Source organism: Microcoleus sp. B7-D4 (genome assembly GCF_036705125.1).
In the GTDB taxonomy this organism is placed as follows: Bacteria; Cyanobacteriota; Cyanobacteriia; order Cyanobacteriales; family Microcoleaceae; genus Microcoleus.
In genome coordinates, this window is record NZ_JAUBTT010000050.1 from 1 (window position 1) to 56,103 (window position 56,103).

The following is a 56,103-nucleotide window of genomic DNA, read 5'->3' on the forward strand; positions in this document are numbered from 1 at the left end:
GAGGCTCTTTCTGCCCATTCTTGTGACTACTTTCCTATGCCTGACCTCATTCCCGAATTTCAGACCTGAATCCTTACGATTCAATAACACCCTGATGGCAGGGATATCTCGTTATTGTAATAAAAACTCGGTCATTTTATAAAAAGCTTTCCAATCATGTGAGAGCTATCTGGTATTTTATCCATCATTACAATGTTTCTTTACGCCTAAAACTGTTTAGGGTTTTTCCTGGATCAGTAAAATAATCTTAAAATTTAAGCTTTGTAACGGAACTTTCCTGGGCATCTTCAGCTAATTCACTCCGAACAAATGTCGAGTTTAGCACAGTTAGTCGCTGGAGTCGCTCACGAAATCAACAACCCTGTCAGTTTAATTTATGGTAAAATAGTTCAGGTTAATTAATATGTCTGAGAGTTATTCAACCTGAGTGAAATTTACCAAAAATACTGTCGGGCATTCCCATCATAAATCACCTAAGATGTAAAATATATTGCTCTGCATCATATCAAAAAAGCATAAAAAACGTAAATATTGTTGAGCAGATTGCAGATATACAAGCGTTTATCTAGTTTCAATAAATTATATTATTTATGTAGGGGCTAATTTCAGACAGCCCCTACATCATTTTTGGTTCGGCTAGCTTATTTTTGCAGCGGATTGAGTTTCGTAACGGAACTTTCCTTGGCATCTTCAGCGCTATCTTTGAGGAAACCAGAAGCATCCTTAAATGCGGCGCCTACTCTCTCTAAAATATTGGCATCGGGATCGCTGCGATCGAATACGGGTTGAGCCTTAGCCGGCTGTCCGTCTGGCGTATCTAACAGAGTTTTATCTCCGCCGAGTTCGAGGTCAAACTTGTCAGTTTCCATCGGTGCAGAACCCGGATAAAGCAGCTTTGAGGAATTAGATTCAGCGGTAGTCGAGGCCAGGAGACGATCGCCTAAGATCGACAAATCAGCCCGATTCTTTTCTGCTTTAGCAGGCGATTGATTGACTTTAGGGTCAGTAGACATTTGATAATTCGTATATCCATCACCACCGGCCTTGTGAGGGTTATTCATTCCTCCCATTTGGACGGGAGGATTCTCAGGCCGAGCACCTCGAGTATCGCCGGCATTGCAAGCGGTGCTGGTAAACAGCAGCACACCTGCCATAAATACAGTCAAAATTTGACCGATACGCAGTCTTTTAAAAAAAGCAGTTACAGTGTTCACAAAAATTTTCCATTTTTTTACTACTACTTATCAAGAGTAAAAATAAACTCCCCACACCTGCCTCTAACGGCGGTGATATTTTGCCACTAATTGCTATCTATTTTTTTCTAACTTTAGAGGGATTTAAAAATGGCGATCGCCTTCGAGAGATTATTTTTGGTAGGACTTACGCGCAGGTATCTAGAAACCCAGCTTTTTTACCGGGTTTCTAGAGTAAGTTTGGTTGAGACACTCGTACCCGACCGACAAGAAAAGGGCCCAGGTAGTTTCAAAGCGTAGTCTTCGGGTGCGTGCGTTCCAAGAATTGCTTGATGACAAAAGCTTTTCTGTTTTTGACCACGCCCAAAAACGGATACTTGCGAACGAATGCTGTCGTGGAGTTAGAAAAATTTTAGACTCTTGTTCAACATCCCAGATTCATCTGTGGAGTAAACATAACATCTAAAATCTCCAATCCACTGACGCACCCTACCAGCTACTAACCTCAGAACCCTACTGCTACTCTGGGAATTTTTCGACTTTCGCTTCAGCTTGCAAAGTCAGCACACCAGCTTCCACATTTAGCTGCTGAATTCGCAGGGACATTCCCTCAATTTCAAAATTTCGCAAGTTTAAAACCTCACCAGCTTTGTCCGCCAAAGCTGCTGTTAACTCCGGCGAAAATTCCTTGTTTTCGGGATACTCGACATCCTGAAGAGAAATTGCCCAACCGCCCGCTGCGATCTGAGGTTTTGATGTAAAATAAATTTTTTCAGTAGAGGCAGTTTCCTGCACCAATACCTCAGCATTTAAAGCGATTTTTCCAGCTAGCAATTGGCACTCAATAGTTTTAACGTCTATTGTCTGCTGTTGTCCCTCAACAGTAACTTTTAAGTTTTTCAGTTTCCTGCTGATGTATTCGGAATTAAAAGCGCGGTTGATATCGCTTTCTGTTAAAACTGCGCGCGCCGCACCGAAGGCAGGCCCGTTCAGTTCAATTTTGCCAAACATAGCGGTCAGGGGATTGACAGCAATATCCTTTATGTGAATTTGCAAATCTTCCACGCGCAAATCTTGTTGCATTACCAACCCTGTGCCCTCAACCGCAACGGCCTCTACTGAACCCTGGGCTAGCTGGATCGGATCGGTGTTAACTGTGACAGACAAAGTTTCGGATTCGTCTAATTTGCTCGCAATAGCAATCTCGGCCACTTTGTCGATCGCCTGTTCCCCTAAACTTCTATTTTGTTGAAGCACGCTCAGAATTCCTAATATTGTTTTCAAAATAGTAGTTAATACCTAAGTCATTTACCGTCTTCCTCTCGGCTGGTTTCTCGTCTGAAAAAAACTCAGCCAAAGACAGAGGGTTTCCAGAAAATTGCTAAAATTAATCAGGTACTCTTCGGCGCACTCTACATTGACCGAAAGCATCCAGCATACAAGCCCCCGGATTCATCTGTCCCGAAATAAAAAAACTGTATCCGATGAAACTTGCCCCCCGAATTTATCCGTGGGGTCAATGCTTCAATGCTTCAATGCTAAAATCTAAAATCTAAAATCTAAAATCGATTGACTCGGTTGCGAAGCGGGGAAAAATCAAAAACTCGGATTTTTGCCAAAAGTCTTTTCGAGAAGTTCGATCGCCCGCTACAATAAGTAAGAGCAGGCACCGCTTTTTGCAGTCAGGAACCTCAGCTATCAGGCATGAGGCTTGTAAGAGATTCTTGCGAGCCGTCCTGACGGGCCGTATACTTTCGAGGTCTACGTTTTTTGAGTCACGACACCCGCTTGATGCGAAGCTAGTCCCCTGCTCTGTCATTTGCAGTTAAACAGTTTTAAGGTCACGCTTTACAGTGCTGCAAGTTTAACAAGCTCTCAAAACAAAGGCGCGTGCTAACTTTACCCGTAAGGGAGTTTTGGAGAAGACCACATCTCCACGGAGGGGCAACCATACCCCTCCACCCCAATCCAATGTAAAGCCGTCCTAGAAGGACGGGGTTTCAGGCTCATTTTTCTGATGAATTCAGAATCAACTCTCGCTAGACTACAAGCTACACTTCCCGGCGGAAAACTGCCTTCTAGCTACGGGGTATACTTCAAAAACACCCTCGTAGCCCTGTGTCACGCCCTAGAAGACCACATTTTGCAAACCAGTGGCGGGGACAAGAGCGAACTCCAACCCCTAGTTTTGGTGATGTTTCAGCAGGGAAAATGGTATTTACAGGAAGCCGATCGCTACCTAGATATTGCTAATGCCTCTCGGCGCGTTGTCATAGGTGCAGTAGCCGACAGCGGTTTCGCTACCCACAAAACCGCTCAATTAGAAAATGTATCTTTAATAAATCTCGATGAGAGCGACCCCATAATCCAAGAATGGAATTTAATCATCCTCGCCCCGACATACAAAGCAATGGTGCTTTGTCGCGAACTTTCAGACCAGGAATACTTGCCCGATGGCAAGCCGGAAGTAGATATAGAACGAAAGTTCTACGGTTTGTGGTCGTTTGACCAGTCTTTGGTGTCGGCTGCTGCAGAAATTTTTATAGAACAGACGCGACATTACAACGCCCCCCTAGCCGAAAGTTTGCTGGAAATGCACCACGAAATCCTGGCAACTAAAGGCCCGCCCTTGGCCGACATTAGTGGGGTGGTATCGCGGATCGTCACTTACCTGCAAAGTTCTCAGCAGCAAATGGTGGCAATTAACCGCCAAACCCGCGAGTTGTGGGAATTGGAAGGTCAAGCTTTGCGCGTCAGCCGCAATTTGAACGCTAACAAACTTCAAGCTTTTCTGCGGATCGCCCAGCGCGTAGACGAACGCGATACCTCCAATCCTACAGCGTCTTTGCAGGTGGCGGCTTTGTCGGAAACTTTGGGTCAAATCCTCGATTTGCCGGCTTTGCAGTTGCGGAGGCTGCGGCTGGCTGGATTGCTATTTCGAGTCGGCTTAGTTTCGGCCCCGAATGAGGTGTTCGATCGCACTCCCGATGCTTTTGACGAAGCAACTTTCTCGTTTTGGCGCGATCGCAGTTTCATCGGTTCCCAACTGCTGCAAGCAATGCCGGAACTAGCACCTGTAGCGGAAATTGTCAAGCATAAACTCGAATATTGGGACGGCAGCGGCAGGCCAGAGGGTTTGCGAGCCGAAGCGATACCGATGACTTCGCGGATTTTGGGGTTGGTCGCTTATTTTCAAGAACTGACTCAACCACGTGGCGATCGTCCGGCTTTGAGTTTGAGCGAAGCTTTGGAACAGTGCCGCGAACTGTCGGGCACTCGCTTCGATCCGGCTTTGCTGGAAACTCTCAGCAGCGTCGTCAGAATGACAGAAATTGGTTTGATGGAGTTACCAACTCGTCCGAGCCAACTGCCTAACGTGTGGTTGGAGGAGGGCGATCGAACGACCTCGGCCGCTCCGGCATTATAAAATAACTCGACTGTTGACTGTTGACTGTTGACTGTTGACTGTTGACTGTTGACTGTTGACTGTTAACCAACAACTGACAACCAACAACTGACAACTGACTAATGACTAATGACCTCGAAGCCATACGCAAAGGCAAAATTTTGATGTTGGTCGGCACTGATTTAGCCGGCAAAGACTTAGCCGGAGCCGATCTCGCCGGTGCTAACTTGTCTCAAGCCAACTTGAGTGGAGCTAATCTCGCCGGCGCTAACTTGCAGCGGGCAGTATTGCGAGCCAACCTCCGCGGCGCTGACTTGAGCGGCGCTGACTTGCGAGGCGCAGATTTTCGCAATGCCGATTTGCGGGGCGCTTCCTTCGCTAACGCTTTAGTCCGCGACGCAAGTTTTGGGGGTGCTTTTTTGACGGCGGCATCCATCGGCAATTTGGATTTGAGCGGTGTCGATTTGCGCGGTGCCGATTTGCGGGGCGCTGCTTTGGCTAGGGCAATTTTGCTTGGTGCCGATTTGAGCCATGCCAATTTGTCCGGCGCTGATTTGTCAGGAGCTGACTTGGAAGAAGCGATCCTGAATGGAGCCGTACTGCGGGGCGCTAACCTGACGGGGGCTAATTTGCTTTGCGCCATGATGGAAAAAACCCTTTGGGATGGAGCTTTGCTCGATCGCGCTTGTCTCCAGGGCACCCCCCTGAGCCTTTAAATTTCAAGAATGTTGTTTAGAAGACAGACAAAAAACAAGATCTGCTTATGAGGTGAATAAGCACAAGCGATTTTTACATTTCTTAATATAGGGTTATAATGGCGACTGTAGATGAGCAAACGAATAAATGGTAGCAGCTTTGTTTAGCGGTACATCCTTTCAAGGTCAAAGTGGCGATCGCCTTGTTAGTAAAGTAGCAGGAGCTGCGATCGCAGCCTTATTCAAGCGTTCTGAAAAGGCCGAGGCCAACATCCGAGTCGAACCAGTAGCCAAACTCTTGCAGGGAAGCATCGACGGTTTCGACTTCGTTGGCAAAGGTATGTTGATGTACAACGGCCTTCGCATAGAAGTGATGGAACTCTACCTGCAAGCACTCTCCATTGATTTTGGAGCGATTTTTGCAGGTCAAGTGAAATTACGGCAGCCTACCCAGGCAAATATGCGAGTAGTCTTAAGTCGATCGGATTTAACCACCTCATTCAATACACCTTTTGTAGTTGAAAAACTCCAGAAGCTGAAGTACCAAGAGCAATCTCTGCACTTTCAAAACACTGAAGTCAGCTTCGGAACCGACAAATCAATTCGGCTTCAGTCCGAAATTACCGTAGGCGATGCCAGCGAACCGGTCAAAATAGATATTACTGCTCAATTGCAAGTAGAAGACAGACGCAAAATCCAATTTGTCAGCGTTACTTACGGCGGTGACGAGCAAGCAGTAGACTTGGGTCAAGCTATAATTGCCCACGTAAATAACTTGCTAGACTTAGACAAATTTGCCTTAGAAGGCACTCAACTGCGAGTAGACCGCTGCCGAGTTCAGAACGACGAGCTGGTTTTCTACGGTTGGGCTGGTATCGAGCAATTCCCCAAAGGTAAGCGCTAAGCCTCAGCCTGCTGAGCTGGCCAAATCCGATTTGTTTGAGGAATTTTATCAGAAGATTGGGTTTAAAACCCCGTCCTTTTAGGACGGCTTTTTCCATTTTCAAGTAAAATAACACATCCATCTCAACAAATGAATATGGTACAGTAAGCAGATCAGACAAGATTTAAAAACCTACCCCCGGACTGGGGGAAAGTCTACGCCCAAAACATTCACAGAGGAGATATGACTACACACCTATGTGCTTTTCGTGGTCAGCCTGGGAACCCTATTACTAGGGATATTAAGATCGAAATGTCTTAAGAATCCTCGTGCCTTCAGGGCCAGGAGTGTCAAAGCTTAACAGCACAACCCGCGTAGGCGGGTTTTGCTATTTTAGCGACAGTTTTTAAGCTGTGGCCCTGCTAGCGTAAGGTCGCGCTATAGTCTCGATCGCAAAAATTGGGTACACCTCACATCTTGCACCATTCTCAATTACTTGTTTAGGAACAGGCTTTTCGGCCTGTTCCACAAGAAGACTCATTCTTTGTGGAACGGGCCGGAGAGCCCGTTCTTGACAATGGTGCAAGATATCAGGTACACCCAAACCTGTGTGGCCAAGCTATATGTCACTGTCAGCTATACGCGAAGCAATCGCCTAGACTATATAGCCTTTCTCACAAAAATTGGATACACCGAAACCTGTGTTGCCAAGGTTATTAAGTTTGATTTCATACCTCATCTGCCCAAGAAATTCTATATATTCCGGCGTATTTCGCGAAGTAAGCTGTCGCGCATTTAATCGATCGACTACTGCGTACTTAAACTCTTGTGGGGTCGCCACTCCTAGCCCACCATCAAGCTTAAATTTAAATGCAAAATAGTTGATTCACTGGGATTCTATTCTCGCCTCAAAATCAGCACTCAGGTTGATGCGATCGCACAAATTACTTTGATAAAGTTAGACAATTCTAAACGCAGAAACCGGGTTTGAAGGACTAAATTCTCTGGTAAAGGGCGATCGCCAGGAGTTGAACAACCCGGTTGATGAGAGTCGCGAGGGCGTAAGTCCTGTGAGAAAATAAATAACCCCAAAAGAGGAAAAATGCTCGGAATTTATTTATTTTGTATCTACGTCGCAGTATTGTCCGTGTTTGCTGGCTCCAGCCCCCGCAGCCCTGAGAAATGGTGGGTAGAAATCGTCACAGATTTGCCCCGCTGTACCTACTATTTTGGCCCCTTCGACACCGACAAAGAAGCCTCCAGCAATATTCCGGGCTACATCGAAGACCTGGAAAGCGAGAAAGCCAAAAGAGTTAGCATCCGCATCAAACGGTGTCAGCCTTCGGAACTCACGATTTGCGACAGTGAATTCTCAGAGAGTATCGCGGCTTAAGAATTTTGATAGTCCAGACTCCAGAAACCGGGTTTTTTGACGAAAATACTCCATCTATCGCGAGGGGTATCGGTTAAATAACCCGGTTTCTGAGCGTCAAGAGTGCCTAAGTTTGGTTTGAGTTTTCAATTACCTCAAGCCTCAACAATAATATTAAGCCTCATCTTGTCCTAGTCCTTACCTTGCGGACTTGGTATTTGTAGTGGTGGCTGAAAAGTCGGAATCATCTCCATCAAAGTGCAGATTTTATCCACCATTAACTGCCCAAATTTATCGGGATCAAATCAGCACTGAGGATGAGCCGATCGCTCTCGTTGCGTTGATAAATTGAGAACAGTAAAAACTACTTAAGTCTTCTCAGAGGTAAATATGTTTGAAATCTCTATGTTGGGTATGTTTTTCACGGCTTTTTGGGTGCTAGCTCAACCTGCTAGCAGCACTCGACGCGACGAATGGTGGGTAGAAGTGGATACAGATTCGCCAAAGAGTACCTATTACTTTGGGCCCTATGACAGCAGACAGGAAGCTTCCGACAACTCGAACTACTACATCCGAGACTTGGAGAACAAAGGATCTAAAAAAATTAGCATCAACATCAAACAAGGTAGTCAACCTACTCAGCTAAGAGCTAGTGAAGAGTCTTGAGAAAGTGGGAAAGTGCAAATTACGGGCGAATAAAATTTGAGTTGTTAACAGGGTTTTTTTAAAATGAGATCGCGCTTGCATACTGTAGGGACACAACAATGCTGTGTCCCTGGCGAATCTTGAAGAAATGGTATTATTTGCGTCCGAGAAATGCAGGTTTTTTCAAATCACCATCTGATTGAGATTACTGCGAGGATTAAAAGTACGATTGGCTTGAATTTTCTCGTAGGCCTCGCGTTCGAGAGTGGTGAGTTCTTTCGGCGGCACGATCGCAATTTTTACTAACAAATCAGTCCGCTCGTCTTTCTTGGGTTTCGGCCATCCTTTGCCCCGCAACCGCAAAGACTGACCCGAACGAATCCCGGCTGGAAATTTCACAGTGATCATACCTTCAGGCGCCGGCACTTCAATTGAAGATCCCAACACCGCTTCGTCGGGAGTTATCGGGACTTCGCAGACCAAATTTTCTCCCTCAAACTGGAAGAAAGCGTGAGGCAAAACTTCTAATTTTAGGTACAAATCTCCCTGCTGCTTCGTGTACGGGTCAACTTGACCTTTGCCTTTTATCCGAATTTTACTGCCAGTTTTCACTCCTGCTGGAATCGAAACTTCGCCCGTGGCGACTCGCTTGGAAGTTCCCCGAAATGCTTCCCCCAGAGTCAGGGAAATGGCGACCTCGGTGTCGAGAGAGCTTCCTGCGGTGCGGTTTTCGTACCCCGCGAAATCTTCAAATCCGCCAAACCCGGTGGGCCCGCCGCTGGTGTTGCGGTAGTTGCTGTAATTCCACTTGGGGTTGCGGGCACTACCCGGACTACTACCTGCGCGACCTAACAAGGCATTGATAAATTCGTCAAAACTGCCGTACTCGCTGAAGTCAACCCCGCCAAAGTCTACATTCGTACTGCCCCCGCCCGGCCATCCACCTGGAGTTGTGGCAGCTTGCTTCCAGTATTGACCGTATTGGTCGTATTTTTTGCGTTTTTCAGGGTCTGAGAGCACTTCGTAAGCTTCGTTTACTTCTTTAAAACGAGCTTCGGCTTCTTTGTTGCCGGGGTTCATGTCCGGGTGATATTTGCGGGCTAGTTTGCGGAAAGTTTTTTTTAATTCGTCAGAAGTGGCAGTTTTGTTGAGTCCCAAAATAGCGTAATAGTCTTTAAAATCTGTTGCAGCCATTAAGCAATCCCCTCTTTATTAGTTGTTATTTGTTAGTTGTTAGTTGTTAGAAAGAATAAATCCCAAATTAGCCGCAGGATGGCGCATTAGTATAATGCCAGGAGCCGAAGTGCCTGCGACATCTCATTCAAATTATAGGTTATCAAAGGTTTGGACTCGATCGAGTTCGGTTGTTGCTGGGCGTTCGATCGCAATTTCCGCACTCCGCTGCTGTTTAAGATTTTATAGCATTCGGCTCTCTCGTGCACAAGGCAGCCGGAGCAGTGGGCTCTAGAAATGATTTTGGCATTCGACAGCAAAAACAATGCTTTCCTCAATTAAGGAACGTCCTTACCCTATAGGCCGTTGCTATAGCTGTGAGCTTTGAGACGGTGAAACTCCTGCGACGAAAACTTTTGGGGAGTTTATGAGGCTGAGGGCTTTCGGGAGGCGGCAGCCCGATTGAGGTGAGGGGGGGAAAGCTGCTGCTGTTGCGGGCGCGAGCCCAGGAGGGTTGACTTGCGCGGACGATCGATCTTTTTTGGTCTTTTTTTCCGGGGCGCGGTGCGATGGCTACGCCCGGCTTACGCCTACGAACTTCTCGATCTGAGCTTGATCACCCAATCCAAATCTTAGCAGGTTTTCATCAGCAAGTTCTGTCAAATCCGGTGTCTGAATTGTGACTATATAATACCCTAAATTGCGCCGTTTTTACACAAAATTTATAGATATTTTTTATTCACCCCAGACCCGTGCTAGACAATTTTATTTTTACAACCTCTGAATAGATTTTAATCCAACTAATATAACATAATTTCTCCCCTGTCTGTTAGCTACATCACACACTTTTATAAAACATTAAGATAGGATAGTAGAGCGATAAGCTTTTAACTGTACCAGGGTCCTAACATTATGAATTATTTGCTAAGTTGGCCTTGTGGCTGCTGCGACGATTGGAAAGATAGTTCCGAGAGTGCTGTGGTACTCAGAAACGGGCAGCGTATTTGTCAGTCGTGCTACCAGCGCAAATACAAAAATCAGAAGCTATTCGCCAGACGCAGGCGAGCGGACATATCTGTATCACGGCAGACAGTAACAGAGACTGTCGCTTATTAATAATGCGCGAGCCTTGGAAGAAAGCCAAGTATTTCGACAACCTCGCATCAGCGGTGGGAATTAATAATCAACAAAAAAAAGAATGAATTTCGTCATCAGTCATCAGTCATCGGTCATTGGTGATCTGTCACTAATTTCATTATTTATCATCAGTCACTTGAAAAGCAGGTAACAGATTTTAACTTAAAAAACTAATGACTGACGACTAATGACTAATGACTAATAACTAAATGATAGTTCCATCAGGAATCGTGGCATTTTTCAGAACTACGATAATGCCGCTGCGGATGTAAAAACCTTGGTTTTCGCGGTTGGCTTCTTCCACTCGGTCTTTATTAATTATTTGAACATTGCGGCCGATGCGGGCATTTTTATCCACAATCGCGCGGCGAATTGTAGTATCTGCACCGATACCGAGGGCGACGCCGCCGCTGTCCAAACTCGAATGCCGTTCGGCGTCGGGTTCGTAGAAGTCAGCACCCATCACCAGGGTGTCTTGAATCGTACATCCAGCTTCAATGCGCGATCGAACTCCCAACACAGAATGGTCGATCCGGCACTGTTTGAGAATGCAGCCTTCAGCAATAATCGATTCAGTCACGTGAGTATCTAAAAGCTTAGTCGGCGGCAAGAAACGCGGGCGAGTGTAAATCGGCGCATTTTCATCGTAGAAACTGAAAGGCGGCTGAGGCTGTTTTGTCAGAGCCAAGTTAGCCTCGTAAAAAGCCTCAATGGTTCCGATATCTTCCCAGTAATCGTCAAACAAATAAGCTTGAACGTTGTGGTCTTTTGCATTATTCGGAATAATCTCTTTACCAAAATCAGTTTGGTTGGGAGATTCTTTCAGAAGTTTAATCAGAACTTCTTTTTTGAAGACGTAAATCCCCATCGAAGCAATGTAAGGACTTTCCTGAGCCTGCTGCGCTGTCAGTCCCAGTTTAGTAGTATCCACCTGCATTTGTTTGAGCGCATCGCCTTTTGGCTTTTCGCTGAAAGAAACAATGCGGCCGTTGTCGTCTATTTTCATCAAACCAAAATCCGAGGCCCGCTTCTCGTCCATAGGCAACACCGAGAGGGTGATATCGGCGTTGGTTTCGCGGTGTCTCTGCACAAACTTCTGGTAGTCCATGCGATAGAGGTGATCGCCCGAAAGAATTAAGTATTCGTCAACGTCCCACTCTTCTAGCAGCCAGAGATATTGGCGAACTGCGTCGGCTGTCCCTTGAAACCAGTTGGGGTTTTCCTGAGTTTGCTGGGCGGCGAGCACCTCGGCAAATCCCTCGGTGAAGCCGGAAAACTGGTAGGTGCGAGCGATGTGACGGTTCAGGGAGGCCGAGTTGAATTGGGTGAGGACGTAGATTTTGACTATTTCCGAGTTGATGCAGTTGCTGAGAGGAATATCGATGAGGCGATATTTGCCTGCGAGGGGAACTGCGGGTTTGGCTCGCAATTTGGTTAGGGGGTAAAGGCGGGTGCCTACACCGCCACCGAGGATGATGGCTAAAACTTTTTTCAAGGAACTTTCTCCCTAGGGTCGATTAACTCTCCAAGTACAGTGTCGGATGGTGAGGGCTTCTTGACAAGGGGGGGGAGCAAGGAAGTTTTGAGTTTTGAGTTAGGAGTTGAGTCGCTTACACAGAAACCGGGTTGTTTAATCCAAATACTTCTTCAAACCCTCAATAAGAGTTATAAAACCCGGTTTATGAGAGTTGGAGTGCGTCCGGGACAGGAGTTAGGAGTTTTGAGTTGTGAGTTAAAATACCCATCAATCCATAATCGATATTTAAAAAAGTTTTGAGTTGTGAGTTAAAATACCCTTCCATAAATAAAGGCAGTTTAAGGAAAGAATAAGGTTCGGGGTTTTGGCTGTTAATAACAAGTTTTTTGGGTAAATTCCCCGTTTTCACAATTTCTCGATCGAGGCTCATGGCGCTATTGTTCTTTTTCAAGGCAGGTCGATACTCGCACCGCCACGCCCACTGACCGAAAGCATGCAGGATACAAGCCCCCGGATTCATCCGTCCAGAAATAAAAAACCTGTATCCGAGAAACTTGCCCCCCGAATTTATCCGTGGGGTCAATGCTTCCATTCTTTAATCTAAAATCTAAAATCTAAAATCTAAAATCGATTGACGCTCTGTATGGGCCCAAAGTGCGCTCTGGTTCTGCTTGAATTTGATCCGGTTCTTTTTGCTGGCGTTCCTGTTATCTGAGTTTGTCCGACTCCACACCAGTCAGAAAGCGCCGCCCGTCGGGACGATAAATTTCTAGGTAGAGTCACTTTTCAGTCTTAGATTGACTGCAAATTTGTGTAATATTTTACAATTTGTCGATCGAGAAAATTGCAGAAAATGTCTATTCTCTACCAAAAGCTAGATCCGCAACAAACATCTGCTACTGTAGCCTAACCCCTAAAAGCTAGAAAAAGTGTATGCAAATTCAAACGCCGGACTGGGTTAAAAACGCCGTATTCTACCAAATATTCCCCGATCGCTTCGCCAAAAGCAAACAGCCTCGCAAACGCCTGCTGCAAAACTTCATGTGGGAAGAATGGCAGGCAATGCCCACCCTGCAAGGCTACAAAGGTGGCGACTTGTGGGGCGTGATGGAACAGCTAGACTACTTGCAAGACTTAGGCATTAACGCAATTTACTTCACCCCCATATTTCAGTCGGCCAGCAATCACCGCTACCACACCCACGACTACTATCAAGTCGATCCGATGTTGGGTGGCAATCCAGCTTTTAAAGAGCTTCTAGACGCCGCCCACGATCGCAATATCAAAGTTGTCCTCGACGGCGTATTCAACCACGCCAGCCGCGGCTTTTTCTTCTTCCACGACATCCTCGAAAACGGCCCCGGTTCTCCTTGGCTCGATTGGTTTAAAATTGAAGGCTGGCCGTTATCTGCCTACGACGGCAATTTTCCTGCTAATTATGCCGGTTGGGATGGGAATCGAGCCCTTCCTGTATTCAATCACGACAATCCCGAAGTGCGAGAATACATCATGGAAATCGCCGAATATTGGATTGAATTCGGCGTCGATGGCTGGCGGCTGGACGTTCCTTTTGAAATTAAAACTCCGGGATTTTGGCAGGAATTTCGAGACCGAGTTAAAGCAGTTAATCCCGAAGCTTACATTGTCGGCGAAGTCTGGGAGGATGCGAGAGAATGGCTCGACGGCACTCAATTTGACGGGGTAATGAATTATCTTTTTGCTGCACCGACTATTGCTTTTGCAGCGGGGGACAGGGTAGATTTAACTCAAATTGAAGGCCGTGCTTACCATCCCTACCCACCGCTTTTTGCTAAAGAGTACGGCGACAAAATTCAGCAGGTTTTGGAACTGTACCCGTGGCCAATACAGCTAACTCAACTTAATTTGTTAGCCAGTCACGATACTGCGAGGTTGTTAACAATTGCAGGAGGCGATAAAGCTAGTGTTGAACTTGCAACTTTGCTGCTGTTAACTTTTCCCGGAGCTCCTAGCATTTACTACGGCGATGAAGTTGGTTTGCCCGGTGCTCTCGATCCCGATTCTCGCCGCAGTTTTCCCTTACAAGCTCGCTGGGAACTTGATGTTTTAGATTATCACAAGCAGTTGATAGGTTTGCGGCACAAATACGCTGCCCTCCGCACTGGTTCGTACCAAGTTCTGTTTGCTGAGGGAACGGTTTACGTTTTTGCCCGAATTTTGGGGGATGAGGAAATAGTTGTTGCTGTCAATGTCGCGACCGAAGAAGCTAATATTAGCTTTGAGCCAGCTAATCTGAAATCTGCTCACGATAAATTGCTGTTCGGTAAAGGCGAGTTTGTTTGGAAAGGTGACGGGGAAACTCGGCATTTAGAATTGATGCTGCCGGCGCGATCGGGATTGATTTTAGGTTCGGATAATTAGTTCAGCAATTACGCAAGTGTCACGATCCAATTGACTTGTAGGGTGCGTCAGACCGATTGATGGACGGATGATCCAGGGTTTTGGCTCTGACGCACCTTACTAATTGTGACACTTGCGTAAGTTCTCTAGTTTAAAATGTAAGGTGCGCCCATAAGCACCCAGGGCTGTTTCATTCTCAGAAAAACCAGGGTTTTGTAGGGGCGGTGCCCCCGTGCCCGCCCAGCCGATAGACGAGCGGGTAGGGGTTTCAGATATCGGGGCAACCACGGGGGGATTGCCCCTACAAGAGAATGAAACAGCCCTGCATAAGCACCCTACTAAATTTAGAGATGCCGCAAGTTTTATTCTGCTGAAACTAATGCGGGTATTAGCACCGCATCAATAATATGGATGACGCCATTGTCAGCAAGAATATTGGAAGTGAGAACTTTAGCATCATTCACTTTAATGCCGTCAGAAGTATCAATTCCCACCACAGAACCTTCAACTGTTTCAGCAGAACTTAACTCAAGCAAATTCTCAGTTAGTACCTCGCCAAACAGAATGTGATAGGTCAGAATTTTCTTGAGCTTGGGTATGTCTTCCAGCCAAGACGTAATAGTATTCGTAGGAATTTTGGCAAATGCCTCATCAGTGGGTGCTAAGACGGTGTAGGGGCCCGGACTTTGCAATAAATCTAACAAACCAGCCGCTTCAATAACAGTCACGAGGGTTTTGAAAGAGCCGGCATTGGTGGCAGTCTCGACAATATCAGCCATGATGTTTTTCAGGAGTGCAAATAGCAGAAAATGAATCAGAGGCGACAATCATTTTAGCAATTTACAAATAGCAGAAAATGAATCGGAGGGATGATGATTATTTTAGTCATAAAAAACACTCGGCAAGTGGGAAACTCAGTGACTTCAGTCCTGAGAGGAAAACGACCCGGCGATTTCAAGCGCCGTGAATCTTCAAGTTCAAAATGAGTAATTGTAGCCATCTTTGTGATGAACAATTTTGCAGTATTTATGGCTAATCCCTTGCATCAATTCTGATGCCGAGATATTAAACGAACCCGTCGTTCTAACCGCAACTCGACCAACATATTCACCAATTTTCTTGCCACTGGTAACGACTGCTTTTACAATGTCGCCCGTTTGAAAACCTTTGACAAACTTGTTTCTCGGAACGTACCGAGATGGAAAGCCAAATTTGTCTGTGCGGCACATTTGACGAGTTCCGTGTCCAGTCGCCTTGATTAGCAATGGTTTACTCGTTACTACAGACAATGATTCAAGTTGACCGACACAAGCAGCATCAAGCCAATGAGTTTTAGGTAGTTGCAGTCGAGTACGATTAAACTTGGTCAGTCCACCTGAACCAGTTAAGACGGGCAACCCCGTTTCTTTCAGTCGAGAGAACAGCGCCCATCGAGTCGAATTCACGGCAGCAGCATCCTTGAGCGGACGTTTTGCTTGTGCAAGAATGTGCTTCAAAATGTCAGGTTTTTTGGCTAAGAATTGCTGAACATCTTGAGTACCTTTCTTCTGGTTGCACTTCTCGCAAGCAAGGCAGAGATTAGAAATTCGATTGCTTCCACCCTTGGCTTTTGGATGAACGTGTTCAACTTGCAAAGGTACGTTTTCAAGGTTGCAATAAGCACATTTCCTGTTCCATTTATTCAATAAATACTCGCGGATTTCGTACCCACATAAAATGCCTTGCTGGTACTCCAGTTCACTAATTTCTGGGTTTTCTAGTTGTTGTAGATCGAATCTGACAAGCTCTTGAACGATTAGACTGATTGGTGCAAGTCTGCGTAATTTGTTGACCCAAGTTAGGGTGGTTTCTACCCGGTGCTGCAAAGATGGTGCTAACCAACCTTTTTGGCGGGTACGGTTTAAAAACCTTGCTTGGCGGTAGCGAGTATGACGGTTTCGTCTTCCTCGACGCAGTGCGCGACGGGAATCAAGACTTGCTTTGATGGCTTGACCTCGATGAGTTAGTTCAGCGCCAAAAATTACTTTCTCACCTTCTAGTAAAGCGATGCCAGTAGTTTTAGAACCTGGATCTAACTTGAGACTAATTGATTCAATAGTTGCTGTTATCACCTTTTTGAGAATAATTGTGAATGGGAACCGTCTAAAAACAGCCGCTTTGCCGGCAGTTAACAACTTATGAGCCATTGAAGGCTTGCAAGGTGTTAGCGGTCTTTTGTTTGTATCAAGTACGAAAATAAAATTGGACATTGTTGCGTCCCTCCACTTGCGTGTAATGTTAGCTTCGCCAAGGTTATAAGAGCTTTTTAAACCTGCAACACTGCCGAGCGTGACTTTAAGACTGTTTAGTTGCAGATGACAGAGCAGGGAACTAGCTTCGCATTCGCCTGGTGTCGTGACTAAAATAACGTAGATTTCAAGAATCTTAGGCTGGTCAGCATAGCTTGCAATTTCTTACAAGCTCAGTCTCTTTAGAGCTGAGTTACTGACTATAAGTTAATTCGGTTGCCGACCCTGATGGCTCGGCCCGATCGACCTTTTTGGCTTATACTTGGCTCGCCTCCTCCCCCTTGCGGAAAAACTGCTTTAAAATCTCTCCGGGTTCTCTGTCCCAGGTGTCGATATGTTCGTAAATTAAGCCGTCTTTATCCAGTTTATAAGTAGAGTAGCCGTTAAAAAAAATCCGAGCTTTCCAGGGAACCCGCAGTGTCCCCCGAACAGTCCAATTTGCCACAATAGTATCAGGGGCTGTCTGACCTACGTCGTGGAGGTCGAAGTAAATCTCGTTAAAGAATAGCTGCCCGTGAAATCGCAGAGTCCAAAAGATAATGCGATAGTTGATTTTTCCTTTAAATTTGTTAACAGGGTCTTGAAAATAAACATCTTTTGTGTAGATGTCGTAGGAGATGTCTTTTTCAAAAAGCGTCGGGAGATCCGCTTTCAGGGTGTCTACTGCTTGTTCTACCTGCATTTGATATTCGATCGCGCTCAAACTACCACCTTGTGACAGTATTAATTTATGACTTTAAATGAATAATCTCGATCGGCAGCGGGAGGAGAAAAAAATTGATACTTCAACCAGCTCTAATCTTACCTCTAATTATATTGTCCCCCTCGGCCTTTCTGCTGACCCGGACTTGCGAACTCGAAACCTTGGCACAGATTTGACAGAACACCCCCACTCCTCTGACATTCTCGCAGAAATCAACAGCGGCAAGCTGTTGATGGTAGATAGCCGTCGCCGGAACGGCCTAATTTTGATTAAACGTTTCCACGCGGAGTTTGCCGGGCCTGGGGCTGCCGTTGGGGGCGCTTTTGATGTTGACTCTCAGCAGGCGATTCCCGTGGGCGATTTTTGTTTGGTTTGCCCTCAATCTCCCGAAGAAATACAGAAAGCTTTTGGAATTCGGCGGCAGTGGGTGCGGTTAATGGAACAGTTAACGGCAAAGCCTACAGCTTTGGAACGCGCACAAATGGTTTTAACTCAGTTTGAACAATATTTGGATTCGGAAACGGTGGCACAAATTCCCGATGAAGCTTTGGCACTTTTAGTAGGCGTATTTCCTCAAACCATTCGGGCGGCACGGCAGATTGATAATTAAAAATGTTATTGCATCATTTTAGCCGTAGGTTGGGTTGAGGAACGAAACCCAACGCAACCGATGTTGATGTTGGGTTTCCACTATCGTTCCAACCCAACCTACGCAAGATTTGTTGCAAAATTAATATTCATCATTCCTGACCAACTTCATTGTCCCATTCAATCAGAACATTCGCGCCCCAATCCCTTGAATAAGAACCATCCTGCACATAGCGATGAAAACTGGAATATTCCCAATCCCGTGGTGCGGCAACTAATCCATGCTTGACCGGATTATAAGGAATGTAATCCACATGATTTGCAAAATCCACTTCATCTCTAATTTGATGCTCCCAAAACCGCCTCTGCCAGATAGCTTGCTCACCTTTTTTCAAACGAGATACTGAACGAGTTTGTTTATATTGCTCAGGACAATTACGACTGAAATAATTCTTGATCAATCGCCAGCGAGTTGAAAAATTAGCATCTTGATCTGGCAGCGTCCAAATACAATGGAGATGATCGGGTAAAACAACAATAGCATCAATTGTAAAGGGAAATCCACCTATAACATTGCGGAATGCAGCGCGAAGCAGCTCTACCATTTCGGGGTCAGAAAATAAGCGTTGGCGCTGATACGTAACAATAGTAAAAAAATAGGTAGCTCCGGGAGTTTTTAGACGACGATACTGCATGTGCTAAGCACTGATTTTTATAGTGTAGGTTGGGTTGAGGCACGAAACCCAACATTCTGTATAAGCCGTGGAGTTGAGAAACGAAACCCAACATTATTAATCAATTGGGTGTTTGGCAGAGCGAAGCGTAGGGTTCGCTATCGCTTAACCCAACCTACAGAATACCAGCTACAAGATCCACTCGGCATTCTGCAAAACGACTCGATAGCCATCTGGGTCTTCAAAGGTCACTCCATCTTTGTCCCAGTAGGGATTGTAGGAGTTTACAGGCTCAAATCCCATTGCTTTCATTCGCTCAACAGCCTGCTGCCATTCTTGTTGGTTAGGAAGGTAAAAGACGATAAGATTGTCTTGAGTTGGAGCGCCACCTACAATATGTCCCCGTTGATGGATGAATTCAAAGTGGTGGCTTTCTCCTGGCATCCCAACCATTACTCCGTCAAAACCTTCATGGTTTTCAAAACGATCGAGGATTTGCAGCCCTAAACCCTCTGTGTAGAAATGAACAACTCGATCGAGGCAATCCGTTGGACGAGCAACCCGTAAAACCTTTCCTTGAAGCATATATATCTTCTCCAAAGTTATTTTTGTGTTAAGCAGAAACTGGATACCGAATATTATGAGTTGTCAAAAAGTTCTCCTATGCGATCGACTGTATGCTGATTTTCCTCTGGGCTACCCACCGTAATTCGCAAACCTCCTCCAGTATGCCTAATTAAAGTACCTCGCTCTTTTAGCTGCTGCATGATTTGTTTGTGTTCCTGTTCGGCAGATTCGCCCTCACCGGCTTTCACGCGCAGGTAAACGAAGTTAGCCGCACTCGGCCAAACTTGTAATTTTTGATGCTGAGTTAGCGCTGCAATTAATTTGGCTCTTTCTGATAGAGTTTCGGGAATGGTTGCTAGCAATAACTGCCGCTGCGCTAGGGCTAACTCGGCTGCAGTTTGCGAGAAACTGGGAAGGTTGTAGGGGAGACGGATTTTTTCTAAGGCGGCTGTGAGTTCGGGATGGGCGATCGCATATCCGACTCTCATTGATGCTAGCCGAAATGCTTTGGAAAATGTACGTAAAATTATCCAATTCGGGTGATGGTGCAATTGGTCTGCTAACGTATTTTGGCTGAATTCAAAATAGGCTTCGTCAATTACTACTAATATCTCTTCGGGTAAAGTTGACAACCATTCTATTTCATCTGGTGTCAAAGCATTGGCTGTGGGCGAATTGGGGTGAACGACAAAGACGGCGCGCACGGGGGGATTTTGATTTTGGGCGATCGCCCTTTTAGCAGCCTCGATATCGATTTCAAAATTCTCCTCTTTCCGCGGAGCACTCACAACGGGAATTCCGAGGGTTTGGGCGATTATTCCATACATCGAAAAGGTGGGATTCGCAACGAAAATAGAGCCTTGGCCGCCCAAGCAAGTAGCTATTAAGAGCGATCGAATTAGTTCGTCGGAACCGTTGCCCACAGAAATATTGTCGGCTGTAATGGCGGTTTTGGGCAGTGTAACGCCACCTAGCGGGGGGATTGTGATTGATTCATTGACGTATTGGGCGATCGCCTCTTTGAGCGCTGCGTGGCCTCCGTCGGGATAGCGATTTGTCTCAATTAACTGCTGGTAAGTCCAAGCTAGCTTTTTTTTTAATTCTTCTGGCAAGTCGTAGGGGCATTCATTGGTATCGAGGCGATCGATCGCACTTTCCGAGTGCGCTGATTCTCCTGATGTGCCGCCCGGATGGGGAGTGTATGCGGTAAGTTCGGCTAAATCTTTTCGGATAAAGGGAAGCATGGTATAATTTACGACTTTTTATTTTAGATTATCTGCTTAGAAGCATCTGAACTTAGCATAGAGCTTGTTCTATCTCGAAAGCAAGAGGAGAGGGGGATTTAGTTTCTGTCGATCGATTGATGCGTCGGCTGTAACAAATTGATTATTTTGATAAAGTAACTGCTGATATTTGGAGACCGAGTATGAAAGTTAAGCCTTCCGATTTATCTAAAAATGCCGCCGCTACCCTCATAGCTTTGAGTTTGGCTGTTCTCCCTTCAGCTATGCCTGCCTCAGCTCAAACCGAGTCAGCTCCGGCACAGAACAATACTGAGTCTAATGGAGTTGTTCTAGACACCACTCCCCTTCAAGAAAGCAAGGAAGACAACAATCATTGGGGTGCTTTGGGTTTGTTGGGCATCCTCGGTTTGGCGAATCTCTTTCGCAAGGATGAACCCAAACGCTACCGCGATCCGATGGGCGAATAATTTTTTAAACTGCCATCGCACCAGCCAAAAACCCAATCAACCGTCGTGGATTCAGAAACCGGGTTTTTTACCTAAAGACTGGATTATTGCCTTTAATCCAACCAAAAAATCCGGTTTCTTTGATATTATTGATGGCTATTTTAGCCACAAAGTTTATTCAATCGCGCCACAAAGCAATCCCGCCCAATAAACCGCTCACATTGGGTACTATTTTAACCTGTGGCGGTAACTCAACAGCAATCTTTTTAGTATTGCCGCCGCCGATGTAAATACGCTCGCAATTAAAGAGATTTTGCAGATAGGTGAGCGCTTTTTCCAGACGGCGATTCCATCTTTTGGAGCCCACTGTATCTAATGCCGATCGCCCTAATTGCTGTTCGTAAGTTTCCCCTTTGCGAAACGGGTGATGTCCTAATTCTAGATTTGGCACCAAGATACCATCGACAAATAAGGCAGAACCGAAACCGGTGCCAAGGGTAATTACTAATTCTACCCCCGTCCCAGCAATTGCTCCCAATCCTTGAATATCGGCATCGTTAGCCACTCGCACAGGTTTTCCCAAGCGATCTTTGAGGGTAGTTTCTAGGTCAAAATCTATCCAAGACGGATCTAAATTCACTGCGGTTTTGATGACGCCTAGACGCACGACACCGGGAAAACCGACGGATACTCGGTCAAATTCCCCTTGTCCGCTTGCTAAAGAGGCGATCGCCTCTAGTACGGGTTCCGGTTTCGGTGGTTGAGGCGTTTCTAAACGGCTGCGTTCCGTTTGGGGCTCGCCTTCATTGTCCAAAACCATAACTTTGATGCCACTTCCGCCAATGTCAACGGCTAGGGTGCGAGTCGATCGATCTTGTTCAGTCATTTGAGTGTTAAGACTTGCAAGTTGGTCAAATTTTAATTTTTGAATTGGCAAAACTTTTGATCGCTTCCCACATTTCCGCTAGGACATTTCCCAAAGAATGATCGTCTTCTAATTCAATTAATTGCACCCAGGGACGGTTAGCGGCAAAATCTCTGCTAGCGTGAACCGGTATTATTGTATCATGCTTCCCGTGGAGAATTAACGTAGGCACGGATCGCATTAATTTTTCTTCAGGGTATTGAGCCATATCTGCCACAAACTGATAATTCAGCGGCAGATAACCTTGTTCGCCGTAGTGGTAAACGGGCAAATATTTCTCAGACTGCCATTTTTCTAACTGTTGCTGTCCCAACAGCGGCAGCCAGTGGGAGATAAAGTCAAAAGCCGGTGCTAACAAAACTATTTGTTTTACGGACAATTGTCGATCGGCCAACCAAGCCGCTGTCAGCCCCCCAAAACTAGACCCTATTATTGTAACTCCGCCTAATTCTTTTACCTTTTCTGCCGATTGCGAGGATTGGGTTTGCAGAAAGTCTGTTTCTATTTGCTGCAACTGACGGGTGAGGGTGAGGCCGGAAAAATCGTTTTGATTGAGATCTGGAGTTTTTAGGTCAATTCCTACGGAAGAAAAGCGCTCTCGGAAATATTTTGCCTTAAGGGAATCGGGACTTGAAGCAAATCCGTGTAAATAAATGTAACTCGAATCGTTCTGTAGATTCATCCAGAAATTTTTATGAGACTTCTTAACTAATTATTTTAACTTAAAATGAGTTATTAAATAAAAAAATAAGACCCTAAGTAGATGAACATATTTACTGATTATCCCAAGAGAGAAATCCATCGCATAGACTTGAAATCGCTTACTTTTTAGACAAATTATCCGAAGAGAGAAAGCCATCGCGTAGATTACAGAAAACCAGCGTTTATCGATGCCTGTATTTATTGATTTATACCTGCTTACAATGAATCGCAGAGTGCGAATTACGCACCCTGCAATTCACTCTAAACTACTCGTCAATTACTGCGGTTTTTGACCGTTTTGCATCCGGTTTTTAGCATTTTGTCGGCGCTGCTGCATCAGTTGAGCTAATTGGCTACGTTGTTCGGCAGTGAGCACTTCTCGCATTGCGAGTGTAATTTCAAATTGCACCTCTTCCAACTGCTGCCTCAATCCCATTATTTGACGGTGTTTGTCGCGTATTTGGCTGGCATTTTCCTTGCCGGACATCATCGTTTCCAATTCTTGTCTGGCTTGGCGGACTGCTTGCATTCGCTGGGAAACTTGGTCTTTGTAGCGATCGCGCACTGCCTGCATTTGCTGCTTTTGGTCTGCGCTTAAATTAAGTTTCTCGAACATCCCACCTTCCCTGCCAGCGGGTCGATTGGGACGCTGGTTTTGTGCAATTGTTTCTGGTTCTAGGGGATTGGGAACTGCTATTGCTGCGGCTGTGCTGCCGAGAGTCAGCATTAAAACGGCTAGGGCAGAAATACGACGAATTGACATGAAAATTACCTCTTTGAGATTAGTTATTTGTTGGCGGTTCGCTATCCGAGGAAACTGGGAAATTCAACCAGTCTGTTTGCGGGCGATCGGTCATATTTTCTTGGGGAGAATCATGGAGGACACCCTCCCAGTTAGTGACTAAAAATGCTTCTAACTTAGCTGTTTCCTCATCTGGCAATTGTGCAGTCTCAAACGGACGGTAGCCAGACCAAAGAACTAGCAAACCAGCAGCAATCGCAGACGACACAGCCCACTTAGAAACAGATGATACTTTTAACCTGTCATTAGACTTAGGTGACGTAGTTACTGGCGTTTTTTCCCGGTGGGTTTCATTAACAACGCTCGCCTGATTACTTTCTATTGCTGCTAGAATTTTTTGCTCTAAATCTGGTGCAGCTTCAGGAATCTTTGGGCGATGTTGCTTCAAAAAATTAACTAACTCTTGGTCGCTGCTTGGGTTATTCATAGCTCGCTGACACCTTCTTTTTGCAAAAATTGCCGCAGAGAATTTCGGGCATAAAACACGCGAGATTTGACGGTTCCCGCAGGCAGTCCCAAAATTTGGGCTACTTCTTTTTGCGGGATGTCTTCTAAGTCGTGCAGCACCAAAACGCTGCGGTGTTCAAAGCTCAATTGCTCCAGTCCCCGTTGCACTAAATCTTGATAGTGCAACTGCATCAAGTCCGATGTGTTATCTTTGAAAATAACCCGATCCATTGTTTCTTGATTTTTGAGTTGGGAGTCAAAAGAATGCTGTTTAGCAAATGCTTGTCTTTGGTCGGAAGCCACATTCCACGTGATTCGATAAAGCCAAGTAGAAAAGTTTTCCTGGTGCTTGAGTTTGGGCAATCCTTTCCAGACTCGCAGGAATACTTCTTGTGCTAAATCGTCAAGAAGTGAGGGGCCGCAGAGTTGGTAAAGGGTTGACCTGACTTTGTGTTGGTACCGTTGGTAAAGGTAGCGAAAGCAAGTGCGATCGCCCTTTAAACATTGAGCAACTAAGTCCGAGTCGGAACAGTCATCGGTTAAAACATTGGCTGACACAGCTAACACCTGTGAAGTCTCCCCCACCAGTTCGTTATCTGAAGTGTTTAGACAGGGCGATCGCAAAAAAGGTTCAAAGGATTTAAAATTTTTTTTCGACGAGGCGGCAGGTAGGGAAACGGCACTGCCGTGTCCTGATTTTTCCTGTAATTAACGGGTTCCGAGGTGTAAACCTGGGAACCCAGATCCAGAGTCCCAGCCTTGGTTGAGAAAATGGACGCTCTGACTCGCCCCAGAAGCGTTACTTTTACAAGTGATTTAGAAAAGCTATGTATAGCGGTTATCAATTAAGGGAGGTACAAGTTTAGATTGAATAACTGAATAGTTGGGGAATTTACGAATCAATTAAAAAGTCCTCAATACCCCAATTTAAAATCTAAATCTGTACATTATCTACCTGAGAAAAGCTATAGTAGGCTTAGCGCTTTTATTGACCTGAGAGTTTGAGGCGATCGCCTGCCGGTGATATTGCTCTATCCAGGATTGAATTGCCAATTTAAATTCAGCTTTTTGTGCGTCTTGAATTCCTTTTGGATCGAAGCGATCGCAATAATGAATCTCAATCAACAATGCTAACTCTTCGAGACAATATAACTCCGGTTTTTCTTTTTTTAACCTCTCGATCCAATTTTTAAAAGACTCGGAAGGATGGCGAATCAATCCAGACTCATTTAAAGCCTGTTCGATTAAATAAAATTCCGATTTCGGACTCAACGAATCTTTGTTATAAATAGCTTTTAGCCAGCTTTGTTTCTTAGATAAAAGGCGTACATTTTTCTTAAAATTAGGATTACACCTCCAGAAAAATATTAAGATCAGCAGGATGACTCCCCCATACTTCAATCCATTGCTACCTGATAAATATCGCAACCCCAGCAAAATTTCGTAACTCAATAGCGACCATAAATCAGAGATAAATGCCCCTGGGGGAGCAGCAGCATCCTCCATGCTTTGCCAATCAGAAGGCGTAGCATCAAAAGCTTGCCATTTTCCCGCGATATAAGCCAAAGTCCAAGCATGAGCATGGCGACTTCTTACAATATACTGGTTCTCCAAAGAACTAAATTCGTGAACAGAATATCCAACAGCATAACGGGCTGGAATACCGAGTTTTCTCAGGAGAAGTGTCGCAGCAGTAGCAAAATATTCACAATGTCCAGAGCGAGTGTTCAGTAAAAATGTTGATAGAGGCGTAGCATCATTATCTTGGCCCCTAAGCTTCAGTGAATAAACGAAATTTTTTAGGAAAAACCACTCTATTTTATCTAAAATTTGTGGTGGAGACTGGCCTTGAATATCCATTTGGCTGAGGACTTTATTCAGTGCAGCCATTTCTGATTTTGGTATTTGCAGGTCGTCTGCTGTAGGCGGGCTATCTACAGAAAAATTATTATTAAAGTAGCTTCGATAAGCCAGCCTATCAACTTTTCCTACCACTTTAATTGTGCCATATTTATTCTTTTCCATCTGACTGACAGGCAAGGCGTCAATTTTAAAAGTTCCATCTGGCAGCTTTAATAAACCTTGGTTGCCTTGGAGTGTAGCCGAAATAGTAATCGTTGATGGATTCGGTAGTTGGTCGCCTAAATCCCAAGTTGTGCCATTAGTCTTTGGTTGTACGGGAACAAAGTTAGGATTTAAGGCGAGCCACAGTGAAGAGTTGTAGCGATTATAAGTGGCTTCTCTTAGCAGTCGGGGAGGAGTCTGTTTAGCTTCAGGAGCAACTCTAAAAATAATTTCATTTGACTGTTTTAATAATCCCACTGATCCGATGTTCGTTTGTTTTTTCAAAAAATCTGTTTCTTGAGAATTCCCATTACTAAGCCATGAGATTGCTTGCTGTTCTACTGCTAGGTGAAGTTGGTGCAGACCCATCTGTCCTATAAATCCTATACTGCCAGCAATTAACATCAGACCAAGCCAGAGAATAGATGAAAATCTTTTCGTTCTCACCGACCACAAAGCAATAGCTGTTAATGCAAATATCCCAGCATAAAAAGATATCTCTCTACTATTCGTCGCACTAGCGGATAGCAGACAACAGATAAAATATGGATAATTTAGATTCACCATCAAGGGGTTAAGTGGTGCTTTTTTTGTGGCTTTGTTTAGCCACAAAAACATTAGGCGTATATCCAGACTTTCCTTGAGAGAATATACCTGAGCAGCTACCAGTGGAAAGAATACACCAGGAAGCCACTGCAACAAATTATATATCAAGTAAATAGAGCGGTTGGCGACCAGGAGATAAACCAGCAAACAGCACAAAAAAATCAGACATAAATTAGCAATGCGCCTAAAATCACTAGCTGAAAAATCCCACCGATAAGGCCACCAGTTAGCTGCCTCTAAAATCAGAGCAATTGGCAACGCAAAAAACCATAGTCCCGTCTGCCAGCCCCAAAAAATTACACTAACACCCAAAAGAAACACTGGCATTTTCATAATTTCATTAACTCCTCTTGTATTTGACCTAGCTTTAAAATATGGCAGCTTGTTAAGTCATCTTTAATGAGTTCTAAATTTAAGCTATCTAATTGAGCTTCTCGCTCTGTTAAAATTAAAACTAAGGTATGGATACCGCGACTTCTCAGATAATTTACTAATCTTTTTCTAGGTTCGTCCCAGCACAAAAATATACAAATACAACCGCTTAGCAGAGAGATTTTCTCCATCAAAACTGAGGTGAGCGAGTCAAAAACTTTATCCTGACAGGCACCGACGGAGGCGAGAATTTCTAGCATTTTATCAGTAGAGTTCAGCCCTCTGCCAAAGGTAAAACAATAAGCTTCTTGAACGACGAACATCAAATCCAATAATGATTCTTGAGTCTGAACTTCATAGGATAATGAAGCCGCAATTGAAATTGCCTCTTCTAAAATTTCACTATATTTTACATTTTGAAATGTATCCAAAATTAGGGCGTGCCTCACAAAAAATTCATCCTGTTCTTCTTTGACCATTGGCTTACCTGCTTTTGCCCAACTTTTCCAGTGAATTTTTCGTAGCGGATCTCCCGGTCGATAATCCCGCAGAGACCTAAATTCCTCGGAATCTCCTACGGATGAAGCTAATGTTACGCCACCTGATTGATATCTTCTTGAGCCAGGAAGCTGAATTGGTGGTAAATGATATAGTTTGGGTAAAATTAACATAGATTGGGGCAAGGAATTTGTTTTACAAGCATTCCAAATCCCAAAAGGATCTGACCTAGTAACTGTTAGACCACTGAGGCGGATAACACCTCTGCAGGACGGCGTGATTTCACCTACCACTTCTGTTTTGCTATTGGGTGGAAGAGGAGGCAATTCTATGACTTTAGCTGTGGCGCATTGTTTTCTATAAATCAGCCACAGCCAACGATAATAGCCGAAGTATTTATCCAATGAAGTGCGCTGTTCTTCACCCGGTTCAGGTGTTTCTATAAATTCTTGAAAACTTGGGAAGGTGTCGGCAAAATTTTCCCACAATTTCAGGTTATTTTGACTGTGGCTAGTTTTGTTATGAATGAGTATACGGTATTTTAAAGTGACTCCAACAGTTGCCAACTTTGGCAAAAACCGTACTGCATTGAAGCGGAAGCGAAAAAATTTACTAAAAATTATGGCTATTCCTATAATTGACAACAGGAAAGTAAAGATTTGATAAGTCACAGTCTGATTAGTATCTAATCCTAAAATTCCCGCTAAAAGCGTGCAGCTAAGCACTGCTAACCCATTGTTGGTCAATCGCTTCTTTCGCGAGCGATTTACACGCGCACAGAAGCGAAAAATAGCGTAGAAAAAACGTTTCATTTTTTAGGCGGGTACAGGAATAGATTTGATAATTTCTTCAACTACACCTGGGGCCATTCTACCCGAAAAACGCGCTTGAGGTTCCATTACTAGGCGATGAGCGATGACTGATACCGCCTGTTCTTGAATATGTTCAGGCGTAACAAACTCATAGCCATCGAACAAAGCTAATGCTTGAGCAACTTTCATTAAAGCTATGGAAGCTCTGGGACTCGCTCCTAGTTGTACGCCTTCGGCTGAGCGAGTTGCATTCACGATATCTACGAGGTAACGTTTCAATTCTTCACTAATTCTAACTTGCTTTACCTGCTGTTTTAAGCTAATTATATCCTCTAAGTTAACGCAGGTTTGAAGTGTATCAATAGGATGTTGATGGATTTGGTCTCCGAGCAGGTTAACTTCGTCTTCGGGCGAGATGTATCCTAGACTAAATTGAACTGCAAAGCGATCCATTTGGGCTTCAGGAAGTGGATAAGTGCCACGAGATTCTACTGGATTTTGAGTAGCAATAACAAAAAATGGGTCTTTAAGTTTGTGCAAATTTCCGTCAATGCTGACTTGAAATTCTGCCATTGCTTCTAGGAGGGCGGATTGGGTTCGCGGTGATGAGCGATTGATTTCGTCAGCCAAGACAATATTAGCAAAAATAGGCCCTTCGTGGAAATGGAACGTGCGTTGATTGGGGTCGAGCATGGATATGCCCAAGATATCGGATGGCAAAAGGTCAGGTGTAAATTGAATGCGTTTAAAGCTGACATCTACAGATAAGGCTAGGGCTTTAGCTAGGGTAGTTTTACCTGTACCGGGATAATCTTCTAGGAGGACGTGCCCGCCACTGACAAAGGCTGACAGCAATTTCCTGATTGCTGCTGATTGCCCTTTCACGACTTTTTGAATGTTGTTGGAAATCCTTTGATAAATTTCTCTGCCCGACTGAGCGTGATTTTCTGTAATTGCTTTATCCATTATTTATTGTGTTCGTAGCGTCCGGTTACTGTCCCGCTGATTGGCTTCGCTAGATTTAACTATTTACAGCATTTTTCCAATATGTATAAGTTTTTAAACCAATACTTTTTTGATTTTCATTATATATCTCATCCAAACACCTGAAAAGAGCTAAAGCGTAATTTTTCAATCCCAACTCTGTCAAACTTGTGAGAATCCTAGTCAGCCGCAGGTAGTTGTGATTAAATTGTTCAATCCACTCTCTTTTCCTTGACAAATATTCTGGGGACTTGGCAATTACAATTTCTGCGTTTTCCCCTTCGCGGCATTCCAACCCGTAAAACCCCAGCATGACTTTTAGAGATTTGACTAAGCGACTTCTTAACTCTTCACTTGTTCTAAAAGCTTGAATAACCTCATCATTTAAAGTAGGAGCACTGGAATTAAAGCGGCTCTTTTCTCTCAGCGGAAACAGCCATTGAATGTAATTGTGCACGGATTCCAGCTTCTGGTAATCCCACGACCAAATATCCTCGATCGCCCGACCTTGTGAATCAGGCTGCTGGCCGAGATAGAATGCTAAAATTTTGTTTTGTTTGGTTGAATTACTCATTAATCCCTTTACGGGCGGGCAGGATGCCCACCCCACAATAAAATTTAATTTTTCTGTGGAACAGGCATCCTGCCTGTTCTGGAAAATGGTGCAATATCTGAATTTTAACTGACTTTAGGCTGTTAGGCAGGGGTTTAAACCCCTGGCTGCTTCGCCCGCTTTACCGCAGAGTCACAAACTCTTCACCAGTCGATGGGTGAATGCCAATAGTCGCGTCGAAGTCTTTCTTCGTAGCTCCCATATTAACAGCGATCGCCATTCCTTGAATAATCTCCCCCGCGTCTTTCCCAACCATGTGCACGCCCAAAACTCTGTCCGTATTAGTCTCAACAACTAACTTGACAAAAGTCTTCTCATCTGCACCTGTCAAAGAATGAAACATCGGTCTAAACTTGGCTGTATAGCACTTAATTGATTCGGGAAACTTGGCTTTAGCCTCCTCTTCTGTTAAGCCAACTGTAGCTGCTTCCGGCTGGGAAAATACCGCTGACGGGACATTTTCGTGAGTGATTGCTCTCGGATTGTTGCCAAATTCAGTATCTGCAAAAGCGCGTCCTTCGGCGATCGCAATTGGCGTTAAATTGATGCGGTTGGTGCAATCTCCGACTGCAAAAATGTGCTGCTGACTGGTGCGGCTGTCTTTGGTAACGGCGATCGCACCTTTATCGGTTTCTACCCCCGCATTTTCTAAACCCAATTTTTCTAAATTTGGTAAGCGCCCGGTAGCGGACAAAAGCGCGTCTACTATTAGCGTTCCTTCGGATTTTCCCGACAGAGTTAATTTTAAACCTTCTGGGGTTTTCTCAATGTGGTTGATCGAGCTTTCTGTCAAAATGTTTATTCCGTGCTTACTCATTCCTTCTTGCACGTTAGCGCGAATTTCTTCGTCGAAGTAGTGCAGTATTTGATCGCGCCGGATGATTTGAGTTACTTGGCTTCCCAACCCGTTCATAATGCAAGCAAATTCGACACCGATGTAGCCGCCACCCCAAATTGCCAACCGTTTTGGCTGCTCTTTTAGTAGGAAGATTTCGCGAGACGTAATCGCGTGTTCGATGCCGACAATTGGGACTCTTTGCGCTTCTCCGCCCACTGCAATTAAGATTTTAGCTGCGGTAAATTTTTTGTCACCAACTTCGACGGTATGGGGGTCAATAAATTTGGCGTATCCTGAGATTAATTCGACTCCGGCTTTTTCAAGAAAGCTGATGTGCAGTTTGCTCAGCCGCCGCACTTCTGTGTCTACCGTGGTGACGAGTTTTTCCCAATCAAAGCTGCTTTCAACTGGACTCCAACCGTAGCCCACCGCATCTTCGTAAAGGTGCGAAAATGTTGAGGCGTACACCATGAGTTTTTTGGGGACACAGCCGCGAATTACGCAGGTTCCGCCTACTAAGTCATTTTCGGCGATCGCCACTTTTGCGCCGTAGGATGCTGCTCGCTTGGAACTCGCCAATCCGCCGGAACCCGCACCTATCACAAACAAATCGTAATCGTATGTCATAATTGTATTTACCTAAAATCTCCAACTTACCAAGTTTACGCTTAACTTTTATTAATGATAGCTCAAAAATTTTGCCTTTTAGAACTTCTGATCGCTACATACATAGCTAATTGAGGGGTAAAAAAACGGGGGACTAGCCGATATTTGGTTATAGGATAGCCCCAAAATGCCATCTGTGATGAAAAGTTTAGCCGTCTAATAGCAGGTAGCCTCACTCAACCCTACCTGCTTACTGGTATTGTCAGATTCGTTAACTCTGCCCCTACTTTGACTCGGTAGATTGAGCTGGCTCTGTATTCTGATCCTTTGACGCTGTATCATCTGGTTTTTGGATTTGCTTGAGATGAATCTCATTCACCTGATTGATAAAGTTTTCTATTGCCATTTTTGTCATTTGTTGATGTTGGGCTGCGTCGGCTACATCATAGCAACGATAAGCTGGAGTCACTCCTAATACAAATTTCTCCTGTTCCGCTTCTAACAATTCCACAGCCGTGTTAGCAGAAATCCAATTCTCCTGAAAAGGAAAGGAGGTAACTATACTGGCGACTATCGAGGCGACAGCGGGACAAATTACGGGCAGCCACTTGAGCAAAGATTGACCTGGTTCCAATTTGTCTACCAATACTAAAATTGGTGTGACTCCCGAGAAAATCACGGTTGCCAACTGGAAAGTATAGTAAATATTTCTCGAAGTCTCTCTGGTGTTTTTATAGTCGTCAATCAACTCCTGGCAATATCGTAAAGCCTTTTCTCTCACCGGGGTAATCGAATTGTTATCCGAAACATTATTCGGGTTCAAGAGGTAATTATATAGTTCCGCTTTTCTTCGGATTTCTAACTGATTAGCATTATTCCTAGAGTTTTGAGCCAATTGCCTATTGGCCAGGAAGAGAAAAATAAAACTAGAGAGAAAAACAGATCCCAAAATAACGATAAGTTGATTGTCTGGAAAAACTCTGGTAAGGAGGCACGCACCCACAAAAGCGGCTATGGATAAATACTCAACAATTTTCAGGAAAGATAACATTTGTGGACTCGATGAGACTGTATTGGAAATCTCGGTCTGGTTTGTATCCGCAGAAGTAGTCATTGGTTTGTAGTCTGTTTGGTGATCGGACACAAGTTTAGCCTATTTGGGTGTCTATTTCACCCAAGCCCTGTCAACTTGGTGAAGAAGGCCCTGAAACCCTTGAAAATTTGTTGATGGCGATCGTTAAATATTCCTTGTATAACAGTAGATGACCAATAAACTGGGTTTAGTGGTCATCGCCAACGGGTAGGATGAGGTAAAGCAGGGCGATCGTATTTTGACAGTAGTTGCCATAAGCACCCTACAGAGAGAGTCAATCGATTTTCGATTTTCGATTTTCGATTTTCGATTTTAGCATTGACCCCACGGATAAATTCGGGGGTTCCTTTATCGGATACAGGTTTTTTATTTCTGGACGCATGAATCCGGGGACTTGTATCCTGGATGCTTTCGGTCAGTGCATAAATAGTATAGATTTTTTGGCTCTGCTGAATTTATGTATGATTTTGCCTGTAGGGATAATTCTAAGTCCTTACACCGTCAGCGGTGGGGCAATCACGGGGGGATTTCCCCTACAAATTTTATACCCCATTCAGCAACGCCGATTTTTGTTTCCACTCCGACTTTACCTCCCAGTTGGTGTCAAAGTATTCACTTTGATTTGAATATAGATTTTCTGTTCATTAGCATCGAAACAGCCGTCACCCCGATCGCCAAAACCGATGGGAAGTGTTAGCTTAGTAGTTAGTTGTGTCGATCGCACAGAAAAAAAATGCCTGAACTACAAACCGATACATACCAAGACCTCGACCCGCAAGTCCTCTCAAAGCCCGTTGTTGTCGGTCTGGAAGAGGTAACAAAAGTTTACGGGATTGGCGACCTGGAAGTTCGCGCCTTAAACGGCGTCAGCTTGACCGTAAGACAAGGAGAATATTGCTCGATTATGGGCGCATCGGGTTCCGGCAAATCTACAGCTATGAATATTATCGGCTGTCTCGATCGACCTACGAGCGGCAGTTACTACTTAGACGGCGTAGATGTTGCCCAAATGCCCGAATCAGAATTAGCCGGAATTCGCAATTTAAAATTAGGTTTTGTCTTCCAACAATTTCACCTGTTGCCTCAATTGACAGCCTTAGAAAATGTCATGTTACCGATGGTTTATGCCGGCATTCCCGCAGCAGAAAGACGCGAACGCGGAGTAGATGCTTTAACGAAAGTAGGTTTGGAAAGTCGGCTGCAAAACAGACCAAATCAACTATCAGGAGGACAGCAGCAGCGCGTAGCCATCGCCAGGGCTATTGTCAACCGTCCCGTGTTGTTGCTGGCTGATGAACCGACTGGTGCATTGGATACAAAAACTACTCAAGAAGTAATGGATATTTTTACAGAATTCAACGAAAGCGGCATGACTGTTGTTATGGTAACGCACGAACCGGAAGTAGCGCGCCAAACTCGCCGCGTTGTCTGGTTCCGGGACGGTCAAGTTATTCACAATAATCTCAACCCGGAAGAGCTTTCACACGCGGTATTTTAGTATAAAAGTCCGCGAAAAGCGAAAAGAAAATTGGGCGATTGAAATCGCTTCTAGACAAACGAAGTCCGCCTACGCGGACTGAAGAATCAAGAGAGTATTACTTCTATCCAAGAGGGCTTTAGCTATTAGACAGGGGTTGAAAACCCCTGGCGGACTAATAGACAAAACACCCGATATCTGCTTAATGAAAAGCACTGGGAAAAGCTTCCCAAACTCGATCGACAAAATCTCTAAGTTGCCGAGATGCGATCGCACCATCCTTTTTTTCAGCATCCAGAGAGTGCAACTCAGTCAACAGTGAAATTACCTCAGTATCAAAAGCCTCCCGAAACAAGCTCAGCGGCCAAAGCAAATCAGCACCATCCCGCAAATCCGATAAAGTGTATTCTGCCGATAAATCTTTCCCCCACGCCGATACAACTAACATCAAAGGGCGCACCCAACAAACTTGACGTGCCTCAACCACTTGGATCACCTCGGAATGGAGGCACGCATCTCCACATTCTAAACTGACAATTTGACCGGGCTTAAAGTTCAAAGCAAAACCCATAGATTCTGACATTGCATAGCAAAAAATTACCACTGTATTCAACAGTCGTAACAAATATTATAGCACTTTTTAGTAATATGAGATGCGTGATTGGTCATTGGTGATTACTAGCTGACTTACCTCACTTACTTGAGAACAACTGACAACTGACAACTGACAACTAACAACTTTCATCAAGCTTTTTAAGATCCATTTCGAGCTGGGCACTCAACAATCGTGCTTCTTTTTTACCACCGCCACCATTGGCATAATCCGCCACGCAAATCGGAGCACCGATCGCAATTTTTACCTGACAACCCCATTGAGGAATGCGCGGGCGATAGCGGATACTCATCGGTACAATTTTCACCCCCAAACCCGGTTTGCTCAACTCTGCTTGCATTGCCAAACGCGCCAATCCAGGCTTAATCGGGTGAACTTCGCCATCCTGAAAAATACCGCCTTCGGGAAAAATCACCAACATTTCTTTGTCGAGGAGTAGTTCCACGCCGTAACGGAGACTGCCAATTGCCGGATGCTTGAGATCCACAGCAAACCCCCCCAAATTTCTGATGAACCAACCTTGCAGTCCTTTCACTTCATCAGCAGTTACCATAAACCGCAAATCGCGTCCAGTCACCATCTGTCCCGTTGAATAAGGCATCATCAGGGCATCCCACCGGGAGCGGTGCGTAGGGGCTAAGATGACAGGCCCGTCTTTCGGCAAGTGCTCCTGTCCGGTTATCTCAATCTTGCCAAAATGAAACGGTAGGACAACATAGTGACCTAGCGGATAGAGCAAGGAGGTTAACCAAGGAGAAACGCGAGAGGTATTAGATGCTACCTTGGCAGGCATGGGCTTCACTAGAGATGATTTACTGGACTCAACGGCGATCGTGGCGGTGTGGCGCATAGCAATTAAGCTGCCTTATCGAAATATAAAGTCTAAAGTAAGTTGTTGGACAAATCTTTAGTTTTTGGCTCAGGACAGTTTTGCTATTGGCCTTGTGCCGATCGAGCGATCGCGCCCGCAAGAGATAATCTGTCACAGGTAAAACCTCAGCCAACCGGACAGCACTAATGCAGAGCAGTCGGCCACCTGGAAAGCTTGATCGGGCAATTACGGATCTATTATTTCAGTTAAAGGATCAATTTCAATTAAACATCGCCCCGAAGAGAGTAAAAAATTTTACCGGTTAATTTTTCCGGCGTGCTTCAAACCAAGAAAGCAACTGCTCGCGGCAAACAGACTCCATAATACCGCCGAGCACCTCTAATCGGTGACACGAATGCGCGCTATCTGGAATATTAGCCGCAGTCCGAATCGTGCCAGTTTTCGGATCATCTGCTCCGTATACCAGCAGACCAATCCGAGCTTGGACGATCGCACCCGCGCACATCGGGCAAGGCTCCAGCGTTACGTAGAGCGTGCATTTGTTGAGATGCCAGTCTTGCAAAACTTTGCCGGCCGCCCGCAAAGCCAAGATTTCAGCGTGAGCAGTCGGATCGCAATCTCGCTCTCGCCGATTTTGCGCTTCGGCAATCAATTTGCCAGTACCGTCAACAATTGCAGCACCCACGGGTACTTCACCAGCATCACCGGCTGCTTGCGCCAGTTCCACAGCCCTAGTCATCCAGCGTTTGTGAATAAAATAAGTAGTCTCACTAATAGCCAACGGCTCAGCTTTATAATTCACGTCATACCTAAGTTACAGAAAAACTTAAGATCGATATAGAAAGTTACATTACAGCTTAATCGAGAGTCTTTAATTATGGACACCACTACGATTACCACTGAAATTGTTGAGCTGTTGTGCCGCATTAGTCGGCAAAAGCTGCGCGAACAAGATATCACTCCTTTGGTAGTGTTTCTGACGGCTCTGATTTCCATCCTGCGCGGAGTTATGATTATTGACAGGACGATCGCAGTTGAAGAAGAAGAACGGCTGCAAAAGACTCTCAAAGCCTTTGCCAGCGGCGACCGCGATCGGATCGAACTAATTCAGCGCCTTGTCAAAGGAGTATCGAAACAGCAGGTTTACTTCAACCCCACGGAATTGCTAACCCTGACAGCTTTGTTCTCAGAATCTGAAAAACTGTTGCTCATCGGTTCCGGCTACGAAATGTCAGCGGCCGACGGACACATCGATATGCGGGAGCAAATGTACTTACAGTCGATCGCAAATCGGCTCGGCCTCGACTCCAGACACATTGCAGTCATAGACACTTTATTTACTAAAGAAGGAACCCTCGACTCAGAAGCTTTTGCCGAAGTTAAAGCTTTACTCGATCCCAGCGAATTCGAGTCCCGCGATCCGGTATTTGGCAAAGCAGCAAAGCACTTGCTGAGTATTTTACTCCGCCAATAATCCAGCCCCTATAATTTTTTGGGCAGTACAAAGTAGTCAGAGGAGTTCGAGGATTTGACGCTGTTTCCATTTGAGATGGGAATTGGGCGCTCTTACTCTCAAAAACCGGGTTGTTTAACCCCTGCCAAGAGCGCTGCACGGCGTATGTCGATCGAAAACCTGGTTTCTGCCTAAGTCCCGCTTTATTTTTTTTTGCAACAGTCGATCGACCCTGGTATCCCATTGAACCGAATGCCTCTAAAATCTAAAAGCGACTTGTCGCTGTCTTGATAGACCGAGCTCGGTCTAAAATCTAAAATTGATTGATTATGCAAATTGAATGGCAAACCGCCAAAACCTACGAAGACATTCTCTATCACAAAAGCGGCGGCACCGCCAAAATTACCATCAATCGACCTCACAAACGGAACGCTTTCCGTCCCAAAACCGTGCAGGAACTGTGCGATGCCTTTACTGATGCCCGTGAAGACACAAAAATCGGCGTTGTCCTTTTCACCGGTGCCGGGCCTCATACAGACGGCAAATACGCCTTTTGCGCCGGCGGCGACCAAAGCGTGCGGGGTTCGGCGGGATATGTAGACGAAGGTGGCATACCCCGCTTGAACGTGCTCGACTTGCAGAAGTTGATTCGATCTATGCCCAAAGTTGTAATTGCTTTAGTTGCAGGCTACGCAATTGGAGGGGGTCACGTTCTGCACTTAATTTGCGATTTGACGATCGCTGCTGACAATGCTATTTTCGGACAGACCGGCCCCAAAGTCGGCAGTTTCGACGGTGGTTTCGGAGCTAGCTATCTCGCCAGAGTAGTCGGCCAGAAAAAAGCCAGAGAAATTTGGTTTTTGTGTCGCCAGTACAGCGCGCAGCAAGCCCTAGAAATGGGTTTAGTCAACTGCGTCGTGCCCGTCGAACAACTAGAAATAGAAGGGATTCAGTGGGCTGCGGAAATTCTCGAAAAAAGTCCGATCGCGATTCGCTGCTTGAAATCCGCTTTTAATGCCGACTGCGACGGTCAAGCCGGTTTGCAAGAACTGGCGGGAAATGCCACTTTGCTGTACTATATGACGCAGGAAGGCGCCGAAGGCAAACAAGCCTTTTTAGAAAAACGGCAACCTGATTTTAGTCAATATCCTTGGCTGCCATAGCTGGATGGAGAAATCAGTTTTTTTTATGCGCTCATATTAAAGTAGATGCTGCTGAGTTTTATGAGTTAGTAAAGCCAAATGCACGCGCTCGTCCAAAAGTGTCAGTATGGATACCAGTTCCCAAAAAGAATGAAACTGCTTTGCCAGATCCAAACCATGATAGTCATCAGTGATTCCCCAATCGAAAATTGACAATCGAAAATGGTATGAGCTGTCCTGCTGCAGACTAACTAGACCGAGAATGCTGCAGCGGATTTTTCGGTTAAGGTTGTGCCTGTAAGCTGGCCGGCATGGCGATCGGAAAGAGTGACGGTGGCATCCTGCAGCGTCAGAGTCGATTCTTGCCACAGTCCAATTTCTTCTATGTTTTCCCAAGATGACCTAAAAGGCGAAACCGCTAAAGCACAAGCTTTCCACTGACTTTGAACCGGGCCGCCTAGTAAAGCGCAAACACCCCCGCGTCTGCCTTCAGGGGTATAGTGACGGCAGTGACCACAAGCTGAAGTTAAAGGTGAAGTTAAGGAGGTTTGCATAAAAGTTCTTAGGGAAATCATTTTCATCTCTAATTCTCCCTTGCAGAGCTAGTCTGCCTTAGAGCCTCCCAACCTTTATGCTGTCTGGGTTGTAGCGATCCCCGGAGCATAATTAAATTTTATAATTTATTTATAATCTCGTTATATATAGAAACAATTAGCTCGGTCGTTGCTCATTGTATAGGTAAAAACCCAGGTTAAAAGTTTATAAAGCCGTTAGGGATCAAGAAAAAGTACAAATGCCCAACCAGTATGAGAGGTTACAAATAAGCGGTAGCAGAGAATACAAAAATTGGCTGAGAGTGTCGGTAAGCAGCCTCCGGGAAACAGCAACAATTGAGTTTTCCACTGAAAATGAAAAATAGCTGCCGACGCGCGAGCCCCTGTTGCATTGACGCCAAAAGTAGCTAATCATAAAATAGGCAAGTTTTCAACCTTCATGTTTATCTCTACAATCAACATATTAAAATTAATTCAGAGGCGGTAGGAGTTTTGCTAATGAGTAAGCGTTCTTCGGTTGAATCCCCAAATCATCAATCCTCTTCAACCCCAATCAACCCTGCTTTGCAAGCAGTCCTGGGGAGTCTAGATGTAAACCTAGAAGCAGAACTGACAACATACAGAAGGCACAGGAGGCGCGCCGAACAGTGGGTGTCGCCCTCAGTTCGTACCGGCAAGCAAACAGCCACAACCGAGCAACAGCTAGCCCAAAATTTGCCGCCAGAGACTGCGGAGGAAACCCAGCAGCCCCTATCGCTGCCGCTATCCCTTGCCGGCACTCAGGGCGATGCCCCGCTAGCAACTACCAGGGGTGGCACAAAATTATCTAGCAGTGCCTTCGCACCCAACAAGTATCTCGAATCAAGCGAAAAACTGATCGAAAGTTTGGACGAGTCAAAAGCTGAGCCTACAGTAGAACGCAGTTTAGCCGCCAGTTTGTTAACTCCCTTGGGACTGAGTTCGATGCTGCTGTTTTTGCTGTCATGCACAGCTTTGGGCTACGCAGTCATGTACCCGTCAAATCTAGTTAAGATGGCCGGCCTGAACCGTTTGCTCGATCGCACCTCACCCTCTCCCAGCGACAGTCCCGCCTCTACTGCCATCTCAGATAGCAGCACCAAAGAACTACCGAAAGCACCAAATCTGGTATCCAAGGAATTTGTCGAGCTAGATTTGAGCACTCTCAGCAATGTCAAGCCGACAGTCAGCCCGATTCCTTCCCCGTCACCCAAAGCATCAATCCCCCCAACTCCGCCAGCGCCTCCGGGCCCCAGCGGGGCTGTGCCGATTCCTACAGAAGACGGCAACCCGGCCAGAGGCAGGGAACAAGGACTCAACAATCTGAGCACGGCTTTGCTTCCCACTCCCAGCCCCAGCGCCGCCCAGCCTGTGCCGACACTGCCGACACTGCCTCCAACACCCTCCCCAGCCCAGCCTGCAGCCACATCCCCGGCGACAGCATCCCCAGCCGCCACCTCCCCAGCCGCCGCATCCCCGGCGACAGCATCCCCAGCCGCCACACCCCCGCTGGGAAGGCCTGCACGGGCTGCCGACGGTTTCTATTACGTTGTCACCGATTACACAGACGAAAAATCGCTGCAGCAAGCCAGAACCGCAGTTCCCGATGCCTACGTGCGGAACTTCTCAAAGGGTGTCAAGATCCAAATGGGGGCTTTGAACGATGCTGCCTCAGCAGAACGTTTGGTGAAAGAACTCCAAGAAAAAGGGGTGAAGCCACAATACTATCAACCATAAATTAGGCAAAGACAATTAAACTAATGATCGGGGAGTAGGTTGGGCCCAGGCACGAACCCTCGGTTTCGCTTCACCCAACATTTGCTCAGTTTTGATGGGTAATGCTCGCGCCCTACCCATCCTAAAAATAATCATGACGACCTAACTTAGAGGGAATTAAAATTTCACAATTAAAAATTAAAAAGACGATTGATAAGTATTCATTTTTAATTTTTAATGGTGATTTCTCTGTCTTAATTCTAAAGTTTAAAATTGGGAGACTGGCAAAATGGGATTATTCGATCGCCTATGGCGAGTGATTCGAGCCAATATTAACAGTTTGGTCGGCGCAGCAGAAGACCCAGAAAAAATTCTGGAACAGGCTGTAATGGATATGCAGGAAGATTTAGTGCAGCTCAGACAAGCTGTGGCAGGAGCGATTGCAGCTCAAAAACGCACTGAACGCCAGTGCTCCCAAGCTGAGTCTACAGCAGCAGAATGGCATCAGCGGGCGCAGCTAGCTTTGCAAAAAGGCGAGGAAAATTTGGCGCGGGAAGCTCTGACGCGCAAGAAATCTTATCAAGAAACGGCAACGGCGATGAAAGCCAGTCTGGATCAGCAATCGGCTGTTGTGAGTAAACTTAAAGAAAATATGCGGGCGCTCGAAAGTAAAATTTCCGAGGCAAAATCTAAAAAAGATATGTACATTGCCCGAGCTCGATCGGCTGCATCGTCGGAAAGGCTGCAAGAAATGATGGGCAATCTCAGTACCGGCAGCGCTTTGAGCGCGTTTGAACGGATGGAAGAGAAAGTCATGCAGCTAGAAGCTCGCTCCGAAGCAATCGCAGAACTCGGAACTAATGATTTAGAAAAGAAGTTTCTCTCTCTCGAAGGTGCCGACGATGTGGATACCGAGTTGGCGGCGATGAAAGCACAAATGCTTCCGGGCAACAATACACCCAAATTGCCGTCGAGCGAGCCGCCCGCATCCTGAACCCCGGCAACAGAACAAGAGTCGGGACGAGCAAAAACTTCTCAACAGCCTAGCTAGAGATGGCTCGAAGCCTGTTGGGGAATTCCCGGATCGAAGTTAAACTCAATAGGTAGGTGCATGAATAAGCTTGCCTGCATCACATTACTCGATCGCTTTAAACTGGATTTATCTGTCTGCAAAAATTGCCAAAAACTAAATCGCACTAAAAATCTGACCAGAGTGAATTTCACAACTGCGGGCTAGGGCTATCAAGCCTGCTTGCCGCCTACTTCGTACACCTCATTCAGGAAAAATAGCATTATGGGATTATTTGACCGCATTAGCCGAGTCGTCAAAGCCAATCTTAACGATCTGGTCAATAAAGCTGAAGACCCGGAAAAGATTTTAGAACAGTCCGTTACGGATATGCAGGAAGACTTGGTGCAGTTGCGTCAGGCCGTTGCCAGCGCGATCGCCACTCAAAAGCGCACCCAGACTCAGTACAATCAAGCTGAATCTCAGTCTAACCAGTGGCAGCAGCGCGCTCAGCTAGCCCTGCAAAAAGGAGACGAGACTTTGGCCAGGGAAGCGCTGGTTCGCAAAAAGTCTCACGCTGAAACGGCGGCTACCCTGAAAGCCAGTCTGGATCAGCAATCGGCTCAGGTGGAAAGTCTCAAGCGCAACTTGATCGGTTTGGAGAGCAAAATTTCCGAAGCTAAGACTAAGAAGGATATGCTCAAAGCAAGGATATCCGCTGCTAAGGCTCAGGAACAGCTCAACAATACCATTGGCACCTTGAATACTGGCAGTTCAATGGCGGCTTTCGATCGCATGGAAGAAAAAGTTTTGCAGATTGAAGCTCGCGCGGGGGCTTCGGCAGAATTGGCCGCCGGCGGCAGCAATTTAGAGGAACAGTTCCGCTTGCTCGAAAGCGGCGGTGATGTTGACGACGAGTTGGCTCAGATGAAAGCTCAACTGACCGGGGGTTCTGTGTCTCAAGGTCAATTGCCTGCAGCGGGTAAAACGGCAGCAGCTAGTAGCTCGGAGTCGAGCCCGGTGATTGATGCTGAGTTGGAAGAATTGCGATCGCAGCTCAATAAAATGTAGTAATCTGTATCAAAATTTACCTATTTCTGAGATCGCAGGTTTGATAAAATTCTCCGCCGACCTACAGGACTAGCTTGGGAGGTCGGAGTTTTTTTGACTAATTCTTCTATGCACAAAGTAGGAATTATGTCAACTATATTTATATTGATTTAAGGAATTAAGTGTTTAAAAAGTGATAGAGTAATTTTATTCCTTGCAAGATGGCTAGCTTGGGAGGTCAATCGATTTGAGATTTTAGATTTGAGATTTTAGATTAAAGAATTGAAGCATTGGCCCCACGGATAAATTCCGGGGGCAAGTTTCATCGGATACAGGTTTTTTATTTCTGGACAGATGAATCACGTGGCGGGTATCCTGGATGCTTTCGGTCGGAGTTTTTTTCAGTAATTGTTAAGTACACAAACTAGAGTTGCTGTCAACTATCTTCATATTGAGTTAAGGAATTAATTGTTTAAAAAGTGATAGAGTGGTTTTATTCCTTGCAATTGCGTCGGTCTCGCCCGCTCGTAAGTGTAAATAACTATCAAATATGGCTAATCTGTCATGCCCGTGCAATCTTCTAGAGGCTTTTGTAAAATCAAGTTTTTCAAGGCATTAGCGCTTGGTTTTTCAATGGCAGCTATTTGCCCCGCACTGCTATCAGCTCTAAGTCTTGGCGAGTCGATGGTTGCTACCGACTCAGGGGTGCAAGCGCCAATTTTGCATGAGAATTTACCGTCTCAATTCAAACTAGATCAAGAAACAGCAGACGATCGCGATCGGCTTCGTGATTTATACTCGGGTTCAGAATTAGATAGAGACACTACAGAGCAAGAAAATAGCATCCCGGAGTTCGATCAATCAACCCAAAGTGAGGCCCCAGAAACTATCCCTCCATTGCCGAACCGAGGAGAAAACAGACACGAATTTCCGATTCCCAACCCGCGGCTGCCAAATCCGGCTCCCCTCCCGTAACCCGCGCCGCCAGCGCCCTTGCTTTCAGCCGAACAGCTTTTGCCGCCTGCTGTTCCCGCGCCGGCACAGCCTGCAGAATTGCTAAGATTGCGGGTACGATAAAAGTCGCTCGATTTGAAGTAGTTGGCAGTTGACTTACCGCGAGCCGATCGTGCAAAATCCGAGAAGAGAAATTGCCATCGGTATTGGTACCAGCAGGCGAGAAAGCGATACATCTTTGCTGGGAAAGGATTTTCCGCTGTCGCCGGAAGCAGATAATCGGGGTAGACATCCGGTTGCGGTGCTGAGGCTGTTTCAGGATTTTACTCAGAGGGGAGAGAGATGTCTTGGCGGCGCGATCGCAGTTTTGTCAGGGAGTGGCAGCATTTGGCGCTACGGTGAGCAGCAGCAGCCCTGACAGTCGATTTTTGATTTGGCGGGGTCAATTGCAGTACGTGCGGTTGTTGGTTCCTGAGAGGCTGCTGCGGGTGCGATCGGATGTGGAATTGGCTGGGGCAGAGCTTTTGTCGATCGAACCATTGGGTATAGGGGGCTCAGACACATTGCGGGGCTACCGTCAATCGATTTTAGATTTTAGATTTTAGATTTTAGATTGACTTGCGCGAGATAAATGCGGGGGCTCTTCTGATTTTAGATTTTCGATTTTGGATTGATTCCACGGATAAATCACGTGGCGGGTACCACCTTTGAAATTCCTGGTCAGGAGGCTTTGCTGGCCGATAGCGGGATTTGTGATTCAGCCGAGTTGCGGTATCCGATGCAAGCGCACCCGCGACAACCAAGGAGTTTTGCAGGTGACGGCGTTTGTGGATTTTGGCAATGTTTGGAATCCCAGGGAAAGCGCGGTTTTGGAAGCGAATACTTTGCTGTCAGCGGGATTGGGCTTGCGGTGACTGTACGGCGAGAGGTGGAATAATCGCGAAGGCTGGGGAATTCCTGTGATTGATATTAAGTCGAGTAATACCAATTTTTTATGAGGCCCCGTAGAATCTGATCCCCCCTAACCCCCCGCCGGAGGGGGGGACAAGATTCTTCTCAAAGTCAACCCCTACTCCCCAACAACCAGGGGGATTTAGGGGGAGCGAGATATGTGCAACTTCACATTAAATTGGTATAACAGGAGTTTACAAGAGCGCGCGCTGTATTTTTCTGTATAATTCAAACATTTTTAGGAAAAGAGTCGTTTTGCCCTTGGCGGAACTGAGCAATTCCGCTATATAGTAATAAGTATCATTTGGCACTCATCTGTAGATGCCAAGAGTGTATTTTACTGATAATCTTTAAATTAAACTATGTCTAAGGTGCGGTTGTTGCTTTTAAGTTCTTTTGCTTCCGGTTTTGGGCTTTGCTCAATCATTTTGGCGATGTTTACGATGACTTCCAGGCTGTCGTTTACGTCTTTTTTTACATTTGTTTTAACTTTGGTGTTTTTTGGAATTAATCTGCTTTTTGCTTTGCATTATTATACATCGCTTACTAAGCAATTGAGTGTTAAAAATAAAAGGAAAGCGAGAATTTAGCGGTTGTGAAGCAGAAGCGGAAAAAGGCATGGATAGTTTTTTATGGAATTTGAATGGAATCCAGACAAAGCGACACTAAATGTTGAGAAGCATGGTGTTTCCTTTCAAGAAGCCACAACCATATTTAATGACCAGGAATTTCTTGATGGTACCCGCCACGTGATTTATCCGTGGAATCAATCCCAAATCGAAAATCCTCAAGCCCGCCGCATTTATCCGTGGGGTCGCCTCTAAAATCTAAAATCTAAAATCTAAAATCGATTGACCCGCTATCTGTAACTTTTCCCGATCCTCAGCATTCCATCGGAGAAAGCCGGTACGTTATTATTGGTATATCCAGGTAGGGACAACTTTTAATTGTTGCATACACCGATCGAGGAGAAAAAGTAAGAATCATCAGTGCCAGAAAAGCTACCCGCCAGGAGCAGAGGTTTTATGAAGAAGGATATTGAGAACGAAATGGAAGACGAATTACTTGCTGAGTATGACTTTGCTCAGATGAAAGGAGGTGTTAAAGGCAAGTATGTTGAGCAATATCGTGCAGGGACAAACTTGGTGCTTTTAGACCCCGATATTGCCCAAGCTTTTCCTAATGATGCAGCAGTGAATGACGCATTGAGGATGTTAATCAAAATTGCACAGCGCCAACAGTCAAATCCTGCGGTGCAGCGCAGCCACGAAGGATCTCAACTTTGAGAAGGCGATGTCAGGAGATTGTGCGATCGCCCATATTATTTATTTATTTGCCCAAAAAGCGATCGCCTCTGGGTTGAGACAATTATCTAGCTGTCAGCCATAATTATTTAAGGTCTAATTATTTAGGAGGTGCGATCGTGGTTATAACTCAAACCAACCCGCCAAATCTTCCCGATGCGACAAAGACTCGCTTTACTCCAGATGAATACCGGGCGATCGAGGAAACTGCTGAAGAACGTCACGAATACTGTAACGGAGAGATTATCGCTATGCCAGGAGGTTCCCCCCCTCACAGCCGTATTACCGTAGACATTACGACTTTTCTTAACGTGGCTGTGCGAGACACAAATTTTCAAATCTATAACGGCGATCTACGCATTTGGATTCCTAGCTTCAATCATGGAACTTATCCCGATGTTATGGTCGTCAATGGTGAACCGGAATTCAATGGCGATCGCACGGATGAAATTCTCAATCCTTTACTGATTGTGGAAGTTCTTTCGCCATCTACGGAAGCTTACGATCGAGGTGAAAAGTTCCGAAAATATCGCTCTCTTGCTAGTTTTTGTGAATATTTGCTGGTGAGTCAAGCTGAACCATATATTGAGCAATATTATAATGGCGATCGCCAAAGTAGTGATCGTTGGCAATGGCAAGTTTGCGATCGGCTCGATCGGGCGATCGTCCTGCACAGTTTAAATATAGAACTTCCGATGTCGGAAGTCTATCGCCGCATTAGTTTTTAAGGGGTATTTTTTCGAGTTTGAAAGGGATTGTGTTTAACTAGAAATATAAGTTTAGGAAAAGCTATGGCTACTCTAATTCAAAACGCTACAGAAAACCAACTTGAAACACCAGCGGATAAAAAAATCTGGACTGATGCCGAATTCATGGCACTCAACCGAGACGGACACCGGTATGAGATTGTAAATGGAGAACTAATTGACATGGGAAATTCGGGTGCAAAACACGGTTATGTTTGCAGTATATTGATGATTTTGCTAGGTGGTTATGTCCACATTCAAAAGCTAGGCGCGATGTTCGACTCTAGCACTGCTTTTAAAATGAAATCAGGAAACAAGCGATCGCCCGATGTTTCCTTCATGGCAAAAGAACGCCTGCAAGGGCTAGATGATCTCCCCGATGGCTTTCTAGAAGGTGCGCCGGATCTTGCCGTAGAAATCCTTTCTCCTGGCAATACAGTGGCAGAAATTCACGACAAACTCGTAGAATATTTCGAGAATGGGGCGCGTTTAGTCTGGGTGATTCATCCTCAAGAACAGTATGTGTTAGTTTATCGATCGTCCCAAGAACCCGATCGCCTGCTTAAGTCCGTTAACTCCCTCGATGGGGAAGAAATCGTCCCCGGCTTTACTCTTGCGATTGCCGAGTTATTTCAAAAACTGGCTTTTTAATGAAAGTGCGATCGGACTCTGGAAAATGGCGAGTAGTATTGATAATTTAACTTAGACAGCTAGTAAGACCGAATCCGAAAATTGCGGGTAATCAGCTAGTAATATAAAACTAAATTCTAGGAGGCTATAACGATGACAAACATATCCAACGAACAAACAGCGATCGTCCGTACAGAAAGAGGACTGTCCATCGCAGGTACGCGCATCACCATCTACGACATCATGGACTATGTGACGGCTCAATATCCGCCTAAGTTTATCAGGGGATTGTTTGACCTTACAGAGGAACAAATTAATGCGGCTTTAACTTATATTGAGGCAAATCGAGCTGATGTTGAAGCTGAGTATCAAATGGTTCTTAAAGAAGCTGAAGAACTGCGGCTGTACTATGAAGAAAAAAATCGCGATCTCATTGCCCGAATTGCCGCCCAACCACCCAAACCTGGTGAAGAAGCTATTCGAGCCAAACTTCAAGCAGCAAAAGCCAAACTTAAGTCTCAGCCATGAATTTTTTAGTCGATCATAATTTGAGAGGACACGCCGTACTTCTCTCAGGTAGCATTGTGAGTAGTGGCTGGCTAGATTGGGTTCTCATTCGATTTATCACCTTTGATGAAATGAGCCTGCCGATCGATAGTGACGATCGGGTAGTTTGGCGGTTGGCTCAATCAAACCCGATGATTTTATTGACAGCGAATCGGAGTATGAAGGGCGATAACTCTCTGGAACAAGTGATGCGCGAGGAAATTACTTCTAAATCATTACCCGTGATTACTATTGGCGATGCCGATCGCTTGTTGAATGACTCTGAATATCGGCAGCGTTGTGCAATTCGTCTGGTTGAAATTGTGATTGATCTTAATACTTATATGGGTGTAAGTCGGCTTTTTATCCCATGAGGTTGGTCGAGATTGTTGAAGAAGTGCGATCGCACTCTATCATAACGTCATCAGCTAAAAATCCCAAAAGGAGATTGCTTTAATATGTTAACTAAATACATCCAAGCTGCGATGAAGCAAGCTAAGTATGAAATTTTCCCTGATGATGGGACTTTCTACGGAGAAATTCCTATCTGTGAGGGAGTCTATGCAAATGCTGTAAGTCTCGAAGCTTGTCGAGAAGAATTGCAAGAGGTATTGGAAGACTGGATTTTACTTGGTCTCACCCTGAAACTTCCTTTACCAGTTCTTGATAATATCGACCTGACAATTACTAAAGAAGTCGCCTGATGCCCCCTTTAAAACCAATCAAACGTCGAGACTTAATTTATTACCTAAAACAACTGGGATTTGACGGCCCCTATTCGGGAAAAAGGCATCAGTTCATGTTGAAAGATAACCTTCGCATTACCATCCCCAATCCTCATCAAGGTGATATCAGTGCCAACTTTTTAGCTAAAATTTTGGGACAGGCTAAAGTTGATATTAGTGATTGGGAAAACCTCTAATTTTTTGACTGCTATGTAAAAATAATTTTGTGGAGTCAGAAACCGGTTTTTTTTGCAAAATCGGGCGTGGGAATTCCGAGATTGTCGCAAAAACCCGGTTTCTTGGATTTTGGGTTTTCTCGTGGGTAGTCAGAAACCGGGTTTCTTCCTAAATCTGGGTGACGATGCGTAAATTATCGCAGAAACCCGGTTTCTTGGCCTCAACGCAGGTAAGTCCTGCTTCGGTTAAACTAAGGCTCTATAATACAACTATCCAATAGTTTTATAGGAACAAATGAGAGGGGTAAAACAACTATTCCTAAGCAGCTTTGCTATTATTACTTTGAGTTGGGTTTTGGGAACTCCCATTCAGAGGATACCAGAGGCGATCGCTCAAACACAAGTTCCCATGAGATTGCAACACGCGGAAGGAACTTATACCCTTACGGTGTCAGAAACCAATACCACAAAATCTGCTTATGGGGGTCAGTTGCGCCTCTATGACGTGCATATTGCCAAGATGTTTGAGGTGACATATTCGGACTGTCAGGAGATACCCAACGCTGGCGGTAGGACTTGGTATTACTTCGCTGGAAATGGTAAAATTGACATGGGGCAATTCAGAATCAACTGTCAATTGGCTAGCGATATTGCTAATACTTATGGTTTAGGGAAACCAGAGCGTACTGCGATCGAATATTCTCAGGGGGAGGCGGGGCGGCCAATATCGAGGACTCGTTCTATTCCAATTTTAGATATTACTGGTAATAAAATTCAGCGGTGGACGAATTTTGTGCAAGGGTTTCGCCCTCAGTCTGCTAATTCTGAAGGAGGTAATTCTCGATCGAGTATTTCTTTTCCAGTTCGTGAAATTCTATCGCAGATTGAAGGTAAGACAAGAGTACCAATTTTTCTCCCCAGTCAGCTTCCATTCTCAGAAAAAATTTACTTAAAAAACCGAGTAGAAACAAATGGCTATAGTGTTGACATGGGCCACATACCTAATTGCAGCAGTACGCCTTGCTATATCGGGAGTATCTCAGCAGAAAGAGGTGGAGAACCAGCCCAACCACCCCCTAGAGGATTCAGGAGTGAATTCAAAACCATTCAATTAGCCGGCAGAACACAAGGAGTTTTTTCTAATGGCTGCGGTGCTTACTGCACGGCCTTAGTTGAATGGCAGTATCAAGGCGTTTTGTATCGAGTAACGATGAAGAATGGGCGAGAGGAAACGCTAGTTCAAATAGCTAATTCTGCTATTGAAGCTGGGCCTCGCTAGTTAAAGGTGGATAACAGTGCGTCAGGGCAAGTCCTATTCTCCAATTGGAGATTTATTTTCCCTGACGCAGCGTAAAACTGCTATGTAAATAGAAAGCATATCAATTCTAAACTTTTAAGCCGGAAATTTCGCCTGCCAAACATTGTTTTTAATTTGTTCCTATAATTCATTGACCACCCACATTACACTATGTTCGGGTTCGCTCAAAATAGATTTTTTAATGTCATGTAAAGAGTTGACTAAATCTTCACGCAAACGGGGCTTGTCTTCTTTAACTCCTTGCGTATAATCCCAATAATCCCAAGCGATTAAACCTATGGCAAGGGTAGGCTCAATCATACTGCCTAGTTTCGCAGAAAGAGCAGCTACAGCTTTACTACCTGCTTTAGCAGCAATTGTAGCCGTAATTTTAGCAGTTCCAGCAGCACCTACAAATCTTACTAAAGATACTTCATCTCCTCGTTCATTTTGTAGCCTAAAATTTATACCTTCTAAATATTTAACCCAGTCGGATTGGGGAATTGTATACATTTTTGGTACATCATCAAACTCCTTAGATAATTGTTCAATATAAAAATTAGCCGTATCGATTACTATGGTATGAAATTTCATCTCGGCTGAATTTGCTTGCAATACTCTCCTCGAAAATTCTCTTTGAATATTGTCATTTATGCTTTTGGCAATCTTTTCATTGACTATAGTCGGATTAAACCCATTCATAACATTCTCGCCTATATATTGAAAAAGAACACCAAATTCTTGCTGTTTCTGATTAAAATAATTAAAATACCAATTTAAAAAATCCGTATCAATTCGATTTATTAAATCAGCTTCCCACCGATTCAATTCATTGTTAGCATATTGTTTAGCACTTTGATTGGCACTGTTCACAGCTTTTTTGAAAGCTTCTTCTCTTCCACCAAAGGCCACTAGAGATTGAGTAACTTCTAGGGAGGGAGGAGAGGTTAATTCTGCCGCCAAAGCCTGACTCATAACTAATCGTCCCAGTAACGGGATGAATACAATTAGAATTATAATCGACCAAATAATGATACTAACTATCTTAGAAATTTTGACAATCCGCGATTTTTGAGTAGGTTCTTCAGTAAGCTGAGATTCACCAGATTCTTTAGCCTTCAACTCAATGGTCACTAATTCTTGAGCGCCCAAGACATCAGTTAATTTTTGATCTAGCTTTTTGGCAATCAACTGACGACCATAAGGTATTCCATTTGAATGACAAACAAGGTTATTCTTTTCGTCTAAAAACACCTGTCCTAAAATTTGCCCTTCGGGATGCTCTTGGCGAATAATTGCTCCTTTTTTTAAATTAGGAGTTCCTGGACGATCGCTCTGGAAATAACTGATAGCCTCCTCAAAGGTTATCCCCTCTAAAACTTCAGGTGTCCCCAGAATGCGTGGCAAACATTTATTAAATTCGCCAACTATCCGCTGCACATCCCCAGAAGTGAGTTTCTGCTCTCCTTGAGAGGCATCTTTGGCAAACCAGTTAAACGGTGTCATATTTCCTCCAGAGCATTTGATAACTTATAAACTTCTACTATATTCCTTATATCTCTCCTGATCGTAATTTAATATGAAAATGTATTTTTGGCTATTCATAAAAGTGTTATTTAGTGTACAGTTACCTTTTTTTTAAAAATTTATTAAGAAGAAAAAGTGTTATTTAGTTTTCCAGGTGTGATAAAGTGTGATAAAGTGTGATATAGTGTGACGACCAAAACTCAACCCCCTTTTAGGTATGGACATCCAAGAGGTTTTACAATGGACTGACGAGCAAGTATTTGTGAAGACGGGAAAACATATTGATTCATTACAAAGCTCTATCTTAAAAGAAGTTTGGGAGGGGGAGAAATATCATAAGATAGCTAAAAAGTGCAATCGTAGTGAAGATCATATTAAACAAGTTTCTAGGAAATTATGGAAGATGCTTTCTGACATATTGGGAGACGATATTAAACAATCTAATGTTCGCTCTATTTTAGAAAGCAAAGCAGTATCTAGTATTTACAATTTTGGTAACTCTTCACAGATTGTTAATAGTAAAATTAATAGAACTCATATCAATATCTGTGGAGAAAAAAGGCAAGATGCAGAAGAGGCCAAGCAGCGATCGCCCTCACCCCCAGATTCTCCCCAAAATCAAGCCCGATCGCCCATAATCGATTTAACAGACGCACCCGAACTCCCTTACTTTTACGATCGCACCTCAGAACTCTCCACCCTCAAACAATGGATTTTACAAGCCCACACCCGCTTGATTACCGTCTACGGCTTAAGTGGAATTGGCAAAAGTGCGATCGCCCTCAAACTCATCGAACAAATTCAAACCGAATTTGATTATATTATTTGGTTAAGCCTCACCAACACTCCCACACTTTCAACCCTCCAAACCGAACTCAAGCAGTTTTTTGGGCGATCGCAACAACCCCCATTACCCACAATCATCGATTATTTCCGATCTTCTCGCTGTCTAGTCATTCTTGATGACGTACAGAATATTTTTAGTAGCAGTCAATTAGCAGGTCAATATTTAGCAGGCTATGAAGACTATGGCAAATTTTTTAAACAAATTGCCACATCCTCCCATCAGAGTTGTTTAATCCTCCTCAGTTGGGAAAAACCCAAAGAAATCGCGAATTTAGAAGCCGAAAACCTCTCCACGCGAAGCTTACACCTCAAAGGGTTAGGACAACAAGCCACAGAAATTTTCCAACAAAAAGGATTAGTCGATGAGGAAAAATGGTCAGACTTGCTCGCCCTTTATCAAGGTCATCCTTCCTGGCTAAATATAATTGCTGCCACTATTTTGGAGTTATTTGATGGTAGCGTTTCCCGGTTTTTGTCCGATGTAAATGATTTATTTTTAGGTGACTTAGAACCCATCTTAGAATCTCACCTAGAGCGTTTATCAGACTCCGAAAAAAAGGCGTTATACTGGTTAGCAACTCAAAATGAAAGTGTAGATATTTCCCGAAAAGCTACTGAGAGTGAATTATCCCAACCAGAATTTTGGCAAGCCATACAATCTTTAGCGCGACGCGGCTTAGTGGAAAAAGTGTTAGTAGGAGGGCGATCGCTCTTTTTCCTCAATCCCGTATTCAAAGCATACATTCAGTGCAAGTTAAATCTTATATAAGCTATGGGTAATTTCACCCGATCGCAAAGCAATTAAACCACAGAATTACTCTTTTCTATTCTACAACGATCGCATAAAAGCATTCACCGCATCATATTGGTCGGCCATACGCGAATAGAATTCGATCGATCGCAAATCCAACTTGGCCAACAGTTCACTCTTACTCACCAACTCATATCCCGTTGGACGCAAGCAATAAACCCAAATTACACCATCCTCCCAAAACCAAACCTCCTGCACTCCAACCCGACGATAGATTTCCAGCGTATCAATTCCACCACTCGTCACTGTCACAAGGAAGATGTTACCAAAGAACCGTGCACGGCGGAGAACAAAGAACCACCGAAGACACCAGCAACTCCCAACATAGCGACAGTTAAACTGATGAGGGTTATTAGCCAAGCTGATGAAACCAGAGACAGGGCCGAACAAAGTCGATCGCTAGGTAGATCGAGATGACAATTTAATTATGCCCGCACCAACTCCAACCGATATCGGTACAAAGCCACAGGATGCCCGCCAGCCGCAAAATAATCCGGGTCTTGCGGCGACAAATAAATCGCTGTCACCTGATCCGCCTCAATTCTTTTACCCGCAGAATCGCCATTTTTCCCGCCTGCAACAACTCGATAAGCCGTTGTTGTTTCCACCTCGTTTAAATAAATATCAGACTCTCCCCGAAAAATCTGCTGAGAAATCTCTGTAGACACAAACTCGCGAGGATTCGGCGTCTCAGTTCCCCGACTGGTAACAATCGAAATTAGTTGGCGTTCCCCTTTCAAAACAGTAATTTGGCGGTTGGGATTGGTCGGATCGACTTTCACCGAAAGTACGCCACGATCGCCTAAATAAGCCTTGGCAATATTCAAACCGTTAAAAGTGCGATCGGCTACAATCTTTTGAGCATTTTTAAATGTATAATTAGAAATTAACCCAATATTTTTTTCAGGTTGAAATCGCACTTTAAATAATACTGGATGCTGCAAATACTGGCGGTTGCTTTCAAACCCAGGCGTCACAATATTTGGCGCTAAAGGAGCGGCTAAATCCACCAAAGTGCTCGCCACATTCCAATTGCCGGCCATCCAGTCGGGATATACCAAATCTCCCTTAGCTACAGCGATAGGAGGCTTGCTTTCCCAATTAGGAAAACTTGATATGCGATCGCCCAAAACCCCCGCTATCGCAGCCCCACCCCACAGAAGTACCGCCAAAACCAGACAAAAAGCCCAAATTACCTTCATACCCAATTACATTCAAACAACTAATTTTCTGTCTCTCTTTCTCTTCTCTGCGTTCTCTGCGCCCTCTGCGGTTCATTAATTCAAAAATTAGACAACAAATCAGTTAAACATCATATTTTATACCATTTTCATAAACAGGCAAGATGCCTGTTCCACAAAAATAAATGTTCTGCTTGTGGGGATTAGGGGTTGGGCATCCTACCCGCCCCCAATATGCAATTCAAAGATGGAAAAGCCGATTTTTTAAAGCGCCTCAACAGGTGCAGGTTCCCAAACTTCCCCGTATTTCTCCTTCAATTCGTGCCAATTTTCCACCTGTCCGGGTTCGTATTCCCCTGGCTTTCCCCACTGCAAAAACGCACTCAAAGCAGCCTCATTTTGTTCGTCGAGAAAACGGATTGCATAAGTAGTGAAATTGCCTCTTTTCGCCTCACCCGTTTCAAACTTCACCTGTTTTATTTTGTCCATATTTAGGTGAAACTCAAATATTTCGGCGTGCATATTGGCATATTTACCCTTCGGCAACTCCGCATAAAACAGCTTGTGAATTGAACCGCGCACTTCCAGCACAGCCGCGCTGCTAGTCACGATTAAACGCAGGGTGCCCAATTGTTCGCAAGCTTCTAAGAATTCTTTCAGATTAGGCATAATTTAATTTGGGAATTGGGTATTGGGCATGGGGAATTGGGCATGGGGCATGGGGCATGGGGCATTGGGCATGGGGCATTGGGCATGGGGCATTGGGCATTGATTATTGGTAATTAAAAACCACAATAACTAACAACCAACAACTAATGACTAATGACTAATGACTACTGACTAATGACTAATGACTAATGACTAATGACTAATGACTAATGACTAATGACTACTGACTAATGACTACTGACTAATGACTACTGACTAATGACTACTGACTAATGACTAATGACTACTGACTATGTTTCGTGCAGTTCATAAGCAGCGACAATCCGCTGCACTAGAGGATGTCGCACCACATCCGCCTGAGAGAATTCGCAGAAAGCAATGCCCTCAACGTTGCGTAGAATGTTTTGGGCGACTGACAATCCCGACTGTTGGTTTGGCGGCAAATCTGTTTGAGTGATATCCCCCGTTACTACCATTCTCGATCGAAAGCCCAGACGAGTCAACACCATTTTCATCTGAGCCGGCGTCGTATTTTGAGCTTCGTCCAAAATTACGAAAGCATTGCTGAGAGTGCGCCCCCGCATATAAGCTAAAGGAGCTACTTCGATCAAGCCTCTTTCCATTAAATCGGCCATTTTTTCAGGGTCGATCATTTCTTGCAGGGCGTCGTAAAGCGGGCGCAAATATGGATCGACTTTTTGCTGCAAATCTCCCGGCAAAAACCCTAATTTTTCGCCAGCTTCCACGGCTGGCCTTGTTAAAATTAGCCGTTCGTACTGCTTGCTCAACAGCGCTTGCACGGCGAAAATAGCTGCTAGAAATGTTTTGCCAGTACCAGCGGGGCCAATGCAAAATGTCAGGTCGTGCGTGCGTACTGCTTGGACGTATTGCCGCTGCTTGAAGGTTTTGGCTCTAATTTCTTCGCCGCGACGGGTTCTGGCGAGAACGTCTCGCTGCAAGTCTTGTAAATCGCCTTGGCGGTTGCTATCCAAAGCTTGGCGCGCCGTCTGGATTTCAACTCCGGTAATATTTTTGCCGGATTTCCAATAGTCGGAGAGCGATCGCACTAATTTATGACACAATTCTACTTGACTTTTTGTGCCAGAAATCAGCAGTTCTTGCCCTCGCATTACCAGGGTAGCACCGGTTTGCTTAGAGATCATTTTCAGGTTTTCTTCTTGATTACCGGCCAGCGACATTGCACTTTGAGTGCTCGGTAACTCTATTGTTAGTTTTTCATTCATGCCAACATAATCTCCTCCAAATAAGCAATTAAAAGTTAACAACTAAACGTTCAACCCGTCACTATTTGCGAACAAAAAGACGCCCGTTACTAGGTTTTACCTAGTATCTAAGGCGTCTTTTAGATTTAGCTCCCAAATGAGTTTGGTGCTTGAGGCACAAATCAAATCTCCCTTCTATTAAGTCAGGCAATTTTAGATTTTAGATTTGAAATTTTAGATCTTAGATTAACCTGATGCCGCTGACATTTGAAATTTTAAATTTTACATTTGTTTCCGATCGCAAAACCGGCAATTTCAAACCAAACGGAGCTTGTAATACAAAGTCTACAACAGGCAATCTAAAATCTAAAATTCTTTCTTGGCTCTGCAGTTAGTTAATAACCGCAGGGCTGTTTCATTC

61 protein-coding genes are annotated in these 56,103 nt (G+C 44.8%); 29 read left to right on the forward strand and 32 right to left on the reverse strand.

The window, feature by feature from the left end; genetic code table 11:
• Positions 1-641: 641 nt before the first annotated feature.
• Complete coding sequence (locus QUB12_RS20040; RefSeq protein WP_333139375.1) at positions 642-1,214, reverse strand: DUF6658 family protein; 573 nt, start codon at positions 1,212-1,214, stop codon at positions 642-644.
• A gap of 498 nt (positions 1,215-1,712) precedes the next feature.
• Positions 1,713-2,450, reverse strand: coding sequence for a DUF2993 domain-containing protein (locus QUB12_RS20045; RefSeq protein WP_333139373.1), 738 nt, complete (start codon positions 2,448-2,450; stop codon positions 1,713-1,715).
• A 760-nt stretch (positions 2,451-3,210) separates the two neighbouring features.
• On the opposite strand from QUB12_RS20045, the gene QUB12_RS20050 reads away from it, so the two are divergent.
• The 5 genes from QUB12_RS20050 (at position 3,211) to QUB12_RS20070 (ending at position 8,215) form a co-directional block, all read left to right on the forward strand.
• On the forward strand, positions 3,211-4,620 hold the full coding sequence (locus QUB12_RS20050; protein ID WP_333139371.1) for an HD domain-containing phosphohydrolase: 1,410 nt from the start codon (positions 3,211-3,213) through the stop codon (positions 4,618-4,620).
• Between the two features lie 101 nt (positions 4,621-4,721).
• The gene (locus tag QUB12_RS20055) at positions 4,722-5,315 is read left to right on the forward strand and encodes a pentapeptide repeat-containing protein (protein WP_333139369.1); all 594 of its coding nucleotides are present in this window, start codon (positions 4,722-4,724) and stop codon (positions 5,313-5,315) included.
• A gap of 127 nt (positions 5,316-5,442) precedes the next feature.
• Entirely contained in the window at positions 5,443-6,198 is a 756-nt protein-coding gene (locus tag QUB12_RS20060) for a DUF2993 domain-containing protein (protein ID WP_333035730.1), read from the forward strand.
• Between the two features lie 1,081 nt (positions 6,199-7,279).
• Positions 7,280-7,570 carry a DUF1816 domain-containing protein gene (locus tag QUB12_RS20065; protein WP_333109629.1) on the forward strand — a complete coding sequence of 97 codons (291 nt, stop codon included), beginning with the start codon at positions 7,280-7,282 and terminating at the stop codon, positions 7,568-7,570.
• A 369-nt stretch (positions 7,571-7,939) separates the two neighbouring features.
• Positions 7,940-8,215, forward strand: a complete 276-nt coding sequence (locus QUB12_RS20070; protein WP_333139367.1) for a DUF1816 domain-containing protein — start codon at positions 7,940-7,942, stop codon at positions 8,213-8,215.
• A gap of 162 nt (positions 8,216-8,377) precedes the next feature.
• On the opposite strand, the gene QUB12_RS20075 is transcribed toward QUB12_RS20070, so the two are convergent.
• The 3 genes from QUB12_RS20075 to QUB12_RS20085 all read right to left on the reverse strand — a co-directional run bounded on the left by QUB12_RS20075 (position 8,378) and on the right by QUB12_RS20085 (position 12,573).
• Positions 8,378-9,388, reverse strand: coding sequence for a J domain-containing protein (locus tag QUB12_RS20075; protein WP_333139364.1), 1,011 nt, complete (start codon positions 9,386-9,388; stop codon positions 8,378-8,380).
• A 1,321-nt stretch (positions 9,389-10,709) separates the two neighbouring features.
• Complete coding sequence (locus QUB12_RS20080; RefSeq protein WP_333139363.1) at positions 10,710-11,999, reverse strand: glucose-1-phosphate adenylyltransferase; 1,290 nt, start codon at positions 11,997-11,999, stop codon at positions 10,710-10,712.
• Positions 12,000-12,183: 184 nt separating this feature from the next.
• Positions 12,184-12,573: a hypothetical protein gene (locus QUB12_RS20085; RefSeq protein ID WP_333139361.1), complete on the reverse strand. Its 390-nt coding sequence runs from the start codon at positions 12,571-12,573 to the stop codon at positions 12,184-12,186.
• 341 nt (positions 12,574-12,914) lie between these two features.
• Here QUB12_RS20085 and QUB12_RS20090 point away from each other — a divergent pair, with 341 nt between their 5' ends.
• Positions 12,915-14,381, forward strand: coding sequence for a glycoside hydrolase family 13 protein (locus QUB12_RS20090; protein ID WP_333308136.1), 1,467 nt, complete (start codon positions 12,915-12,917; stop codon positions 14,379-14,381).
• Between the two features lie 341 nt (positions 14,382-14,722).
• On the opposite strand, the gene QUB12_RS20095 is transcribed toward QUB12_RS20090, so the two are convergent.
• The 3 genes from QUB12_RS20095 to QUB12_RS20105 form a co-directional block, all read right to left on the reverse strand.
• Positions 14,723-15,139, reverse strand: coding sequence for a fasciclin domain-containing protein (locus tag QUB12_RS20095; RefSeq protein WP_333139357.1), 417 nt, complete (start codon positions 15,137-15,139; stop codon positions 14,723-14,725).
• Between the two features lie 198 nt (positions 15,140-15,337).
• A complete protein-coding gene (gene iscB / locus QUB12_RS20100; RefSeq protein WP_333139356.1) occupies positions 15,338-16,609 on the reverse strand; it encodes an RNA-guided endonuclease IscB in 1,272 nt (423 codons plus the stop codon).
• 295 nt (positions 16,610-16,904) lie between these two features.
• Positions 16,905-17,330, reverse strand: a complete 426-nt coding sequence (locus QUB12_RS20105; RefSeq protein WP_333139382.1) for a DUF2358 domain-containing protein — start codon at positions 17,328-17,330, stop codon at positions 16,905-16,907.
• Between the two features lie 58 nt (positions 17,331-17,388).
• Here QUB12_RS20105 and QUB12_RS20110 point away from each other — a divergent pair, with 58 nt between their 5' ends.
• Complete coding sequence (locus tag QUB12_RS20110; protein WP_333308138.1) at positions 17,389-17,961, forward strand: hypothetical protein; 573 nt, start codon at positions 17,389-17,391, stop codon at positions 17,959-17,961.
• A gap of 130 nt (positions 17,962-18,091) precedes the next feature.
• Here QUB12_RS20110 and QUB12_RS20115 read toward each other — a convergent pair whose 3' ends face one another.
• The 3 genes from QUB12_RS20115 to QUB12_RS20125 form a co-directional block, all read right to left on the reverse strand.
• Positions 18,092-18,634, reverse strand: coding sequence for an REP-associated tyrosine transposase (locus QUB12_RS20115; RefSeq protein WP_333139352.1), 543 nt, complete (start codon positions 18,632-18,634; stop codon positions 18,092-18,094).
• A 168-nt stretch (positions 18,635-18,802) separates the two neighbouring features.
• The gene (locus QUB12_RS20120) at positions 18,803-19,198 is read right to left on the reverse strand and encodes a VOC family protein (RefSeq protein ID WP_333139350.1); all 396 of its coding nucleotides are present in this window, start codon (positions 19,196-19,198) and stop codon (positions 18,803-18,805) included.
• 53 nt (positions 19,199-19,251) lie between these two features.
• On the reverse strand, positions 19,252-20,424 hold the full coding sequence (locus tag QUB12_RS20125) for a histidinol-phosphate transaminase (RefSeq protein ID WP_333308139.1): 1,173 nt from the start codon (positions 20,422-20,424) through the stop codon (positions 19,252-19,254).
• 182 nt (positions 20,425-20,606) lie between these two features.
• Here QUB12_RS20125 and QUB12_RS20130 point away from each other — a divergent pair, with 182 nt between their 5' ends.
• Positions 20,607-20,891, forward strand: a complete 285-nt coding sequence (locus QUB12_RS20130; RefSeq protein WP_333139346.1) for a WGxxGxxG family protein — start codon at positions 20,607-20,609, stop codon at positions 20,889-20,891.
• Between the two features lie 157 nt (positions 20,892-21,048).
• On the opposite strand, the gene QUB12_RS20135 is transcribed toward QUB12_RS20130, so the two are convergent.
• From QUB12_RS20135 to QUB12_RS20185, 11 genes are all read right to left on the reverse strand, one after another.
• Complete coding sequence (locus QUB12_RS20135) at positions 21,049-21,756, reverse strand: ROK family protein (RefSeq protein ID WP_333308141.1); 708 nt, start codon at positions 21,754-21,756, stop codon at positions 21,049-21,051.
• A gap of 25 nt (positions 21,757-21,781) precedes the next feature.
• On the reverse strand, positions 21,782-22,477 hold the full coding sequence (locus QUB12_RS20140) for a YqiA/YcfP family alpha/beta fold hydrolase (RefSeq protein WP_333139344.1): 696 nt from the start codon (positions 22,475-22,477) through the stop codon (positions 21,782-21,784).
• Positions 22,478-22,774: 297 nt separating this feature from the next.
• Complete coding sequence (locus QUB12_RS20145; RefSeq protein WP_333139342.1) at positions 22,775-23,260, reverse strand: Spy/CpxP family protein refolding chaperone; 486 nt, start codon at positions 23,258-23,260, stop codon at positions 22,775-22,777.
• Between the two features lie 19 nt (positions 23,261-23,279).
• A complete protein-coding gene (locus QUB12_RS20150; protein ID WP_333308143.1) occupies positions 23,280-23,726 on the reverse strand; it encodes a hypothetical protein in 447 nt (148 codons plus the stop codon).
• Complete coding sequence (locus QUB12_RS20155; protein WP_333139338.1) at positions 23,723-24,313, reverse strand: sigma-70 family RNA polymerase sigma factor; 591 nt, start codon at positions 24,311-24,313, stop codon at positions 23,723-23,725. The genes QUB12_RS20150 and QUB12_RS20155 overlap by 4 nt, the downstream gene beginning before the upstream one ends.
• A gap of 384 nt (positions 24,314-24,697) precedes the next feature.
• A complete protein-coding gene (locus tag QUB12_RS20160) occupies positions 24,698-26,743 on the reverse strand; it encodes a transglutaminase domain-containing protein (RefSeq protein ID WP_333308145.1) in 2,046 nt (681 codons plus the stop codon).
• 2 nt (positions 26,744-26,745) lie between these two features.
• Positions 26,746-27,852: a DUF58 domain-containing protein gene (locus QUB12_RS20165; RefSeq protein WP_333308147.1), complete on the reverse strand. Its 1,107-nt coding sequence runs from the start codon at positions 27,850-27,852 to the stop codon at positions 26,746-26,748.
• Positions 27,853-28,101: 249 nt separating this feature from the next.
• On the reverse strand, positions 28,102-29,064 hold the full coding sequence (locus tag QUB12_RS20170) for a MoxR family ATPase (protein WP_333308149.1): 963 nt from the start codon (positions 29,062-29,064) through the stop codon (positions 28,102-28,104).
• 55 nt (positions 29,065-29,119) lie between these two features.
• Complete coding sequence (locus tag QUB12_RS20175) at positions 29,120-29,656, reverse strand: opioid growth factor receptor-related protein (RefSeq protein ID WP_333139331.1); 537 nt, start codon at positions 29,654-29,656, stop codon at positions 29,120-29,122.
• A gap of 160 nt (positions 29,657-29,816) precedes the next feature.
• Positions 29,817-31,160 carry a glutathione-disulfide reductase gene (gene gor, locus QUB12_RS20180; RefSeq protein WP_333139329.1) on the reverse strand — a complete coding sequence of 448 codons (1,344 nt, stop codon included), beginning with the start codon at positions 31,158-31,160 and terminating at the stop codon, positions 29,817-29,819.
• Between the two features lie 262 nt (positions 31,161-31,422).
• Positions 31,423-32,034: a DUF4231 domain-containing protein gene (locus QUB12_RS20185; protein ID WP_333308151.1), complete on the reverse strand. Its 612-nt coding sequence runs from the start codon at positions 32,032-32,034 to the stop codon at positions 31,423-31,425.
• Between the two features lie 931 nt (positions 32,035-32,965).
• Between QUB12_RS20185 and QUB12_RS20190 the strand changes: the two genes are divergently transcribed.
• Positions 32,966-33,730 carry an ABC transporter ATP-binding protein gene (locus QUB12_RS20190; RefSeq protein ID WP_333139323.1) on the forward strand — a complete coding sequence of 255 codons (765 nt, stop codon included), beginning with the start codon at positions 32,966-32,968 and terminating at the stop codon, positions 33,728-33,730.
• A gap of 181 nt (positions 33,731-33,911) precedes the next feature.
• Here QUB12_RS20190 and QUB12_RS20195 read toward each other — a convergent pair whose 3' ends face one another.
• The 3 genes from QUB12_RS20195 to tadA form a co-directional block, all read right to left on the reverse strand.
• Positions 33,912-34,292 carry a hypothetical protein gene (locus QUB12_RS20195; RefSeq protein WP_333139321.1) on the reverse strand — a complete coding sequence of 127 codons (381 nt, stop codon included), beginning with the start codon at positions 34,290-34,292 and terminating at the stop codon, positions 33,912-33,914.
• Positions 34,293-34,440: 148 nt separating this feature from the next.
• A complete protein-coding gene (locus tag QUB12_RS20200; RefSeq protein ID WP_333300399.1) occupies positions 34,441-35,172 on the reverse strand; it encodes a lysophospholipid acyltransferase family protein in 732 nt (243 codons plus the stop codon).
• Between the two features lie 283 nt (positions 35,173-35,455).
• Positions 35,456-35,956: a tRNA adenosine(34) deaminase TadA gene (tadA, locus tag QUB12_RS20205; protein ID WP_333308153.1), complete on the reverse strand. Its 501-nt coding sequence runs from the start codon at positions 35,954-35,956 to the stop codon at positions 35,456-35,458.
• A gap of 75 nt (positions 35,957-36,031) precedes the next feature.
• Here tadA and QUB12_RS20210 point away from each other — a divergent pair, with 75 nt between their 5' ends.
• Together QUB12_RS20210 and menB are read left to right on the forward strand one after the other, a co-directional pair.
• A complete protein-coding gene (locus QUB12_RS20210) occupies positions 36,032-36,628 on the forward strand; it encodes a TerB family tellurite resistance protein (protein ID WP_333139315.1) in 597 nt (198 codons plus the stop codon).
• A gap of 308 nt (positions 36,629-36,936) precedes the next feature.
• Positions 36,937-37,770, forward strand: a complete 834-nt coding sequence (menB, locus tag QUB12_RS20215) for a 1,4-dihydroxy-2-naphthoyl-CoA synthase (RefSeq protein WP_333139313.1) — start codon at positions 36,937-36,939, stop codon at positions 37,768-37,770.
• Positions 37,771-38,000: 230 nt separating this feature from the next.
• Here menB and QUB12_RS20220 read toward each other — a convergent pair whose 3' ends face one another.
• On the reverse strand, positions 38,001-38,303 hold the full coding sequence (locus QUB12_RS20220) for a hypothetical protein (protein WP_333246404.1): 303 nt from the start codon (positions 38,301-38,303) through the stop codon (positions 38,001-38,003).
• Between the two features lie 498 nt (positions 38,304-38,801).
• Here QUB12_RS20220 and QUB12_RS20225 point away from each other — a divergent pair, with 498 nt between their 5' ends.
• The gene (locus QUB12_RS20225; RefSeq protein WP_333139307.1) at positions 38,802-40,058 is read left to right on the forward strand and encodes a hypothetical protein; all 1,257 of its coding nucleotides are present in this window, start codon (positions 38,802-38,804) and stop codon (positions 40,056-40,058) included.
• Between the two features lie 268 nt (positions 40,059-40,326).
• Positions 40,327-41,031, forward strand: a complete 705-nt coding sequence (locus QUB12_RS20230) for a PspA/IM30 family protein (RefSeq protein ID WP_333139304.1) — start codon at positions 40,327-40,329, stop codon at positions 41,029-41,031.
• 53 nt (positions 41,032-41,084) lie between these two features.
• Here the strand turns inward: QUB12_RS20230 and QUB12_RS20235 are convergent, their stop codons facing one another.
• Positions 41,085-41,261, reverse strand: a complete 177-nt coding sequence (locus QUB12_RS20235; RefSeq protein WP_333139302.1) for a hypothetical protein — start codon at positions 41,259-41,261, stop codon at positions 41,085-41,087.
• Between the two features lie 70 nt (positions 41,262-41,331).
• Here QUB12_RS20235 and QUB12_RS20240 point away from each other — a divergent pair, with 70 nt between their 5' ends.
• The 15 genes from QUB12_RS20240 to QUB12_RS20310 all read left to right on the forward strand — a co-directional run bounded on the left by QUB12_RS20240 (position 41,332) and on the right by QUB12_RS20310 (position 49,407).
• A complete protein-coding gene (locus QUB12_RS20240) occupies positions 41,332-42,117 on the forward strand; it encodes a PspA/IM30 family protein (protein ID WP_006635936.1) in 786 nt (261 codons plus the stop codon).
• A gap of 612 nt (positions 42,118-42,729) precedes the next feature.
• The gene (locus QUB12_RS20245) at positions 42,730-43,071 is read left to right on the forward strand and encodes a hypothetical protein (RefSeq protein ID WP_333139300.1); all 342 of its coding nucleotides are present in this window, start codon (positions 42,730-42,732) and stop codon (positions 43,069-43,071) included.
• A gap of 130 nt (positions 43,072-43,201) precedes the next feature.
• Entirely contained in the window at positions 43,202-43,468 is a 267-nt protein-coding gene (locus QUB12_RS20250) for a hypothetical protein (RefSeq protein ID WP_333139297.1), read from the forward strand.
• Entirely contained in the window at positions 43,449-43,655 is a 207-nt protein-coding gene (locus QUB12_RS20255) for a hypothetical protein (RefSeq protein ID WP_333139295.1), read from the forward strand. The genes QUB12_RS20250 and QUB12_RS20255 overlap by 20 nt, the downstream gene beginning before the upstream one ends.
• A 147-nt stretch (positions 43,656-43,802) precedes the next feature.
• A complete protein-coding gene (locus QUB12_RS20260) occupies positions 43,803-43,964 on the forward strand; it encodes a hypothetical protein (RefSeq protein ID WP_333308155.1) in 162 nt (53 codons plus the stop codon).
• A gap of 669 nt (positions 43,965-44,633) precedes the next feature.
• Positions 44,634-44,825 carry a hypothetical protein gene (locus tag QUB12_RS20265; protein ID WP_333139291.1) on the forward strand — a complete coding sequence of 64 codons (192 nt, stop codon included), beginning with the start codon at positions 44,634-44,636 and terminating at the stop codon, positions 44,823-44,825.
• A gap of 122 nt (positions 44,826-44,947) precedes the next feature.
• Entirely contained in the window at positions 44,948-45,043 is a 96-nt protein-coding gene (locus QUB12_RS20270) for a BrnT family toxin (protein ID WP_333139379.1), read from the forward strand.
• On the forward strand, positions 45,027-45,287 hold the full coding sequence (locus tag QUB12_RS20275; protein WP_333139289.1) for a hypothetical protein: 261 nt from the start codon (positions 45,027-45,029) through the stop codon (positions 45,285-45,287). The genes QUB12_RS20270 and QUB12_RS20275 overlap by 17 nt, the downstream gene beginning before the upstream one ends.
• Positions 45,288-45,424: 137 nt before the next feature.
• Positions 45,425-46,033: a Uma2 family endonuclease gene (locus QUB12_RS20280; RefSeq protein WP_333139287.1), complete on the forward strand. Its 609-nt coding sequence runs from the start codon at positions 45,425-45,427 to the stop codon at positions 46,031-46,033.
• 63 nt (positions 46,034-46,096) lie between these two features.
• Entirely contained in the window at positions 46,097-46,702 is a 606-nt protein-coding gene (locus QUB12_RS20285; protein WP_333139286.1) for a Uma2 family endonuclease, read from the forward strand.
• 132 nt (positions 46,703-46,834) lie between these two features.
• The gene (locus tag QUB12_RS20290) at positions 46,835-47,209 is read left to right on the forward strand and encodes a DUF433 domain-containing protein (protein WP_333139284.1); all 375 of its coding nucleotides are present in this window, start codon (positions 46,835-46,837) and stop codon (positions 47,207-47,209) included.
• Entirely contained in the window at positions 47,206-47,601 is a 396-nt protein-coding gene (locus QUB12_RS20295) for an ACP S-malonyltransferase (protein ID WP_333139281.1), read from the forward strand. Before QUB12_RS20290 ends, QUB12_RS20295 begins: the two co-directional genes overlap by 4 nt.
• An 84-nt stretch (positions 47,602-47,685) precedes the next feature.
• The gene (locus tag QUB12_RS20300) at positions 47,686-47,931 is read left to right on the forward strand and encodes a type II toxin-antitoxin system HicB family antitoxin (RefSeq protein WP_333139279.1); all 246 of its coding nucleotides are present in this window, start codon (positions 47,686-47,688) and stop codon (positions 47,929-47,931) included.
• The gene (locus QUB12_RS20305) at positions 47,931-48,149 is read left to right on the forward strand and encodes a type II toxin-antitoxin system HicA family toxin (protein WP_333139277.1); all 219 of its coding nucleotides are present in this window, start codon (positions 47,931-47,933) and stop codon (positions 48,147-48,149) included. The genes QUB12_RS20300 and QUB12_RS20305 overlap by 1 nt, the downstream gene beginning before the upstream one ends.
• Positions 48,150-48,423: 274 nt before the next feature.
• Positions 48,424-49,407, forward strand: coding sequence for a hypothetical protein (locus tag QUB12_RS20310; RefSeq protein WP_333139275.1), 984 nt, complete (start codon positions 48,424-48,426; stop codon positions 49,405-49,407).
• 159 nt (positions 49,408-49,566) lie between these two features.
• Here the strand turns inward: QUB12_RS20310 and QUB12_RS20315 are convergent, their stop codons facing one another.
• Complete coding sequence (locus tag QUB12_RS20315) at positions 49,567-50,931, reverse strand: hypothetical protein (protein ID WP_333308157.1); 1,365 nt, start codon at positions 50,929-50,931, stop codon at positions 49,567-49,569.
• 238 nt (positions 50,932-51,169) lie between these two features.
• Between QUB12_RS20315 and QUB12_RS20320 the strand changes: the two genes are divergently transcribed.
• On the forward strand, positions 51,170-52,567 hold the full coding sequence (locus QUB12_RS20320) for an ATP-binding protein (RefSeq protein WP_333139271.1): 1,398 nt from the start codon (positions 51,170-51,172) through the stop codon (positions 52,565-52,567).
• Positions 52,568-52,627: 60 nt separating this feature from the next.
• Here the strand turns inward: QUB12_RS20320 and QUB12_RS20325 are convergent, their stop codons facing one another.
• The 4 genes from QUB12_RS20325 to QUB12_RS20340 form a co-directional block, all read right to left on the reverse strand.
• Entirely contained in the window at positions 52,628-52,861 is a 234-nt protein-coding gene (locus QUB12_RS20325; RefSeq protein ID WP_333300402.1) for a hypothetical protein, read from the reverse strand.
• 173 nt (positions 52,862-53,034) lie between these two features.
• Positions 53,035-53,811, reverse strand: coding sequence for a DUF6816 family protein (locus QUB12_RS20330; protein ID WP_333139267.1), 777 nt, complete (start codon positions 53,809-53,811; stop codon positions 53,035-53,037).
• A 243-nt stretch (positions 53,812-54,054) separates the two neighbouring features.
• Positions 54,055-54,459 (reverse strand): ChuX/HutX family heme-like substrate-binding protein, encoded by a 405-nt coding sequence (locus QUB12_RS20335; protein WP_333057403.1) that lies wholly within the window; start codon positions 54,457-54,459, stop codon positions 54,055-54,057.
• A gap of 290 nt (positions 54,460-54,749) precedes the next feature.
• Positions 54,750-55,703, reverse strand: coding sequence for a PhoH family protein (locus QUB12_RS20340; RefSeq protein WP_333057402.1), 954 nt, complete (start codon positions 55,701-55,703; stop codon positions 54,750-54,752).
• Positions 55,704-56,103 lie beyond the last annotated feature (400 nt).

Excerpts from the sequence above, each read along its gene's own strand:
- QUB12_RS20050 (WP_333139371.1), top strand. The coding sequence starts at position 3,211 with ATGAATTCAGAATCAACTCTCGCTAGACTACAAGCTACACTTCCCGGC.
- QUB12_RS20055 (WP_333139369.1), top strand. The coding sequence starts at position 4,722 with ATGACTAATGACCTCGAAGCCATACGCAAAGGCAAAATTTTGATGTTG.
- QUB12_RS20060 (WP_333035730.1), top strand. The coding sequence starts at position 5,443 with ATGGTAGCAGCTTTGTTTAGCGGTACATCCTTTCAAGGTCAAAGTGGC.
- QUB12_RS20065 (WP_333109629.1), top strand. The coding sequence starts at position 7,280 with ATGCTCGGAATTTATTTATTTTGTATCTACGTCGCAGTATTGTCCGTG.
- QUB12_RS20070 (WP_333139367.1), top strand. The coding sequence starts at position 7,940 with ATGTTTGAAATCTCTATGTTGGGTATGTTTTTCACGGCTTTTTGGGTG.
- QUB12_RS20075 (WP_333139364.1), bottom strand. The coding sequence starts at position 9,388 with ATGGCTGCAACAGATTTTAAAGACTATTACGCTATTTTGGGACTCAAC.
- QUB12_RS20085 (WP_333139361.1), bottom strand. The coding sequence starts at position 12,573 with ATGGAAGCATTGACCCCACGGATAAATTCGGGGGGCAAGTTTCTCGGA.
- QUB12_RS20090 (WP_333308136.1), top strand. The coding sequence starts at position 12,915 with ATGCAAATTCAAACGCCGGACTGGGTTAAAAACGCCGTATTCTACCAA.
- QUB12_RS20095 (WP_333139357.1), bottom strand. The coding sequence starts at position 15,139 with ATGGCTGATATTGTCGAGACTGCCACCAATGCCGGCTCTTTCAAAACC.
- iscB (WP_333139356.1), bottom strand. The coding sequence starts at position 16,609 with ATGTCCAATTTTATTTTCGTACTTGATACAAACAAAAGACCGCTAACA.
- QUB12_RS20105 (WP_333139382.1), bottom strand. The coding sequence starts at position 17,330 with ATGCAGGTAGAACAAGCAGTAGACACCCTGAAAGCGGATCTCCCGACG.
- QUB12_RS20110 (WP_333308138.1), top strand. The coding sequence starts at position 17,389 with ATGAATAATCTCGATCGGCAGCGGGAGGAGAAAAAAATTGATACTTCA.
- QUB12_RS20115 (WP_333139352.1), bottom strand. The coding sequence starts at position 18,634 with ATGCAGTATCGTCGTCTAAAAACTCCCGGAGCTACCTATTTTTTTACT.
- QUB12_RS20120 (WP_333139350.1), bottom strand. The coding sequence starts at position 19,198 with ATGCTTCAAGGAAAGGTTTTACGGGTTGCTCGTCCAACGGATTGCCTC.
- QUB12_RS20125 (WP_333308139.1), bottom strand. The coding sequence starts at position 20,424 with ATGCTTCCCTTTATCCGAAAAGATTTAGCCGAACTTACCGCATACACT.
- QUB12_RS20130 (WP_333139346.1), top strand. The coding sequence starts at position 20,607 with ATGAAAGTTAAGCCTTCCGATTTATCTAAAAATGCCGCCGCTACCCTC.
- QUB12_RS20135 (WP_333308141.1), bottom strand. The coding sequence starts at position 21,756 with ATGACTGAACAAGATCGATCGACTCGCACCCTAGCCGTTGACATTGGC.
- QUB12_RS20140 (WP_333139344.1), bottom strand. The coding sequence starts at position 22,477 with ATGAATCTACAGAACGATTCGAGTTACATTTATTTACACGGATTTGCT.
- QUB12_RS20145 (WP_333139342.1), bottom strand. The coding sequence starts at position 23,260 with ATGTCAATTCGTCGTATTTCTGCCCTAGCCGTTTTAATGCTGACTCTC.
- QUB12_RS20150 (WP_333308143.1), bottom strand. The coding sequence starts at position 23,726 with ATGAATAACCCAAGCAGCGACCAAGAGTTAGTTAATTTTTTGAAGCAA.
- QUB12_RS20160 (WP_333308145.1), bottom strand. The coding sequence starts at position 26,743 with ATGCCAGTGTTTCTTTTGGGTGTTAGTGTAATTTTTTGGGGCTGGCAG.
- QUB12_RS20170 (WP_333308149.1), bottom strand. The coding sequence starts at position 29,064 with ATGGATAAAGCAATTACAGAAAATCACGCTCAGTCGGGCAGAGAAATT.
- QUB12_RS20175 (WP_333139331.1), bottom strand. The coding sequence starts at position 29,656 with ATGAGTAATTCAACCAAACAAAACAAAATTTTAGCATTCTATCTCGGC.
- gor (WP_333139329.1), bottom strand. The coding sequence starts at position 31,160 with ATGACATACGATTACGATTTGTTTGTGATAGGTGCGGGTTCCGGCGGA.
- QUB12_RS20190 (WP_333139323.1), top strand. The coding sequence starts at position 32,966 with ATGCCTGAACTACAAACCGATACATACCAAGACCTCGACCCGCAAGTC.
- QUB12_RS20195 (WP_333139321.1), bottom strand. The coding sequence starts at position 34,292 with ATGTCAGAATCTATGGGTTTTGCTTTGAACTTTAAGCCCGGTCAAATT.
- QUB12_RS20200 (WP_333300399.1), bottom strand. The coding sequence starts at position 35,172 with ATGCGCCACACCGCCACGATCGCCGTTGAGTCCAGTAAATCATCTCTA.
- QUB12_RS20210 (WP_333139315.1), top strand. The coding sequence starts at position 36,032 with ATGGACACCACTACGATTACCACTGAAATTGTTGAGCTGTTGTGCCGC.
- menB (WP_333139313.1), top strand. The coding sequence starts at position 36,937 with ATGCAAATTGAATGGCAAACCGCCAAAACCTACGAAGACATTCTCTAT.
- QUB12_RS20220 (WP_333246404.1), bottom strand. The coding sequence starts at position 38,303 with ATGCAAACCTCCTTAACTTCACCTTTAACTTCAGCTTGTGGTCACTGC.
- QUB12_RS20225 (WP_333139307.1), top strand. The coding sequence starts at position 38,802 with ATGAGTAAGCGTTCTTCGGTTGAATCCCCAAATCATCAATCCTCTTCA.
- QUB12_RS20230 (WP_333139304.1), top strand. The coding sequence starts at position 40,327 with ATGGGATTATTCGATCGCCTATGGCGAGTGATTCGAGCCAATATTAAC.
- QUB12_RS20240 (WP_006635936.1), top strand. The coding sequence starts at position 41,332 with ATGGGATTATTTGACCGCATTAGCCGAGTCGTCAAAGCCAATCTTAAC.
- QUB12_RS20245 (WP_333139300.1), top strand. The coding sequence starts at position 42,730 with ATGGCAGCTATTTGCCCCGCACTGCTATCAGCTCTAAGTCTTGGCGAG.
- QUB12_RS20265 (WP_333139291.1), top strand. The coding sequence starts at position 44,634 with ATGGAATTTGAATGGAATCCAGACAAAGCGACACTAAATGTTGAGAAG.
- QUB12_RS20275 (WP_333139289.1), top strand. The coding sequence starts at position 45,027 with ATGAAGAAGGATATTGAGAACGAAATGGAAGACGAATTACTTGCTGAG.
- QUB12_RS20285 (WP_333139286.1), top strand. The coding sequence starts at position 46,097 with ATGGCTACTCTAATTCAAAACGCTACAGAAAACCAACTTGAAACACCA.
- QUB12_RS20290 (WP_333139284.1), top strand. The coding sequence starts at position 46,835 with ATGACAAACATATCCAACGAACAAACAGCGATCGTCCGTACAGAAAGA.
- QUB12_RS20295 (WP_333139281.1), top strand. The coding sequence starts at position 47,206 with ATGAATTTTTTAGTCGATCATAATTTGAGAGGACACGCCGTACTTCTC.
- QUB12_RS20300 (WP_333139279.1), top strand. The coding sequence starts at position 47,686 with ATGTTAACTAAATACATCCAAGCTGCGATGAAGCAAGCTAAGTATGAA.
- QUB12_RS20305 (WP_333139277.1), top strand. The coding sequence starts at position 47,931 with ATGCCCCCTTTAAAACCAATCAAACGTCGAGACTTAATTTATTACCTA.
- QUB12_RS20310 (WP_333139275.1), top strand. The coding sequence starts at position 48,424 with ATGAGAGGGGTAAAACAACTATTCCTAAGCAGCTTTGCTATTATTACT.
- QUB12_RS20315 (WP_333308157.1), bottom strand. The coding sequence starts at position 50,931 with ATGACACCGTTTAACTGGTTTGCCAAAGATGCCTCTCAAGGAGAGCAG.
- QUB12_RS20320 (WP_333139271.1), top strand. The coding sequence starts at position 51,170 with ATGGACATCCAAGAGGTTTTACAATGGACTGACGAGCAAGTATTTGTG.
- QUB12_RS20330 (WP_333139267.1), bottom strand. The coding sequence starts at position 53,811 with ATGAAGGTAATTTGGGCTTTTTGTCTGGTTTTGGCGGTACTTCTGTGG.
- QUB12_RS20335 (WP_333057403.1), bottom strand. The coding sequence starts at position 54,459 with ATGCCTAATCTGAAAGAATTCTTAGAAGCTTGCGAACAATTGGGCACC.
- QUB12_RS20340 (WP_333057402.1), bottom strand. The coding sequence starts at position 55,703 with ATGAATGAAAAACTAACAATAGAGTTACCGAGCACTCAAAGTGCAATG.